General features: G+C 67.8%; 49 protein-coding genes and 1 tRNA gene (2 of these 50 running past the window's edge). 31 read left to right on the top strand and 19 right to left on the bottom strand.

Going from position 1 to position 57,671, the window contains the following annotated elements; all coding sequences use genetic code 11:
• From fliG to JNK84_RS01135, 3 genes are all read right to left on the bottom strand, one after another.
• A protein-coding gene (fliG, locus tag JNK84_RS01145; RefSeq protein ID WP_293419501.1) for a flagellar motor switch protein FliG crosses the window boundary here: on the bottom strand, window positions 1–963 show its 5' portion. 123 nt of this gene lie to the left of the window's left edge; only the first 963 of its 1,086 coding nucleotides appear in the window; its start codon is at window positions 961–963; its stop codon lies off the left edge, out of view.
• Window positions 960–2,615, bottom strand: a complete 1,656-nt coding sequence (gene fliF, locus JNK84_RS01140; protein ID WP_293419498.1) for a flagellar basal-body MS-ring/collar protein FliF — start codon at window positions 2,613–2,615, stop codon at window positions 960–962. The genes fliG and fliF overlap by 4 nt, the downstream gene beginning before the upstream one ends.
• A 132-nt stretch (window positions 2,616–2,747) precedes the next feature.
• Entirely contained in the window at window positions 2,748–3,125 is a 378-nt protein-coding gene (locus tag JNK84_RS01135) for a hypothetical protein (RefSeq protein WP_293419495.1), read from the bottom strand.
• 298 nt (window positions 3,126–3,423) lie between these two features.
• On the opposite strand from JNK84_RS01135, the gene flhA reads away from it, so the two are divergent.
• A complete protein-coding gene (flhA, locus tag JNK84_RS01130) occupies window positions 3,424–5,550 on the top strand; it encodes a flagellar biosynthesis protein FlhA (RefSeq protein ID WP_293419492.1) in 2,127 nt (708 codons plus the stop codon).
• Window positions 5,551–5,663: 113 nt separating this feature from the next.
• On the top strand, window positions 5,664–6,077 hold the full coding sequence (locus tag JNK84_RS01125) for a tautomerase family protein (RefSeq protein WP_293419489.1): 414 nt from the start codon (window positions 5,664–5,666) through the stop codon (window positions 6,075–6,077).
• 297 nt (window positions 6,078–6,374) lie between these two features.
• Here the strand turns inward: JNK84_RS01125 and JNK84_RS01120 are convergent, their stop codons facing one another.
• The 3 genes from JNK84_RS01120 to JNK84_RS01110 are packed head-to-tail and all read right to left on the bottom strand — an operon-like array spanning window position 6,375 to window position 9,419.
• Window positions 6,375–7,181 (bottom strand): hypothetical protein, encoded by an 807-nt coding sequence (locus JNK84_RS01120; RefSeq protein ID WP_293419486.1) that lies wholly within the window; start codon window positions 7,179–7,181, stop codon window positions 6,375–6,377.
• 11 nt (window positions 7,182–7,192) lie between these two features.
• Entirely contained in the window at window positions 7,193–9,274 is a 2,082-nt protein-coding gene (locus JNK84_RS01115; protein WP_293419483.1) for an OmpA family protein, read from the bottom strand.
• Window positions 9,275–9,284: 10 nt separating this feature from the next.
• On the bottom strand, window positions 9,285–9,419 hold the full coding sequence (locus JNK84_RS01110) for a hypothetical protein (RefSeq protein ID WP_293419480.1): 135 nt from the start codon (window positions 9,417–9,419) through the stop codon (window positions 9,285–9,287).
• A 50-nt stretch (window positions 9,420–9,469) separates the two neighbouring features.
• Here JNK84_RS01110 and fliK point away from each other — a divergent pair, with 50 nt between their 5' ends.
• The 7 genes from fliK to JNK84_RS01075 all read left to right on the top strand — a co-directional run bounded on the left by fliK (window position 9,470) and on the right by JNK84_RS01075 (window position 15,356).
• Window positions 9,470–10,966: a flagellar hook-length control protein FliK gene (gene fliK, locus JNK84_RS01105; protein WP_293419477.1), complete on the top strand. Its 1,497-nt coding sequence runs from the start codon at window positions 9,470–9,472 to the stop codon at window positions 10,964–10,966.
• Window positions 10,963–11,244, top strand: coding sequence for an EscU/YscU/HrcU family type III secretion system export apparatus switch protein (locus JNK84_RS01100; RefSeq protein ID WP_293419474.1), 282 nt, complete (start codon window positions 10,963–10,965; stop codon window positions 11,242–11,244). Before fliK ends, JNK84_RS01100 begins: the two co-directional genes overlap by 4 nt.
• A 99-nt stretch (window positions 11,245–11,343) precedes the next feature.
• Window positions 11,344–13,074, top strand: coding sequence for an AMP-binding protein (locus JNK84_RS01095; protein ID WP_293419471.1), 1,731 nt, complete (start codon window positions 11,344–11,346; stop codon window positions 13,072–13,074).
• A gap of 104 nt (window positions 13,075–13,178) precedes the next feature.
• Window positions 13,179–13,820 (top strand): nitrile hydratase subunit alpha, encoded by a 642-nt coding sequence (gene nthA, locus JNK84_RS01090; RefSeq protein WP_293419469.1) that lies wholly within the window; start codon window positions 13,179–13,181, stop codon window positions 13,818–13,820.
• Window positions 13,817–14,488 carry a nitrile hydratase subunit beta gene (nthB, locus tag JNK84_RS01085; RefSeq protein WP_293419466.1) on the top strand — a complete coding sequence of 224 codons (672 nt, stop codon included), beginning with the start codon at window positions 13,817–13,819 and terminating at the stop codon, window positions 14,486–14,488. Before nthA ends, nthB begins: the two co-directional genes overlap by 4 nt.
• Window positions 14,485–14,853, top strand: a complete 369-nt coding sequence (locus JNK84_RS01080) for a nitrile hydratase accessory protein (RefSeq protein WP_293419463.1) — start codon at window positions 14,485–14,487, stop codon at window positions 14,851–14,853. Before nthB ends, JNK84_RS01080 begins: the two co-directional genes overlap by 4 nt.
• Window positions 14,854–14,990: 137 nt before the next feature.
• Complete coding sequence (locus JNK84_RS01075; protein WP_293419460.1) at window positions 14,991–15,356, top strand: hypothetical protein; 366 nt, start codon at window positions 14,991–14,993, stop codon at window positions 15,354–15,356.
• 53 nt (window positions 15,357–15,409) lie between these two features.
• Here JNK84_RS01075 and JNK84_RS01070 read toward each other — a convergent pair whose 3' ends face one another.
• From JNK84_RS01070 to gyrB, 3 genes are all read right to left on the bottom strand, one after another.
• Window positions 15,410–15,736, bottom strand: coding sequence for an NIPSNAP family protein (locus JNK84_RS01070; protein WP_293419457.1), 327 nt, complete (start codon window positions 15,734–15,736; stop codon window positions 15,410–15,412).
• Between the two features lie 84 nt (window positions 15,737–15,820).
• Window positions 15,821–16,750 (bottom strand): MBL fold metallo-hydrolase, encoded by a 930-nt coding sequence (locus JNK84_RS01065; RefSeq protein ID WP_293419454.1) that lies wholly within the window; start codon window positions 16,748–16,750, stop codon window positions 15,821–15,823.
• 136 nt (window positions 16,751–16,886) lie between these two features.
• Window positions 16,887–19,313 carry a DNA topoisomerase (ATP-hydrolyzing) subunit B gene (gene gyrB, locus JNK84_RS01060; RefSeq protein ID WP_293419451.1) on the bottom strand — a complete coding sequence of 809 codons (2,427 nt, stop codon included), beginning with the start codon at window positions 19,311–19,313 and terminating at the stop codon, window positions 16,887–16,889.
• Between the two features lie 309 nt (window positions 19,314–19,622).
• Between gyrB and JNK84_RS01055 the strand changes: the two genes are divergently transcribed.
• Window positions 19,623–21,449, top strand: a complete 1,827-nt coding sequence (locus JNK84_RS01055) for a GGDEF domain-containing protein (RefSeq protein WP_293419448.1) — start codon at window positions 19,623–19,625, stop codon at window positions 21,447–21,449.
• Here JNK84_RS01055 and JNK84_RS01050 read toward each other — a convergent pair.
• Window positions 21,419–21,865, bottom strand: coding sequence for a host attachment family protein (locus tag JNK84_RS01050; protein ID WP_293419445.1), 447 nt, complete (start codon window positions 21,863–21,865; stop codon window positions 21,419–21,421). The genes JNK84_RS01055 and JNK84_RS01050 overlap by 31 nt on opposite strands.
• A 160-nt stretch (window positions 21,866–22,025) precedes the next feature.
• Here JNK84_RS01050 and JNK84_RS01045 point away from each other — a divergent pair, with 160 nt between their 5' ends.
• From JNK84_RS01045 to JNK84_RS01010, 8 genes are all read left to right on the top strand, one after another.
• Complete coding sequence (locus tag JNK84_RS01045; RefSeq protein ID WP_293419442.1) at window positions 22,026–23,213, top strand: lytic murein transglycosylase; 1,188 nt, start codon at window positions 22,026–22,028, stop codon at window positions 23,211–23,213.
• A 100-nt stretch (window positions 23,214–23,313) separates the two neighbouring features.
• On the top strand, window positions 23,314–24,315 hold the full coding sequence (locus JNK84_RS01040; protein WP_293419439.1) for a DUF808 domain-containing protein: 1,002 nt from the start codon (window positions 23,314–23,316) through the stop codon (window positions 24,313–24,315).
• A 105-nt stretch (window positions 24,316–24,420) separates the two neighbouring features.
• The gene (locus tag JNK84_RS01035; RefSeq protein ID WP_293419436.1) at window positions 24,421–25,626 is read left to right on the top strand and encodes a lytic murein transglycosylase; all 1,206 of its coding nucleotides are present in this window, start codon (window positions 24,421–24,423) and stop codon (window positions 25,624–25,626) included.
• 90 nt (window positions 25,627–25,716) lie between these two features.
• A complete protein-coding gene (locus JNK84_RS01030; protein ID WP_293419433.1) occupies window positions 25,717–26,985 on the top strand; it encodes an SGNH/GDSL hydrolase family protein in 1,269 nt (422 codons plus the stop codon).
• 393 nt (window positions 26,986–27,378) lie between these two features.
• Window positions 27,379–32,112 carry a glutamate synthase large subunit gene (gene gltB / locus JNK84_RS01025; protein ID WP_293419430.1) on the top strand — a complete coding sequence of 1,578 codons (4,734 nt, stop codon included), beginning with the start codon at window positions 27,379–27,381 and terminating at the stop codon, window positions 32,110–32,112.
• A 4-nt stretch (window positions 32,113–32,116) separates the two neighbouring features.
• The gene (locus tag JNK84_RS01020; RefSeq protein ID WP_293419427.1) at window positions 32,117–33,535 is read left to right on the top strand and encodes a glutamate synthase subunit beta; all 1,419 of its coding nucleotides are present in this window, start codon (window positions 32,117–32,119) and stop codon (window positions 33,533–33,535) included.
• Window positions 33,536–33,587: 52 nt separating this feature from the next.
• Window positions 33,588–34,667, top strand: a complete 1,080-nt coding sequence (locus JNK84_RS01015) for a threonine aldolase family protein (RefSeq protein ID WP_293419424.1) — start codon at window positions 33,588–33,590, stop codon at window positions 34,665–34,667.
• A gap of 111 nt (window positions 34,668–34,778) precedes the next feature.
• A complete protein-coding gene (locus tag JNK84_RS01010) occupies window positions 34,779–35,981 on the top strand; it encodes a hypothetical protein (RefSeq protein ID WP_293419421.1) in 1,203 nt (400 codons plus the stop codon).
• 120 nt (window positions 35,982–36,101) lie between these two features.
• Here JNK84_RS01010 and JNK84_RS01005 read toward each other — a convergent pair whose 3' ends face one another.
• Window positions 36,102–36,578 (bottom strand): Hsp20 family protein, encoded by a 477-nt coding sequence (locus JNK84_RS01005; RefSeq protein WP_293419418.1) that lies wholly within the window; start codon window positions 36,576–36,578, stop codon window positions 36,102–36,104.
• Between the two features lie 284 nt (window positions 36,579–36,862).
• On the opposite strand from JNK84_RS01005, the gene JNK84_RS01000 reads away from it, so the two are divergent.
• The 3 genes from JNK84_RS01000 to JNK84_RS00990 all read left to right on the top strand — a co-directional run bounded on the left by JNK84_RS01000 (window position 36,863) and on the right by JNK84_RS00990 (window position 39,309).
• Window positions 36,863–37,222 (top strand): PepSY domain-containing protein, encoded by a 360-nt coding sequence (locus JNK84_RS01000; RefSeq protein ID WP_293419415.1) that lies wholly within the window; start codon window positions 36,863–36,865, stop codon window positions 37,220–37,222.
• A gap of 86 nt (window positions 37,223–37,308) precedes the next feature.
• A complete protein-coding gene (locus tag JNK84_RS00995; RefSeq protein WP_293419412.1) occupies window positions 37,309–38,265 on the top strand; it encodes a DUF4344 domain-containing metallopeptidase in 957 nt (318 codons plus the stop codon).
• 93 nt (window positions 38,266–38,358) lie between these two features.
• Window positions 38,359–39,309 carry an alpha/beta fold hydrolase gene (locus tag JNK84_RS00990; protein WP_293419409.1) on the top strand — a complete coding sequence of 317 codons (951 nt, stop codon included), beginning with the start codon at window positions 38,359–38,361 and terminating at the stop codon, window positions 39,307–39,309.
• Between the two features lie 5 nt (window positions 39,310–39,314).
• Here the strand turns inward: JNK84_RS00990 and hisN are convergent, their stop codons facing one another.
• A complete protein-coding gene (gene hisN, locus JNK84_RS00985) occupies window positions 39,315–40,097 on the bottom strand; it encodes a histidinol-phosphatase (RefSeq protein ID WP_293419406.1) in 783 nt (260 codons plus the stop codon).
• Window positions 40,098–40,285: 188 nt separating this feature from the next.
• Between hisN and JNK84_RS00980 the strand changes: the two genes are divergently transcribed.
• Window positions 40,286–41,542, top strand: coding sequence for an MFS transporter (locus tag JNK84_RS00980; protein WP_293419403.1), 1,257 nt, complete (start codon window positions 40,286–40,288; stop codon window positions 41,540–41,542).
• A 397-nt stretch (window positions 41,543–41,939) separates the two neighbouring features.
• On the opposite strand, the gene JNK84_RS00975 is transcribed toward JNK84_RS00980, so the two are convergent.
• Entirely contained in the window at window positions 41,940–42,830 is an 891-nt protein-coding gene (locus tag JNK84_RS00975; protein ID WP_293419401.1) for an N-formylglutamate amidohydrolase, read from the bottom strand.
• Window positions 42,831–43,082: 252 nt separating this feature from the next.
• Between JNK84_RS00975 and cpdR the strand changes: the two genes are divergently transcribed.
• From cpdR to hpaH, 7 genes are all read left to right on the top strand, one after another.
• Window positions 43,083–43,448: a cell cycle two-component system response regulator CpdR gene (gene cpdR / locus JNK84_RS00970; RefSeq protein WP_293419398.1), complete on the top strand. Its 366-nt coding sequence runs from the start codon at window positions 43,083–43,085 to the stop codon at window positions 43,446–43,448.
• Window positions 43,449–43,525: 77 nt separating this feature from the next.
• Window positions 43,526–43,600: transfer RNA gene (locus JNK84_RS00965), tRNA-Val, on the top strand.
• A gap of 395 nt (window positions 43,601–43,995) precedes the next feature.
• Window positions 43,996–44,382: a 5-carboxymethyl-2-hydroxymuconate Delta-isomerase gene (locus tag JNK84_RS00960; RefSeq protein ID WP_293419395.1), complete on the top strand. Its 387-nt coding sequence runs from the start codon at window positions 43,996–43,998 to the stop codon at window positions 44,380–44,382.
• A 1-nt stretch (window position 44,383) separates the two neighbouring features.
• Window positions 44,384–45,928 carry a 5-carboxymethyl-2-hydroxymuconate semialdehyde dehydrogenase gene (gene hpaE, locus JNK84_RS00955; RefSeq protein WP_293419391.1) on the top strand — a complete coding sequence of 515 codons (1,545 nt, stop codon included), beginning with the start codon at window positions 44,384–44,386 and terminating at the stop codon, window positions 45,926–45,928.
• A gap of 48 nt (window positions 45,929–45,976) precedes the next feature.
• A complete protein-coding gene (gene hpaD / locus JNK84_RS00950) occupies window positions 45,977–46,960 on the top strand; it encodes a 3,4-dihydroxyphenylacetate 2,3-dioxygenase (protein WP_293419388.1) in 984 nt (327 codons plus the stop codon).
• Window positions 46,961–46,971: 11 nt separating this feature from the next.
• The gene (locus JNK84_RS00945; protein ID WP_293419385.1) at window positions 46,972–47,835 is read left to right on the top strand and encodes a fumarylacetoacetate hydrolase family protein; all 864 of its coding nucleotides are present in this window, start codon (window positions 46,972–46,974) and stop codon (window positions 47,833–47,835) included.
• Between the two features lie 3 nt (window positions 47,836–47,838).
• Window positions 47,839–48,642, top strand: coding sequence for a 2-oxo-hept-4-ene-1,7-dioate hydratase (gene hpaH / locus JNK84_RS00940; RefSeq protein ID WP_293419382.1), 804 nt, complete (start codon window positions 47,839–47,841; stop codon window positions 48,640–48,642).
• A 15-nt stretch (window positions 48,643–48,657) separates the two neighbouring features.
• On the opposite strand, the gene JNK84_RS00935 is transcribed toward hpaH, so the two are convergent.
• The 5 genes from JNK84_RS00935 to JNK84_RS00915 all read right to left on the bottom strand — a co-directional run bounded on the left by JNK84_RS00935 (window position 48,658) and on the right by JNK84_RS00915 (window position 55,140).
• Window positions 48,658–50,397, bottom strand: a complete 1,740-nt coding sequence (locus JNK84_RS00935) for an FAD-dependent oxidoreductase (RefSeq protein ID WP_293419379.1) — start codon at window positions 50,395–50,397, stop codon at window positions 48,658–48,660.
• Between the two features lie 44 nt (window positions 50,398–50,441).
• Entirely contained in the window at window positions 50,442–51,170 is a 729-nt protein-coding gene (locus tag JNK84_RS00930; protein ID WP_293419376.1) for an ABC transporter ATP-binding protein, read from the bottom strand.
• On the bottom strand, window positions 51,157–52,956 hold the full coding sequence (locus tag JNK84_RS00925; protein WP_293419373.1) for a branched-chain amino acid ABC transporter ATP-binding protein/permease: 1,800 nt from the start codon (window positions 52,954–52,956) through the stop codon (window positions 51,157–51,159). Before JNK84_RS00925 ends, JNK84_RS00930 begins: the two co-directional genes overlap by 14 nt.
• A 4-nt stretch (window positions 52,957–52,960) precedes the next feature.
• Complete coding sequence (locus tag JNK84_RS00920) at window positions 52,961–53,881, bottom strand: branched-chain amino acid ABC transporter permease (RefSeq protein WP_293419370.1); 921 nt, start codon at window positions 53,879–53,881, stop codon at window positions 52,961–52,963.
• Window positions 53,882–53,943: 62 nt separating this feature from the next.
• A complete protein-coding gene (locus JNK84_RS00915) occupies window positions 53,944–55,140 on the bottom strand; it encodes an ABC transporter substrate-binding protein (protein WP_293419368.1) in 1,197 nt (398 codons plus the stop codon).
• Between the two features lie 361 nt (window positions 55,141–55,501).
• Between JNK84_RS00915 and JNK84_RS00910 the strand changes: the two genes are divergently transcribed.
• Window positions 55,502–56,191 (top strand): EthD family reductase, encoded by a 690-nt coding sequence (locus JNK84_RS00910; protein WP_293419365.1) that lies wholly within the window; start codon window positions 55,502–55,504, stop codon window positions 56,189–56,191.
• Window positions 56,192–56,234: 43 nt separating this feature from the next.
• Here JNK84_RS00910 and JNK84_RS00905 read toward each other — a convergent pair whose 3' ends face one another.
• Entirely contained in the window at window positions 56,235–56,576 is a 342-nt protein-coding gene (locus JNK84_RS00905) for an EthD domain-containing protein (protein WP_293419362.1), read from the bottom strand.
• Between the two features lie 169 nt (window positions 56,577–56,745).
• On the opposite strand from JNK84_RS00905, the gene JNK84_RS00900 reads away from it, so the two are divergent.
• On the top strand, window positions 56,746–57,671 hold the 5' portion of the coding sequence (locus tag JNK84_RS00900; protein WP_293419359.1) for an NADH:flavin oxidoreductase/NADH oxidase. 226 nt of this gene lie beyond the right edge of the window; only the first 926 of its 1,152 coding nucleotides appear in the window; the start codon lies at window positions 56,746–56,748; its stop codon lies off the right edge, out of view.

Raw genomic sequence — 57,671 nt, 5'->3', positions numbered from 1 at the left:
GCCGAGCGCCTGCATGTCGTCGGCGAGCATCTTCGCCGCGCGGGTCGACATCTGGCTGAGGAAGAAGTCGCGCATCGTCTGGTTGGCGCCCTTGAGCGCGATGGCGAGCTTGTCCTTGTCGACCTGGCGGACGAGGGTCTGCGCCGAGCCGGCATCGAGCTTGGCGAGGTCGTCGAAGGTGAACATCAGATTCTTGATGCGCTCGGCCGAGTCCCGGTTCGCCTCCTCCAGCGCGGTGATGAAGCGCGTCTCGGTCTGGCGGTCGAAAGAGTTGAAAATCTCGGCCATGGCCTCATGGCTGTCGCGCCGCGAGGTCTGCGAGAGGTTGGACATGAACTCCGTGCGAAGCGTCTGCTCGATTCGCTCCAGCACGTCCTTCTGGATCGCCTCCATCTTGAGCATGCGGCCAACGACGTCGAGCGCGAACTCCTCGGGCAGGATGGCAAGCACGCGGCCGGCATGTTCCGGCCGGATCTTGGACAGCACGACCGCGACCGTCTGCGGATATTCGTTCTTCAGGTAGTTGGCGAGCACCTGCTCCTGCACGTTGGAGAGCTTCTCCCACATGTTGCGGCCGGCAGGTCCGCGAATCTCCTCCATCAGCAGCGCGACGCGGTCGGAGGGCATGAACTGCGACAGCAGACGCTCGGTCGCGTCGAAATTGCCCATCAGGCCGCCGGAGGCCGAGAGGCGGCCGACGAATTCGAGCATCAGGCTCTCGACCGTCTCCGGCTCCACCGTACCGAGCTGCGACATGGCGATGGAGAGGACGCGGATTTCGTCGTCGTCGAGCAGCTTCCATATGCGCGACGACACCTTGTCGCCGAGCGTCAGCATCAGGACCGCCGCGCGCTGATGGCCGGTGAGACCGCGCGCCGCCTCGGTGTTGATGCGACCGTCTGCCGACAGCGCCGCGAGCGCCGAGCCGAATTCCGCATCGCGCTGGATCTGGGCGATGGTCATTTGGCCTCCGCGTCATGCAGCCACTGACGGATGATCGAGACCGTCTCGTGGGGATTCTTCTCGACCAGCTCGCCGACCTTGGCGAGCGAGGCCTGATGCACTTCACCCTTGATCTGCGCCATCTCGATCATCTTCATCGTGGCGCTTTCCATGCCGGGTGCGATCGGCGGAGCCTTCACCGCAGGCCGCTCGTCGGCAGCCTCGGCTTCGCTGGAAGCCGCCCGGCTGACGGGCGCCGGCAGGGCCGGCGGCGGATCGGGCGTCACGATGCGGCGGAGCAGCGGGCGCACCACGAACAGCATGACCAGCAGCGAGACGATGAGCAGGACGACGAGCTCGATGGCATAGCGCACGTCTTCCTTGGTCAGGTCATAGATCATCCACCAGGGCTTCGGTGCTTCCGGCGCGGCCAGCTGCGGCGCTTCGGCGAAGCGCAGGTTGACGATCTCGACCTGGTCGCCGCGACGCTGGTCGAAACCGATCGCCGAACGCACCAGCGCGCCGATGCGCTCCAGTTCCTCGGCGGGCCGGGGCTGGTAGTTGACGTTGCCCTGCGCGTCGCGGGCATAGATGCCATCGACCAGCACGGCCACCGAGACGCGCTTGATGCGGCCGCCCTCGGTGACTTCCGTACGCTGCGTCCGGGCGATCTCGTAGTTGACGGTCTCCTCGGACTTGCGGCTGGCCTCGCGCGAGGCGTTCTGCTGCTGGGGCGTGGTCTGGTTCGCGCCCGGCAGTTCGTTGCCGACGGAGACCTGACCGTCGCGGCCCTCGCCGGAGCTCGACTGCTCCTCGCGCGTCTGGGTCGAGCGCACGACGCGGCGCTCGGGATCGAAGTCGTCGGAGGTCTGGGTGATGCGGTTGAAGTCCATGTCGGCGGCGACGCGCACCCGCGCCCGACCCGGCCCGACCACCGAGGCGATGATGCTCTCGACCTGCTCGCGCAGATGCCGCTCCTGCGACGCGCGGCGCTCGTCGATGCTGGTGCCCATCATCCCGGCGGCATCGCCGGCGCCGTCGGCGAGCAGGCGGCCGCTCTCATCGACGATGGAGATGCGCTGGGGCGAGAGGCCGCGGACCGCCGAGGCGACAAGGTGGCGCACGGCGCGGATCTGCTGCGGCTCCAGCCCGCCGCGAACACGCAGGACGATGGAGGCCGAGGGCTCGGTCCGCTCGCGGGAGAACAGCGCGCGCTCGGGCATGACCAGATGGACGCGCGCCGTCTGCACGCGCTCGATGCCGCGGATGGTGCGGGCGAGCTCGCCCTCCAGCGCGCGCAGCTGATTCATGTTCTGGACGAAGGAGGTGGAGGACAGGGCGTCGCCCTTGTCGAAAATCTCGTAGCCGACCCCGCCGCCGCGCGGCATGCCGGTTTCGGCGAGTTGCAGGCGGACGCGCGCGACCTGTTCCTGCGCCACGAAAACCTGGGCGCCATCCTGGCGGAGTTGGAAGCGCACCTGCCGGCGCTCAAGCTCCTTCACGATCTGCGCGGAATCCTCCAGCGTCAGATCAGAGAACAGCAGCGCCATCTGCGGCTGGCTCATGCGCAGGATGATGTAGACGAAGAAACCGACGAGCCCGAGCGCGACCGCGCCCATGGCCGCGATGCGCGCCGCGCCGAGATTTTTCAGGAACTCCAGGATGCCGTTCAAGACGCCACCAGCCCTCTGCCCATCGCGAAGCGGCTTGCCGCCGATCCGCTGGGCAAGATTTGCCGGGTGGGTGGTTACCGGATGGTTAACGCGCGTGAACGTTTCGGGTCAGACAGACGATTTCTCCGCCCTTCATCGCAGGGAGCGCAACACCAGGCCGATACCGCCGGCGAGCAGGGCCAGCATCATCAGCGTGTTGAACAGGCTGGTCGGCACGAAATAGATCGTCAGATTGGTCAGGATTCCGGCAAGAACGATAACGATCCCGGCGAAGAGGAGCAGGAATCCCGCCCGCGACGAGCCGTCGAAGAACAGCATGCCGATCCCGGCGAGGATCGGCACCAGCGACAGCCCGAAAGCCGAATAGCCGCCCAGGGTCCACGAGCCGCCCGACACCGTCACCTGGTTGGTCAGGAGCCAGGCTCCTGCGACCGTCATGCCGAAGCCGACGAAGAAGGGGATCAGCCCTCCGGGCGTGCCGCCAGGGCCGGTCAGGCGAAAGCTGCTCATGCGTCCATCCAAGATGCTGTCCTCGCTATAGCACGCCCGCGTGCACTCGCGAGGCGCTCACAGCCGCACGTCGCTGTCGTCGAAAAAGCCGGTCACGGGAAGCGGCCCGGCGCGGGGGAGGAAACCGACGCCCCCTAACCTGCCGTCTCGGCCGCCGGAGCGCGGCGAATTGAGGCGCGCGTCACCGACCTCCGTCATTGCATGCCGGCCGTGCCCGTCGGTAACGACCCGTTAACCATCCGCGCGGCAATTCTTGCCGGGTGCCGTTCATATCCGCGAGCGGCCGAACAGGATGAGCATGACCGACGTCACGGCGGGCGCCACGGCAGGACGGGCTTCTGGCGGATTCTCCGCCGGAACGGTCGGCGGATGGCTGCGCCGTCCGGACCTGTGGATGGCCACGGGCGTCATCGGCATCCTGGTCATCCTGATCTTCCCGATGCCGCCGCTGCTGCTGGACATGATGCTGGCGGTATCGATCATCTCCTCCGTCATGATCCTGATGACGGCGCTGTTCATCCACAAGCCGTTGGAGTTCTCGTCCTTCCCGACGATCCTGCTCATCTCGACGATGCTGCGCCTGTCGCTGAATCTGGCATCAACGCGCCTCATCCTCTCGCACGGCCACGAGGGCACCTCCGCCGCGGGCCATGTCATCGAGGCCTTCGGCAATTTCGTGATGGGCGGCTCGTTCGTCATCGGGATCATCGTCTTCGCGATCCTGGTGATCGTGAATTTCATCGTCATCACCAAGGGCTCCGGCCGCATCGCGGAGGTCGCGGCGCGTTTCTCCCTCGACGCCATGCCCGGCAAACAGATGGCGATCGATGCCGACCTCTCGGCCGGCCTGATCGATGAGAAGACCGCCAGGACGCGGCGCAAGGACCTCGAAGACGAGAGCGCCTTCTACGGTGCCATGGACGGCGCCTCGAAATTCGTGAAGGGCGACGCAATCGCCGGCCTGCTCATCACCTTCATCAACGTCATCGCGGGTCTCATCATCGGCGTCGCCCAGCAGGGCATGCCGTTCCTCGAGGCCGCGCGCACCTACACGATCCTCACCGTCGGCGACGGTCTCGTCAGCCAGATTCCCGCGCTGATCATCTCGACCGCCGCCGGCCTGCTCGTCTCCAAGGCCGGCGTCACCGGCTCGGCCGATCAGGCGATGATCAAGCAGCTCACCGGCTATCCGAAGGCGCTCGGCCTCTCCGCCGGCGTCATGGCCGCCATGGCGCTGCTGCCGGGCATTCCGTTCATCCCCTTCGCAGGCCTTGCGGGCCTCGCCGGCTATGCCGCCTATTCCCTCGGACAGGAGGCTAGGCGCGTCGCGGAGACGGCCGCCATGACCGAGGCGGCCGAGGCCGCGGCTGCCGCAGCCCCGCCGGCCGAGGAGCCGATCTCGTCGATCCTCAAGATCGACGATCTCAAGATCGAGCTCGGCTACGGCCTCCTTCCCCTCGTGCAATCGGAGGGCGGCTCGGACCGGCTGACGGATCAGATCAAGGCGCTGCGCCGCCAGCTCGCCTCCGACATGGGCTTCGTCATGCCCTCGGTGCGCATCCTCGACAACGTCCAGCTGCCGCCGAACCAGTACATCATCCGCGTCAAGGAGGTTGAATCGGGACAGGGCCAGATCTGGCCGCTGCAGTTCATGGTCATGGACCCTTCGGGCGCGCAGGTCGATCTACCCGGCGTCCACACGACCGAGCCGACCTTCGGGCTGCCGGCCACCTGGGTCGATGCCGCGTTGAAGGAAGAGGCGAGCGTGCGCGGCTATACGGTCGTCGACGCGGCGACAGTGCTCTCGACGCACCTCACCGAGATCCTCAAGGCCAATGTCGCCGACCTGCTCAGCTACGGCGAGGTCCAGAAGCTGGTGAAGGAGCTGCCGAAGGATCAGGCAGAGCTGCTCAAGGACCTCGTCCCGAACCAGATCACCATGTCTGGCCTGCAGCGCGTCCTCCAGGTGCTGCTCACCGAGCGCGTCTCGATCCGCGACCTGCCCTCGATCCTCGAAGGCGTCGCCGAGGCCGTGTCGTTCACCCGTTCGCCGGTCCAGATCGCCGAGCACGTGCGCTCGCGCCTCGCCCGCCAGCTCTGCGCGCAATATACCGGCATGGACGGCTCGCTCGCGCTCATTGCGCTGTCACCGGCCTGGGAACAGGCCTTCGCCGATTCCATCGTCGGCCAGGGCGACGATCGCCAGCTGGCCATGCAGCCGTCCAAGCTGTCGGAATTCATCATGCTGGTGCGCGATGCCTTCGAGGACGCGGCCCGCATGGGCGAGGCACCCGTCCTGCTGACCAGCCCCGGCATCCGGCCCTTCGTTCGCTCCATCGTCGAGCGTTTCCGCTCGCAGACCCCCGTGCTCAGCCAGGCCGAAATCCACCCGCGCATGCGGCTGAAGACCGTCGGTAGCATCTGACAATATCTTTTCAATATTTGCACAACTGAAGCATATCAATCCGCCATTGTTTCCCATGTGGCGATGACGAAATCTCTCGGACAACCCACCCCCGGGCTGTTCAGGAGCACGTCATGCCCATCATCCAGATCAAGTTCTCGTCCGCTTCCGCCGACCGGCATCTGCCCGCACGCATCGCCGAGGCAGCCGTCCGCATCACCACGGACGTGCTCCGCAAGAACCCGCAGCTGACTGCTGTCACCGTGGAGCAGGTGCCGGCCGACCGCTGGTTCGTCGGCGGCGCCTCTCTCGCCGAGCAGCGCAAGTCCTCGTTCTTCCTCGACATCAAGGTCGTCGATGGCACCAACACCAAGGACGAGAAGGCTGCCTATGTGGCCGCGGTCTTCGCCGCCATGGGCGATCTCATCGGTGAGCTCCACCCGGAAAGCTACGTCTATGTCCATGACGTCCGCGCCGAGGCCTATGGTTTCGGCGGGCTGACACAGGAGCATCGCTACATTGCCGGGCGGCTGTCCCGGGCAGCCTGATCCGGCCCCGCCGCGGGACGCCGGATTAACCCTCCCTTCATCCTTTCATCGACTGGCCACACGGTTCGGCTATGCATGGCGTCGGGAAGGGGTCGACCGACAAGGAAGACCGCATCGATGAGGTTCCGAATGTCTCCGACGCAGGCCGTCGCGTTCACGCTGACCGCCAACTTCGTGGTCTGGGTGCTGATCATCGCCGTAGGCGTCCATTACTTCACCTGACGCCTGAACCGGACGATACGAGAAAGGCCCCGGCGGACGACGCCGGGGCCTTCTTCAATTGCGGATGCCGGTTCGTCAGCTCCGGGGCGGCTCGTCCCGCGTGCTCGCGATCTCGCCGCGCCTGACCTTGTCGGCATGGTCCGTCGAGCCGCCGGTCGCCAGAACCTTGGCCTGCCCGATCCAGTCCTCGCGTTCGATCCGTCCGGGAAAGGCGAGATAACCGCCCACCCATTGCGCCTCCTTCGGCGTCCAGGCGGCGATCTGGTCGAAGTGCCAGATGCCCAGGGCATGGAGCCGCGCCTCGTTCTGCGGGCCGACCCCGCGGATCAGTTCAAGTTCGTCTGGCTTGTTACCGCGCGCTGTCTCCAGTCCTGCGGGCTTCGTGCCTTCCGCCATGGCCTCGGCCGAAGCCGCGGCACCGGTCGGCGCGCGCGGCGCTTCGGCGGCCCGCTGGGGCGCCGCGGAAGGCGCATTCTCCGCCCGTGCCGTAACAGCACGTGCAACGTCCGAGACGGCCGTCGCCGCCGCCTTGACCGGCTCCATGGTCGAAGCGAAAGCCTGAGCGCCCTCGGCGACCGCCGTCAGCGGCTCGCTCACGGCGTCTTCCACCCTGTCGGTGAAGACGCGCGCGAAGGCCCCGGCGATGCAGCCGAGCAGATAGGCGGCCGAGAACAGGATGGCCGTGTCGAGCCAGAGCCCAGGGCGTCCCGGCAGCCATTTCAGCGCCGAGGCCACCACCATCAGCGCAAACAGCGTGATGGCCAGCGCGGCCCAGCCGCTCGGCCCCTCGTCGTCCTTGTCCGACGTGATCCAGCCGACGATCAGGCCGCCGATCAGCGCCGCGGCGAGCGGCAGGGCGAAGGTCTGTGCGAGATAGATCATGACCCTCTCCCTCAGCCGCGCGGCCGCACGTGGAACTCGACGCGCCGGTTCAGCGCGCGGCTCTCGTCGGAATGGCTCGGCGCAATCGGCCGCGTCTCGGCATAGCCGACCGCGTCGAGCATGGCGGCGGAGACGCCGCGCCGCACGAGTTCGCTCCGCATCAGCGCGGCGCGCTCCTCGGACAGCTTCTGGTTCTGGTTCGTCCGGTTGTGGAGATCGGCATGGCCGGCGACCTCGATCCGCTCGTCCGGAGCGCAGCGCTTCAGCGCGGTGGCCAGCCGGTCGAGGACGGCGGCGTGCTCGGAGCGTTGCTCGGCCTTCCAGTAGTCGAACAGGATGCGGTCGCCTTCCAGCGCGGTCTGCATGATCGCGGAACAGTTCGGGCGCGGCGCCGAGACCGGAGCGGGAGGTGGAGCCGCAGCGACGGGCGGAGGCGTTGGCGCGGGCGCGCTCGCAGCCGGCGGCGCGGGGGCTGCTGCCGGTGGCGGCGGAGCAGGCGCAAGCGGCGGCACCGCCGGCAGCGGCAGGTCCGCGACGGGTGGCGCCATGGCTTCGACGCGGGGCGGCGGAGGCATCAGGTCGGCGGAAAGTGGCGGCGTCGCAACCGGCGCTGGAATCTCCGCGGCTGGCAGTGACAGATCCGCAACGGCCGCAATCGGTGCGCGCAGTTCGGCAAGAGCCTGCCGAACCGCCATCGAGGTTGCGGCATCAGGCGCCCGGCCAGCGAGAGTCAACCGGTTGCCGATGAGCTGGGCGGAGCCTTCTGTGAGGCGTCCGAGCTGCGCCAGCGCCGCTCTGCTCAGCGGACCGAACTCGACGCCGCTCGGAAAGCCCGAGGCGACGCGCATCTGGTCGACGACCCGCAGACCCCCGGCGATCCGGTTCGTCTCCGCCAGCACAGCGGCCTTCTCGGCCTCCGACGGCGCAAAACCCATGAGCGTGATCGCGCCCTCGCCCTTGCGCGCGCTCCAGGTGAAGGGATCGATGCGCGGCGGCGCGACGATCAGTTCGCCCAACGAGAAGCCGTCGCTCGTGCTGCTGCGGATCGCGGCCGCGAGACTGTCGAAGGCGGCGGGCGTCGCAGCCACGCCGGAGAAGGAGAAGGTCGTGCCGGCGATCCTGGCGGTGCCGGTCGCCAGGCCCTCGAGCTGCTTCAGCGCCGCGAGGGCCTTGGCCTCGACATTGGCCGGCAGGCCCGCGGCGACGTCCATGGCGTCGATCACCGGGCCTGTCGTCGAAGCCATGGCCGCATCGATGATGCGGCGGCGCGCCTCTTCGGACGCGACCATGCCGGACAGCAGCAGCGAACCGTCCTGTCCGCGCACGGCGCTCCAGTCGGCGACAGCGGGCGGCGGCGTCGGAGGAGCTGGCGGCGTCGGCGCGACCGGCAGGATCGCGGCGGGCGCAGGCGCCTGCTCGGTTGTCGCCGCGCCGGGAATGACGAGATTGACCCCGCCACGGGCAATGCCCTGCGGCAGGTTGGCGAGCGCCGCCGTCACAGCCGCCTGCGCCGCGGCATCGGCCGCATTGCCCGTGAAGCGGAAGGCGTTCCCCGCAAGTGTCGCCGAACCGCTGGCGACGCGGCCGAGCTGTTCGATGCCGAGTATGCCAGCGGCGGCCGCACCGGCCGGCACGCCCCGCGCGGTGGTCATCAGGTCGCTGACCTCGCCGCCGGGAACCGCGCGCCGGGCCGCCTCGACGAGCCGTTCACGCGCCCCTTCCGGAGCCACCTGCCCCGACAGCGTGATGGTCTGGCCCTCCCGCCGCGCCGACCATCCGAACGGATCGGCGGCCGGAATAAGATCGGTATCGGCAATCGCCTGCCGGACGCCGCGCTGCTGGAGCGCGGTCGCGGCAGCCCCGATGCCGGCGCCGTCGGCCGGGGCATCGCCGGCGACCACGACGTCGCGGCCGAGCGCGGTCACGGTCGCCCATGGCTTGCCGTCGATGGTCGAACCGGAGGCGGTAATCGCATCGCGGGACCGCTGCGACAGGTCGCGTTCGATGTCGGCCTGTTTCCACCACAGCGAACCGCCGGCAAGCAGCGCAAGGGGTACGAGCCCGGGAAGCCATCGACGCGGCTGATGCAACATGAACCCGCCCTCACTCCTGATGCCTGCCGTTCCCGGCGGCGATGGCCGCCTTCCCCGCGCCGCAAGCTGACTGGAAAGTGGCCTTGATGCGGATTTCGGGAAGCAATCGCCGACGAGTCAAGATCGCCGTTGCCGAATCGGTCATGATTTCTCCGCCAAGCTCCCGCAGTGCCTCCCTTTCACGAGGTGATCGAGGTGAGTATCGAGCGTATCCAGCCTGTCGTGGCGACCGCGCCCGTCGAGACGCAGCAGATGCGCGCGCTCGTCGAGGCGCTCGGGCTGAAGCCCGGCGAGACCATTCAGGCGCGTGTCGCAGCCATGCTCGGCGACGGGCTCGCGCGGCTGACCGTCGCCGGCCAGGCGCTGGAGGTGAAAACGCCCCAGCCGCTGCCGGTCGGCGCGGTCCTGACCATGACCGTCGAGCGGCAGGGCCAGGCCATGCGTCTGCTTCTCGCCGACAATCCCGCCGCGCCGCGCGCAGCACCTGCCGCACCGCCTGCACCGTTGGGCGGCGCCCTGCCGATTGCCGCTCCCGGCCTCGCAACGCCGATCCCGGCGACCAATGCCGTCGCCGCGGCACTGGTCGATCTGGTGGCGCGCGGCCTTGTCACACCGGGCGCCACGACCGGTCCCGGCGATGGCGCGCAGGTCGCCCTCGCCGTACGCGGCTCGCAGGAAGCTTCGCGCCTCGCCGAGGCCAATGCCGCCGGCCGCGCAGCGCCGGCAACCCCGCGCGAGGCGCTTGCCGAAGCCGTGCGCAGCGCCGCGGGGCGGCAGGAGAGCCTGAGCCCGCTCTTCGCCGATCTCTCGGCCGTCGCCAATGGCGGCACCCCGGCAGCGGCGCGCGTCATGCCGGAAGCGGTTGCGCGCGCCATGGCGCAGGTGCTCGGCTTCCGCCTACCGGCGGAGGCGGCCGCCGCGCCGCAGACGCTGGCACAGGCCATCGCCAGGTCCGGAACCTGCCTGGAGGCGCAGCTCGCCGCCTTGCCGCCGGGCGCATCAGTCCCTGCCGACCTCAAGGCCGCCCTCGGCCAGCTGCGCGCGGCGCTTCAGGACTGGTCGGCAACGCTCGGCGGTGAGCCGGCGGATATCGGCGCGAAGGCGGCAACCCACGAGCGCCCGCCCCTACGCGGCGCGCTGCCCCATGGCCAGCTTCCCGCGCAACCGAGCCTCGGCCCGGACGCCTCCGCCGCCGAGACGGTCCGTGTGCTCACCGAGCGGACCGAGGCGGCACTGGCCCGCCTGACATTGCTGCAAGCCGCTTCACTGCCCGATTCCCGCGAGATCGGCAGGCCGGACGTGCCCGTTCAAACGCTGGTCGAGGTGCCGCTGCGCATCGGCGCCGAAACGGCCATGCTGCAATTCCAGATCGTTCGCGAGCGCGATGCCGAGACGCAGGGTGCCTCGGCCGGCGCCGGCCGGCAGGACTGGACCATGCGGTTCTCGATGGAGGCCGAACCGCTCGGCCCCATCCACGCTGCGGTGCGCTGGCGCGACGGCCATGTGGGCATCCAGCTCTGGGCTGAGCGCGACGGCATCGCTGCGCAGCTCGACGCGGCCCGCAACAACCTGTCGGAGGCGCTGGAGGCCTCGGCCTTCACCATCGACCAGCTCACCATTGCCGCCGGCAGGCCCGCCGTTCCGCGCGAGGCGACAGCCCCACGCCCGCCACGGCTGGACCGCCTGTCATGACCGACGACGCCCCTGCTCCGAAGCCTGTCGTCGCCGTCGCGCTGGAATACGAGATCGGCAAGGACGCGGCGCCCCGTGTCACGGCCACCGGTCGCGGCGCGATCGCCGAGAAGATCATCACGACGGCGAAGGAGCACGGCGTCGCCATCGAGGGCAATCCCCTGCTGGCGGAAGCCCTGTCCGGCGTCGAGGTCGATCAGGAAATCCCGGAGGAACTCTACCGCGCGGTGGCCGAGGTGATCGGCTTCGTGCTGCGCGCGGCCGGAAAACTGCGCTGAATCTCCCAACGCACTGCACAAAGCGCCGCATTTGGCCGCAGCCCGCTTGCCGAGACCCGACTAATCGGGCTCAGTAGGCAAAACATTCGGGAGGAGCGCATGACCAGCATGACTGAAACGCCGAGCCGGCCCTGGACAAAATTCTATCCGGTCGGCGTGCGCCATACGATCGATGAGGCGCCGCATCCCAACCTTGCCGCCATGGTGCGCTCGGTGGCTCGGACCTATGCCGACAAGCCGGCCTTCACGCTCTGTCTGCCGAACGGCATGGGCGGGACGCTGACCTATGCCGAGATCGACCGCTGGTCCGATGCCTTCGCCGTCTATCTGCGCGAGGTTCTGAAGCTGAAGCCGGGCGCGCGCGTCGCCCTGCAGACGCCGAACGCGCTCGCCTTCCCGATCGTCGCCTACGGCGTGTTCAAGGCCGGCTGCGTGCTGATCAACATCAACCCGCTCTACACCGCAGAGGAGATGGGCAAGGTCTTCGCCGACGGCGAGCCGGACCTTGTTGTCGTCATCGACATGTTCGCCGCCAACCTGCCGGCCGCCTTCGCCATCCACAGGGTGCCGAACGTGGTTGTCACCCGGATCACCGAGTTCATGCCCTGGCTGCAAGGCACGCTGGTCGGGCTCGTGCAGAAATACAAGGACAAGTCGGTGAAGCCGGTCACCGTGCCGCACACGACGTTCCAGGCAGCGCTCGCGGCGGGCTCCGCCGCCAAGGGCAGCGCCAATATCGCCGCCTACACTGAGGGTGCCGGCCTCGATACGCTGGCGGTGCTACAGTACACCGGCGGCACGACCGGCGTTTCCAAGGGCGCCATGCTGACCCATGGCAATCTGCTCATGAACATGGCGCAGTCGCTGGAAATGGTCGCTTCCAACCTCGAGAAGGGCAAGGAAACGATCCTCACCGCGCTGCCGCTCTATCATATCTTCGCCTTCACGGTGAACATGCTGGGCTTCTGGTATCTCGGCGCGCACAACATCCTGATCCCCAATCCGCGGCCGCTGACCAATCTCCAGAAGGCCTTCGAGAAATTCCCGATCACCACGCTGACCGGCGTCAACACGCTGTTCAACGGCCTCAACAACGAGCCGTGGTTCCGCGACAACCCGCCAAAGACGCTGAAGACCTCCTCGGCCGGCGGCATGGCGCTGCAGGAGGCGGTCGCCAAGCGCTGGCAGGAAGTGACTAGGACGCCGGTGATCGAGGGCTACGGCCTGACCGAATCCTCGCCGGTCCTGTCGTTCAATCCTTTCGGCAATGTCCGCGAGGGCACCATCGGCATTCCCGTGCCTTCGACCGACATCAGATGCGTCGACGACGAGGGCAAGGAAGTGGCGCTCGGCCAGCCAGGCGAACTGGTGGCGCGCGGGCCGCAGATCATGGCCGGCTACTGGAAGAAGCCCGAGGAAACCGCCAAGACCATCCGCGACGGCTGGCTCTATACCGGCGACGTCGCCACGCAGGATGAGGATGGCTTCTTCCGCATTGTCGACCGTAAGAAGGACATGGTGCTGGTCTCCGGCTTCAACGTCTTCCCCAACGAGGTCGAAGACGCGCTGGCCAAGCATCCCGCGGTGCTGGAAGTCGCCGTCATCGGCGTGCCGGACGGCGCGTCGGGCGAGGCGGTCAAGGCCTTTGTCGTGTGCAAGCCGGGAAGCGAGGTCTCGAGCGACGACATTCGTACCTTCGCCCGCGAGCAGCTCACCGCCTACAAGGTGCCGAAGACCGTCGAGTTCCGGGCCGAGCTGCCGAAGTCGAATGTCGGCAAGATCCTGCGCAAGGATCTGCGTGCCGAGGAACTGGCCAAGACCGCGCGCTGAGACCGCGCTGAGGCTGCTCACCGAAGCGGCCCCAGCCATTCGTCGGCCGGCTTCCTCATGTCGGCGCTTCGCGCTAGCCTCAAGGGCCCTCGCGGAGCGCCGCCATGCATGACGACCATCATCACGACCACGATCATCATCACGATCACGACCACAGCGAACTCTCGCCCATGGACGCACGCGTCCGCGCGCTCGAGACCATTCTGGTCGAGAAGGGCTATGTCGATCCCGCGGCCCTCGACGTTCTGATCGAGACCTACGAGACCAAGGTCGGCCCGCATAACGGCGCGCGCGTTGTAGCGAAGGCCTGGGCCGATCCCGCCTATCACGCCCGGTTGCTGAAGGATGCGACCAGCGCCATCGGCGAGCTCGGCTATGTCGGGCGACAGGGCGAGCACATGGTGGCGGTGGAGAACACGCCTGGCACCCACAACATGGTCGTCTGCACCCTCTGCTCCTGCTACCCGTGGCCGGTGCTGGGTCTGCCGCCGGTCTGGTACAAGTCCGCGCCCTACCGCGCCAAGGCCGTGCGCGACCCGCGCGGCGTGCTGGCGGATTTCGGCGTGACCTTGCCAGCGGGCAAGGAGATCAAGGTCTGGGATTCCACCGCGGAGGTCCGCTACCTCGTCCTGCCCGAGAGACCGGCTGGAACGGAGGGCTGGGACGAGGCGCGCCTCGCGACCCTCGTCACCCGCGACTCCATGATCGGAACCGGCCTCGCCAGCACCCCGGAAGCCACGGCATGAGCGGCGCGCCCTACGTCAATCATGCCGACCTCGGCGGCCGGCTCGGCCTTGGCAATGTCGAGCCGGAGCCGAATGAGCCGTGGTTCCATGCCGACTGGGAGAAGCGCGCCCTCGCCCTGACGCTCGCCATGGGGGCCACCGGCGCCTGGACCATCGACCAGTCGCGCGCCGCGCGAGAGCAGCAGCCGGGTTATCTCGGCATGAGCTATTACGAGGTGTGGACCGGCGGCATGGAACGCCTGCTTGCCGATCGTGGCCTGGTGACCGAGGCGGACACGGCCGCAGGCCACGCGGTCGATCCGCCGAAGCCCCTGCCCCGGAAACTGCTGGCCGAGAATGTCCCCGCCACGCTCGCACGCGGCGGCCCGACCGGACGTGAAACCGGCGAAGTCCAGCGCTTCCATGTCGGCGACCGCGTTCGCACCATCGACATGCCCGAGCAGGCCGGCCACACCCGCCTGCCGCGCTATGTGCGCGGCAAGACCGGCACGGTCGTCCTCACCCATGGCGCCCACGTCTTCGCCGATTCCAGCGCGGCTGGCACCGGCGAGGCGCCGCAATGGCTCTATACCGTGCGCTTTTCCGCCCATGATCTGTTCGGACCGGAGGCGGATCCGTCCGTTTCCGTGTCGGTCGATGCTTGGGACAGCTATCTGATGCCAGCATGACGCCCGACATCGCCGCCCTGCCCCACATTCCCTGCGATGCCGAGGGCCCGGTCTTCCGCGAGCCATGGGAGGCCCATGCTTTCGCCCTCGCAGTCACCCTGAACGGCAGGGGCCTGTTCACATGGGGGGAATGGGCCGAGACGCTCTCCGCCACGATCCGGGCAGCGCAGGCGGCCGGCGACCCCGACACCGGCGAAACCTACTACACGCACTGGCTGAACGCGCTGGAGCAGCTTGTCATCGCGAAGGGCGTCACCACCGCGCCAGTGATCGACGCGACAGCCGATGCATGGCACGCCGCCGCCGAGGCGACGCCCCACGGGCAGCCGATTCAGCTGGCGCCCCGACCCGGCCAGACGGCCTAGGCCATCGGCGGAGCGGGACGATCGATTGACGCAGCGGCGGACCTGTGTGGAAGGTCCGCTCACGGCACGGCGATCACCTTCTTCCGATCCGCTTACCAGACAGCCGCCGCCTGCGGATCGACCCTGAGACCACCTCCATGCGCGCTTTTCTTTTTGCTGCTTTCGCGGCAGTGACCCTTCTGGCGTCCGGCAATGCCAATGCCCAGTCCCAGCAGGACTTCCAGCTGGTCAACCGCACCGGCTACACCATCGACGAGGTCTATGTGAGCGCCGCCTCGCAGAACACCTGGGGCAACGACCTGATGGGTGACGACAGCCTCGAGGACGGTCAGGTTCTCAACGTGACCTTCCCGCGCGGCGCCGACGCCTGCTCCTTCGACATCAAGGTGGTCTACGACGATGCCGAGACCGCCGAGTTTCGTGGCGTCAATCTCTGCCAGGTGTCGCGCGTGACGATCTTCTACAACCGCTCGGCCGGCTCGACCCGCTTCACCACCGAGTGAAGCCTGATCGGTGATGCCGACGAACGGGCGGGCCTGAAGCCCGCCCGATTCACCTATTTCACCGCCGAGAAAGCCGTCGGCGCCAGAAACGAACTCGCGATATTGGCGATGATCGGCCCGTCGGCCTCACTCTCGCCGCGCGCCTTGAGCCAGTCGGGATCGGCCTGGAATGCCGTCCATTTCGCCTCGCGCTCGGCCATGGAATTCCAGGCGACGAGATAGGTCAGGTCATTGCTGGACGGGCCGATCGCCGTCGTCCAGAAACCGGCCTGGCGGATGCCATGCTTGTCCCAGATCTTCAACGTGTGGTTCTGGAACCGCTCCAGCAGCTTCGGCAGCCGCCCGGGCAGACAATTATAGATGCGCAGTTCATAGATCATCGAACGAGTTTCCCCCGCTGCCTACGATGCGGCAGCGCGGTGGATCATGGCGCGTCGCCGCCCGAAAGGCGACAGGCGCGGCACTCAACCCAGCCGGTAGAGACCTGTCTCGTCCACTTGCACGCGGCCGGCGGCGGCCAGTTCGGCGAGGTGCTGGCTGATCGTCCGCTCCTCGACATCCTCGACCCACAACTCCTGATAGTCGGCAGGATAGAGCAGCCGGCACGCCACCAGATCGGAAAGCGTCTTGGGCCCGGCGGCGAGGAGTTCGACAAGCCGCTTCTCCCGCTCCTCGAGCTTGGCCGCATAGGCCGCGAGATCGGTCAGCAGGCGCTCGCGATCGGTATAGACGGCGCGGTGATGGAACGTCACCCAGACGCGCGCGACAATCTCCGGCACGCGAGCGAGCGTGCGCCGGAAATCGGCAAGGCTGGAGGTCGCATCGCCGTAATAGGGGCCGAAGCCGCCGAGATCGATATCGCCGAGAAAGGCGACGCCTTCAGATTCGACCAGCAGCACGGAATGGCCGGCCGTGTGCCCCGGCATGTGGATCGCCTCGACGCGCACCTGCCCGAGGTCCCATTTGGCACCGTCCGCATAGCCGATCGCATCGGGCCGGGGCACGTAGAAGAAGTCGCGCTGGAATTTCTCCAGCATCTGCGGCAGGCGCTCCTCGCGCGTGCCATAGGCCGCTCCGAGCGCCTCCCAGCTCTGCGCCGCCGCCAGATCGGCTATGGGCGCATGGACCTTCGCCTGCGGCAGGCGATGCAGCCCCGCCAGATGGTCCTCGTGAACATGGCCGAGAATAACCATGTCGGCCCTGTCGAACTCGGGACCGATGCGGTTGGCGACGAGCGGCGTATCGAATACGGCACGCGTGTCGGAGCCGCTGACGATCACCTGATTGCCGTCGGGATACTTGCCGTTCTTCTCGCCGAGAAAGACCGAGACGCACCCGAAATCGAGCCGGGGGATCGCCGCCCGGCTGCCGGCATTGGTCACGGGGCTCGCCATTGCACGTCTTCCACTCTCGTCATCGCTTCACGACGGCGATAGCGGCAGGCCGGCCGGCCGGCAACCCGGACAAACGGGGGCGGCCCGTGGCCGCCCGCGCATTGGCGAGCGCTATCCGGCCCGCGAACAACGCCCGTCAGGCATCGACCGTCGCGCTCAGCGCGTTTTCCTGGATGAACTCGCGCCGCGGCTCCACGACATCGCCCATCAGCTTGACGAAGATATCGTCGGCCTCGTCCACTTCCTTGATATGGACCTTCAGCAGCGAGCGGGCATTACGGTCCAGCGTCGTCTCCCAGAGCTGCTCGGCATTCATCTCGCCAAGGCCCTTGTAGCGTTGCAGCTTGATGCCGCTGGCGCCCTTCTCCTTCACCGCCTCGAACAGCGCGGCGGGTCCGGGAACCTGAACCTCGTCGCTCTTGCGGCGGAACACGGCGGGCCTGTCATAGACGACACCGAGGCGCGCGGAATATTCGTCCAGCTTGCGCGCCTCCGACGACGACAGCAGCGCGCCGTCGAGGATCGCGACTTCCTTCACGCCGCGCACCGTTCGGGAGAACAGGTATTTCTCGCCGTCGAACACACCGTCCCAGCCCCGCTCGATCTCGTCGGAAATGGCGTCGAGCCTGAGCGCGATCTTCGACGCGAGTTCGCTGGCGCGCGCCGGCTCCTTCGCGGCTTCCGCATTGAGTGCGCCGGCGATGGCCGCCTGCTCGACCACGGCCGGATTGTAGCGGGAATGAACCGCGCCGATCAGGTTCTTCACCTGCCGGGCTTCCTCGACGATGGCGGCAAGGTCCTGGCCGCCGCAAATCTCACCGTTGCCGAGCGTCAGGAGGCTCTCCTCGAGACCCGCCGCGATGAGGTAGTCGTCCAGCGCCCGTTCGTTCTTGATGTAGGTCTCGCTCTTGCCGCGCGACACCTTGAACAGCGGCGGCTGGGCGATGAAGATGTGGCCGCGCTCGATGATCTCCGGCATCTGCCGGAAGAAGAAGGTCAGTAGCAGCGTCCGGATGTGGGAGCCGTCGACGTCGGCGTCCGTCATCAGGATGATCTTGTGATAGCGTAGCTTGTCGATGTTGAACTCCTCGCGCCCGATGCCGGTGCCGAGCGCGGTGATCAGCGTGCCGATCATCTCCGACGAGAGCATCTTGTCGAAGCGGGCGCGCTCGACGTTCAGAATCTTGCCGCGCAGCGGCAGCACAGCCTGGAACACGCGGTCCCGGCCCTGCTTGGCCGAGCCGCCGGCCGAGTCACCCTCGACGATGAACAGTTCCGATTTGGCGGGATCGCGCTCCTGGCAGTCCGCGAGCTTGCCGGGCAGCGAGGCGACGTCGAGCGCCGTCTTGCGGCGCGTAAGCTCGCGTGCCTTGCGAGCGGCTTCGCGGGCAGCGGCAGCTTCGGCCACCTTCTGGACGATGGACCTGGCCTCGGCCGGGTGCTCCTCGAACCAGGTCGACAGCGCCTCGTTGACGATGCTCTCGACGACGGGGCGGACCTCGGAGGAGACCAGTTTGTCCTTGGTCTGCGACGAGAATTTCGGGTCCGGCACTTTGACCGAGACGATGGCGGTCAGACCCTCGCGGCAATCGTCGCCGGTCAGGTCCACCTTCTCCTTCTTGGAGATGCCGGAAGCGTCGGCATAGCCCGTGACCTGACGGGTGAGCGCGCCACGGAAGCCGGCAAGGTGCGTGCCGCCGTCACGCTGCGGGATGTTGTTGGTGAAGCAGAGGACGTTCTCGTGATACGAGTCGTTCCACCACAGCGCCACTTCGACCGAGATGCCGTCGCGCTCCGATTTCAACACGATAGGATCGGCGACGAGCGGCGACTTGTTACGGTCGAGATAGCGCACGAAGGCCTCGACGCCGCCCTCGTAGAACAGCTCGATGCGCTTCTCCTCGGCATGGCGCAGATCCGTCAAAAGGATGCGCACGCCCGAATTGAGGAAGGCGAGCTCGCGCAGCCGGTGTTCCAGCGTGGCGAAGTCGTATTCCACCATGGTGAAGGTGTCGGTCGAGGCGAGGAAGGTCACGGCCGTACCGCGCTTGCCATTGGCCGGACCGATCTCCGCCAGCGGCGCGATCGGGTCGCCGTGGTGGAACTCGACGAAATGCTCCTTGTCGCCGCGCCAGATGTTCAGCTTCAGCCACTTGGACAGCGCGTTGACGACGGAAACGCCGACGCCATGGAGACCGCCGGACACTTTGTAGGAATTCTGGTCGAACTTACCGCCGGCATGCAGCTGGGTCATGATGACCTCGGCCGCCGAAATGCCCTCGGTCGGGTGGATATCGGTCGGGATGCCGCGGCCATTGTCGGTGACGGTCACCGAACCGTCGGCGTTCAGCGTCACCGTCACCTCGGTCGCGTGCCCCGCCAGCGCCTCGTCGATGGCGTTGTCGACCACCTCGTAGACCATGTGGTGCAGGCCGGACCCGTCATCGGTGTCGCCGATATACATGCCGGGGCGCTTGCGGACGGCATCGAGGCCCTTGAGGACCTTGATGCTGTCGGCACCATAGTCGGCCTCGGGAGCATCCTTGCGGGCGGGGTCGGCCATGAGCCTTGGTCTCTCCAGTGGGCACGAGCGATCCTGTCAGGGGAGCGCCCATGCCTCGCGATTCGGGTCCGGCAGTGTAGCTGGAACGGGAAATATAGTCCTTCGCGCGCACATGCGCGAGGGCGCGTGGGTTCCTGATAGGCCCGAACCACCCGGAAAGAAAGGCCGGCGGCCACGGCGGCGGTCGCGACCGGCAGGAATGCCGCTTTCGGTCGGGCGAAGTTCGACAGACCGGTCCCCCATTCAGCATTGTTTAGTGACCCCATGGCAGGTTGCCCCTGCGTTATTTGAATTGGCGGTATCACGGTAGTGAAGTTTCGGGTTCAGCATCTCCAGTGGCTCGGCGGCATCGTGGCGGCGGTCGCCTGTCTGGCGCTCGGCGGCGTGTCGCTGCACGCTGATCTTGCTGACTACGCGCGCTACCAGCAGGGCAGTTTGCAGCTCGCGCGCTTCCATGCGGTCATGGCGGCGGCCAATGCTGTCTCGGCCGAGCGAGGTCCCGCCAACAGCGCAATGGGCGGCCTCGACGTGAACGCAGCGGCGCTGAGCGCTTCGCTACTGGCGAAGCGCCAGGATACCGATCGCCGCATCGCTGAAATGGAGCTGGCCGTCGGGCGGGATCCTGCGACCGCCAGCAGCTTGCAGCGGCACCTGCGCGAAATGCATGAACGGCTGGCGGATGGCAGGCGGATGGTCGATGAGATCGCCGAGCGTCCCGCGGCCGCGCGCGCGAGCCGCGACGTCACCCGCGCGATCGAGCAGATGTTCACCGCGGCCGACAGCGTGCTCTCCCTGCGCGACCGGTTGGGTCAGGAGATCATCCGCCTCAACCCGCAGGTGTCGACCGAGATCATCCTCAACATGACCGCCGGGACATTGCGCGAAGAGGCCGGCAGACTCGGATCCTACGTCGTCATGATGCTGGCGGCGGGTGACGGCGGCAGCGCGCAGTTCCTGCCCCGCTTCGACCAGACCCTGGTTCGCGTGGCCGAACTGCGCCGCATTCTGGCCGACTATGCCGACGCCTTCTTCCCCAATGGCCCGATCGAGGCGAAGGTCGCCGAGATGGACCGGCGCTATTTCGACATCTCGGTGCCTCACGCCCGCGTCGTCGCGGGAAGCATGGTCCTGCCGGGCAGCCCGACCGCCGACACCTTCACCCGCAACTACGTGCCCGGCATGCGGCCGGTCGAGGAACTGCGCGAACTGATCGCCGCCGCTTCGCAGGCGCGGATGGATGGCATGCGCGACCACGCTTTCCGGCTGGTCGTCCTGTCCGGCCTGCTGACCGGCATCGTGATCCTCGTCCTCGCCATGGTCGGCATGATCTTCCGCAACGGCCTGTTCAGGCCGCTGATCACCGTTCGCGAGCAGATCACGGCCATCGCCCGCGGCAATCTGGCGGAGCCCGGTCCGGTTGGCAGGGTAAGCGGCGAGATCGCCGACATGTTCCGCGAGCTTGATATCCTGCGGGACCAGCAACGCCAGCGTCATCGCCTCGAACAGGACCAGCGGCACATGGCCGAGCAGCTGCGCCGCCTGTCCGAAACCGATATGCTGACCGGGCTCCTCAATCGCAGGGCCCTGAACGATGCGGCGATGCAGGCCCTGTCTCCTGCGGACGGGCGAGCGCGCGCGATCGGCCTGATCCTGTTCGACATCGACCACTTCAAGACGGTCAACGACACATTCGGCCACGCGACCGGCGACGACGTGCTGCGCCTCATCGCCACCTGCCTCGCCCCCCTCGTCCCCGCCAGCGGCGCTTTCGCCCGCTACGGCGGCGAGGAATTCATCGTGCTGCTGCAGGACGCCAGCATCGCCGAGGCTTTCGCCCTCTCCGAAGCCCTGCGCCGCCGGCTCGAGGAAACGAGAATCGACCAGGCGCCCAATCTGACCGTCACCGGCAGCTTCGGCGTCGCGGTGCGTCCGGCGGGCTCCGCCACGCGCTGGGAGGAGCTGGTGGCTTCCGCCGACCGGCGCCTCTACCTGGCCAAGCAATCCGGTCGCAACCGCGTCTGCGCGACCGAGGCCGCGTCTCCCCCGCTCGCGCCCGGCGCCGATATGTCGGCCACCGGGCGGATCGCGGACAAGACGGTGCGGACCTACGCGGCCAGAAGCTTCTCGATCTCGTAGACCGGGTGCGAAGTCAGTTCCTTGGGGATTTCCGCCGAGACGCGGTCGGCGACCTCCTTGTGGAAGGCTTTCCGCAGGTTTCCCAGCACCTTGGGCGGCGCGATGACGACGAGTTTCTCGAACCGGCCGGCATGGGCGTGCTTGTAGAGGCGCTCCGCGACGGCGCTGGCGAAGCGCTCTTCGGCGATCTGATGCCAGTCCGTCTGCTCCATCGCCGAGCGATGCGTGCCGGCGCTGGCGAAGGAACGGCCGGGCCGGTCAGTGCCCTGTTCGCGGGTCGGCGGGTTGTCCTGCTCGAAAATGCGCTCGACCACCAGATTGAGCAGCTGTGCGTCGCCCTTGTTGCGCAGGAACAGGGCTTTCGCGCCGTCGCCGACGAAGACCAGCGTGTCGTGGGGAATGCGGATGTTGTCCATGGCGTCCTTCCTTGCATGTACCGGAAGCCAACCCGCCATCGCGCGCATCTGTTCCCGCGACAGGATGACCGGCGTGCCCGGCTGCCATAACGGCGCTATCTTTGTGCGCGACTCAGGCTTCCGCCCTGCGCTGGATCAAATCTGCGACCGGAGATCGACGATGACCGCCCTCACCCGCCGCACCATCCTCGCCGGCGCTGCCGCAGCCCTCGCGCCGGCCTTCGTCCGGCCCGCTGAAGCGCAGGCCTTCGCCGGCTTCGTCGCGAGCCTCTGGCCGGCGGCCTCGGCGGCCGGCGTCTCGCGGGCGACCTTCGACCGCGCCTTCGCCGGCATCCAGCCGAACCCGCGGGTGATCGAACTGTCGGTGCGTCAGCCGGAATTCCGCCGCACGCTCGGCGACTATGTCGACGTGCGCGCCTCCAACAAGCGCGTCACCAACGGCCGCGCCAATTTCGGCCAGCACGGTGCAACCTTCTCGGCGGTCCAGAGCCGCTTCGGCGTGCCGGGCGAGATCATCTGCTCGATCTGGGGCAACGAGACCTCCTACGGCACCTCGCGCGGCGAGCACTATGTGATCCAGTCCATGGCGACGCTGGCGGCGGCCGGCAGGCGCGCCGACTTCTTCCGCCGCGAGCTGATCGCCGCCCTGCGCATCCTGCAGGCCGGCGACACCACGCCGCAGAACATGCTGGGCTCCTGGGCCGGCGCCATGGGCCACGTCCAGTTCATGCCGACGAGCTTCCACGCCTTCGCGATCGATTTCACCGGCGATGGCCGCCGCGACATCTGGAACTCGATCCCGGACGCCATGGGCTCGGCCGCCAACTACCTGCGCCGCAACGGCTGGCAGCCCGGCATTCCCTGGGGCTTCGAGGTCCATGCGCCTGGCGTTCCCGGCAACCGCGCCCAGCGCCGCTCCATCGACGGCTGGGCGGCGGCGGGCGTGCGCAGGGCCGATCGCGGGGCGATGTCGGGCGGCGCCAATGCCGTGATCTGGAAGCCGGCCGGCGAAGGCGGGCCGCATCTGCTGCTGACGCAGAACTTCAACGTTATCAAGCGGTACAACAATGCCGATTCCTATGCGCTCGCGGTCGCTCATCTCGGCGACCGGATCAAGGGCGGCGGCCGCTTCACCAAGCCCTGGCCTCCCGGCGAAGGCGGCCTGACCCACGCCGACCGCGAGGAGATCCAGACGCGTCTCAATCGGCTGGGCTTCGACCTTGGCGATGTCGACGGCATCCTCGGCGACAAGTCGAAACAGGCCGTACGCACCATGCAGGGACGGTTCGGCATGTCGCCGACCGGCGAGGCGGATCGCGCCTTCCTCGAACGCCTGCGGCGCGGCTGAGGCGCGGGACCGCTGACCCAACAGAAGCCATGACGGCACAGTCCCGCAGCGGCCGCCAGACCGCAGGACCGCAGCCCCTGACCACAGGATCCCGTGTCGCATGAGCACCGGACTGATCGCCCTTCTTGACGACGTCGTCGCCATCGCCAAGGTCGCCGCCGCCTCCATCGACGATGTCGCGGGACAGGCGGCAAAAGCCGGCGCCAAGGCAGCCGGCGTGGTGATCGACGACGCCGCGGTCACGCCGCGCTATGTCACGGGCTTCTCCGCGGACCGGGAACTGCCCATCGTCGCCCGCATCGCGCGCGGGTCGCTGCGCAACAAGCTGTTGATCCTCCTGCCAGCGGCGCTGGCGCTCTCGGCGCTCGCCCCCGCCCTGATCCTGCCGCTGCTGATGATCGGCGGAGCATTCCTCTGCTACGAGGGCGCCGAGAAGGTCTACGAGGCCGCTGTTCCGCACCATGCCGAGGCGCACGAGGCATCGATCGGTTCCATCGCGCTCGATCCCGCTTCGCTGGAGGACCAGAAGGTGGCCGGCGCGATCAAGACCGACTTCATCCTGTCCGCCGAGATCATGGCCATCACGCTGGCGGCCGTGCCCACCGGCGGCTTCTGGACTCAGGCCGCAGTCCTGGCCGTGGTCGGCACCGCCATTACCCTTGCCGTCTATGGCGGCGTCGCGCTGATCGTGAAGGCCGACGACCTCGGCGTGGCGCTCGCGCGCAACGGGGCAGACACCGCGATCGGCGCGGCGTCGAGGGGTTTCGGGCGCGGCCTGGTCCGCGCCATGCCCGGCTTTCTCGGCCTGCTCGGCATCGTCGGCACCGCCGCCATGATCTGGGTCGGCGGCGGCATCATCGTTCACGGCCTTGCCGGCTACGGGCTCGCCGGGTTCGAGCACGCGATCCATGCCGCCGCGGAGAATGCGGGGCGCGCCCTGCCGCCGGTCGCGGGCATTGCGAGCTGGGTGGTGACGGCGGCGGCCTCGGGGCTGGTCGGCCTTGCCCTCGGCCTGCTGCTCATTCCTGTGGTCAGCTACGTGATCGCGCCGGTCTGGGCCTGGGCGAAATCCGCCCTGCCCGGCCGCGCCGCAAAGGCCTGACGGCAGACGTCACGCGCATCTCTTGAGCCGCCGTAACGCTTCATTCATCATGCTGCTGTTCCTTCATTCCCCGGGCGGGCCCCATCCTTTGGCGAGGCGCTTGGCATGGATCGGTGCGGACATTTCGGAACAATCGGCCTCGTGCTGGCCGGTCTCGTCGGCTTTAGCGCGCCTGCCGCCGCCCAGGACGGCTTTTCCGGCTGCATGCAGAGCCTGCGGGCGCAGGCGGGCCAGCGCGGCATCCTGCCCCAGGTGTTCGAGCAGGCGACGGCCGGGCTGACGCCCGACAACTCGATCCTGAACCTGCTGGATCGCCAGCCGGAATTCTCACGCCAGCCGTGGGACTATATCAACGGCGTCGTCGCGGCTAATCGCGTCGCCGAGGGCCGGCGCATGGTGCAGGCGCACCGCGCGGCCTTCGAGGCGGCCGAGCGCGCGACCGGCGTCGACCGTTTCGTGATCGCCGCCATCTGGGGCATCGAGACGAGCTTCGGTCGCGCCAAGGGCAATACGTCGGTGGTGCGCGCCACAGCGACGCTCGCCTGCTACGGCCGCCGGCAGGACTTCTTTCGCGGTGAGTTCCTGGCAGCGCTGCAGATCATCGCGCGCGGCCATGTCGCCCCGGCCCATTTCCGCGGCTCATGGGCCGGCGCCTTCGGCCACACTCAGTTCATGCCTTCGACCTTCCTGCGCGCGGCGCGCTCGGGCAATGGCGGCCCGCGCATCGACCTGATGGGTTCGATCCCCGACGCCATGATGTCGACCGGCAACCTCCTGCGCGAGGAAGGCTGGCAGCGCGGCCAAGGCTGGGGCTACGAGGTGACCGTGCCGGCGGGGCTCGACCTGACGCTGGCCCATCGCGACCGGCCGCAGACCATCGCCCAGTGGGAGGCGCGCGGCGTGCGCCGCATCGGCGACAGGGCTTTCCCGCGAAAGAGCGACCAGGCGTTCCTCTTCCTGCCTGCGGGCGCGCACGGACCGGCCTTCCTTATGCTGCCGAACTTCCGCGTCATCATGAAATACAACAACTCCGAGAACTACGCGATGGCGGTGGGCCACCTCGCCGACCGGCTGCGCGGCGGCGGCACCTTCGCCCGTGGCTGGCCGACGTCGGAGCGGGCGCTCTCCCGCGACGAGCGCATCGAGATCCAGCAGCGCCTGTCGCAGGTCGGGCTCTATACCGGCACGGTCGATGGCAAGCTCGGCGCCGGCACCCGCGAGGCTCTCCAGCGCTTTCAGGCACGCGCCGGGCTTGCGGCCGACGGTTTCCCGACCGCCGCGCTGCTCCAGCGATTGCGCCGGGGCGGCTGAGGCCGGTAGCGGGGCTTGCGCCGCTCCGCGGGGGCCGTGATAGCATGCGATGAGCGTTCCGGGGGGCTTTCGGAACCGGAGTTGCCGCCCGTGCCGATCGTCTGGCGCCTGTTCGCGATCATTCTTCTCGCCTGCGCTCCCGGCTGGCCGGCCGGCGAGGCGCGCGCGCAGAACCTCGACACGGATCGCTTTCCGCATCTCTTCGCCCCCCGCGACCAGCGGCCGCGCATCATCTCGATCCCACAGAGCACGCGACCGACCGCTCCGCGCGCGGCAGCAAGGCCGACCGAATCGACCCGCCCGCCGCGCGGCAACGACGCGACCCCGTCGGCGCCCGCCTCCTCCGAGCAGCCGACGACGCCGACGACCTTCGTGCTGGTGCTCGGCGACAATCTCGCGGAATGGCTCGCCTATGGGCTTGGCGAGGCTTTCGAGGACATTCCCGAGCTCGGCCTCACCGACAAGTCACGGCTGTCATCCGGCCTCGCCCGGCCCGAGTTCCACGACTGGATCAAGGCCATTCCCGAGGTGCTCGCGCAGCAGGCCAAGGTCGATTTCGTCGTGATGATGATCGGTTCCAACGACCGGCAGGCCATGCGGATCGACAACGCCAATGTCGAACCCGGCACCGACCGCTGGCGCGAGGTCTATGTCCAGCGCGTCGATGCCGCGATGCAGGCGATGAAGGCGCGCGGCGTGCCGGTCTACTGGGTCGGCGTGCCGCCGCTGCGCGGCCAGCGCGTCTCAGCCCACATGGCCCAGCTCAACGAGATCTACAAGGAACGCGCCCAGAAGAACGGCGTAACCTATATCGACGTCTGGAACGGCTTCGTTGACGAGCACGGCAACTATACGCAGTTCGGCCCGGACTTCGCGGGTCAGGTGCGGCGGCTGCGCACCAATGACGGCGTCCACTTCACGGCAGCGGGCGCGCGCAAGCTGGCGCTGTTCATGGAACAGGACCTGCGCCGCGATCTCCTCGGCCGCATCACGCCGGCAGAGCCCCAGCCGCCGGTCGCGGATCCCGGCGCCGCACCGCGCGCACCGGAGGCGACGCTCCCCGGCGGCGTGCCGCTACCCGTGCCGCCGCGCCCGCTCGCGGGGCCCGTCCTGCCGCTCGCCGGACAGCCGAATATTCCGCGCGTAGCGGGAACCGAACCGCCGCCCGCCGCGCCGCAACCCGCGCGGCTCGCAGGCGACAGCCCCGCGCGCTCGCTTCAGGGCACCGCCGCGTCAGTCCTCGTCCGGGGCGAGATGCCGCCCCCGGTGGTCGGCCGCGCCGACGATTTCCGCTGGCCGCGAGACGGCCGCGAGACCGGCACCCCGCCGGCGACTGCCTCTTCGGGCGGCAGCCGATAGGGCCGGGACGCCGCAGCCGAGCCGGCCGGCCACGCTCGCACCGCGTCATAAAATTGCGCGGATCGCCGTGCTTTCTTTCCGATTTGACCAAGGCATTCGAGCGCCCGGCAACTTTCATGACAAACTGGCATTGGAAGGCGCTCATTGCCGCTTGTATCGCTGTTTGAAATCTGTCAAATAACGGCAAGAGAAAGGTCAGCATCGCTGCCCTATCGCATGAGGCTCCGGCAACGGGGCCATGGGGAACGCCAAGGCCCCGAGTTCGCATGGCCGGCAGGTATCGGATGACCCCGATGCCCAAGCTGGCTCGAAGTGTCAGTGTCGAGGGCACGAACCGCGGCCATTGGGGGCCGCAGAACGAGGTGAACGATGAGCACGCAGCGGATTGGTGCGATGACGGGTGCGGGGGTCGAGGCGCGGACGAATCGCGCCACGAAAGCCAATCTGCCCGCTCGCGTCAAAAACCGCACGCGCGCTGTCGTCGACCCTGGCCTGCCCGATGCGCAGGGCCTCTACGACCCGCGCAACGAGAAGGATTCCTGCGGCGTCGGCTTCATTGCCGACATGAAGGGCCGCAAGTCTCACAAGATCGTTCAGGACGCGATCCAGATCCTGCTCAACCTTGAGCATCGCGGCGCGGTGGGCGCCGACCCGCGCGCCGGCGACGGCGCGGGTATGCTCGTGCAGATGCCGGACGCCTTCTTCCGCAAGGAAGCCGGCAAGCTCGGCTTCGACCTGCCGGAACCGGGCCACTACGCGGTCGGATTCATCTTCTTCCCGCGCGAGACGGAAGGGCAGACCATCGTCCGCGACATCATCGAGAAGGTGATATCAGACGAGGGGCAGACGCTTCTCGGCTGGCGCGAGGTGCCGACAGACAATTCCTCGCTCGGCTACAGCGTCAAGCCGACCGAGCCGCTGCACCGGCAGATCTTCATCGGTCGTGGCGCTGACGTGGCGTCAGAGGATGAATTCGAGCGCCGGCTGTTCGTCCTGCGCAAGGTCATCTCCAACCTCGTCTACGATCTGAACGACCCGCGCACCAAGGGCTACTACCCGGTGTCCCTGTCGTGCCGGACCATCGTCTACAAGGGCATGTTCCTCGCCGACCAGTTAGGCGCCTATTTCCCCGATCTGCACGATCCGGCCTTCGAGAGCGCCCTCGCCCTCGTCCACCAGCGCTTCTCGACCAACACGTTCCCGGCCTGGTCGCTCGCCCACCCCTACCGGATGGTGGCGCATAACGGCGAGATCAACACGCTGCGCGGCAACGTCAACTGGATGGCGGCGCGGCAGGCGAGCGTCGATTCCGAGCTCTACGCCAACGATATCTCCAAGCTCTGGCCGATCTCCTATGAAGGCCAGTCGGACACGGCCTGTTTCGACAACGCGCTCGAATTCCTCGTTCAGGGCGGTTATTCGCTCGCCCACGCGGTGATGATGCTGGTCCCGGAGGCCTGGGCCGGCAACAAGCTGATGGATGAGCAGCGCCGCGCCTTCTACGAGTATCACGCGGCGATCATGGAGCCGTGGGACGGTCCGGCGGCCATCGCCTTCACCGACGGCCGGCAGATCGGTGCGACACTCGACCGCAACGGCCTGAGGCCCGCGCGCTGGTTCGTCACCAAGGACGAGCGGATCATCATGGCGTCCGAAATGGGCGTGCTGCCCGTGCCGGAGGACCAGATCGTCCGCAAGTGGCGCCTCCAGCCCGGCAAGATGCTGCTGGTCGATCTCGAGGAGGGCCGGATCATCTCCGACGAGGAGATCAAGGCGCAGCTCTCGGCCTCCAACCCCTATCAGGAGTGGCTGGGTCGCTCGCAGCTGATCCTCGAGGACCTGCCGCCGGTCGAGCCGCGCGCCTCGCGGACGGACGTGCCGCTGCTCGACAAGCAGCAGACCTTCGGCTACACGCAGGAAGACACCAAGATCCTGCTCGCCCCCATGGCAATGACCGGCCAGGAGGCGGTCGGCTCCATGGGCACGGACACGCCGATCTCGGCGCTCTCGTCCAGGTCCAAGCTGCTCTACACCTATTTCAAGCAGAACTTCGCCCAGGTGACGAACCCGCCGATCGATCCGATCCGCGAGGAGCTCGTCATGAGCCTCGTCTCGTTCATCGGACCCAGGCCGAACCTGTTCGACCTCGACGGCGCGTCCCGCAGGAAGCGCCTGGAAGTCCGCCAGCCGATCCTCACCAACGAGGATCTGGAGAAGATCCGCTGCATCGGCCACAGCGAGGATTCCTTCGACACGAAGACCCTCGACATCACCTATCCCGCGACCAAGGGCGCGGCCGGCATGGCCGAGGCACTCCAGCTCCTCTGCGACCGCGCCGAGGCCGCCGTCCATGGCCGCTACAACATCATCATCCTGTCCGATCGCATGGTCGGCCCGGACCGCATCCCGATCCCCTCGCTGCTCGCGACCGCCGCGGTGCACCACCACCTGATCCGCAAGGGCCTCAGGACCGCCGCCGGCCTCGTCGTCGAGACGGGCGAGGCGCGTGAGGTGCACCACTTCTGCTGCCTCGCCGGCTACGGCGCGGAGGCGATCAACCCCTATCTCGCCTTCGAGACCATGGAGGAGATCCACGAAAAGGGCGAATTGCCGCCCGAAGTGGATGCCGATGAGGTGGTGAAGCGCTTCATCAAGTCGATCGGCAAGGGCATCATGAAGGTGATGTCCAAGATGGGCATCTCCACCTACCAGTCCTATTGCGGCGCGCAGATTTTCGACGCGGTCGGGCTTGCCGACGATTTCGTGGCGAAGTTCTTCACCGGCACCGCCACCCGCATCGGCGGCGTCGGCCTCGCCGAAATCGCCGAGGAGACAGTGCAGCGCCACACGGCGGCCTTCTCCGACGACCCGACGCTGAAGACGACGCTGGAGGTCGGCGGCGAATATGCCTACCGCATCCGCGGCGAGGACCATGTCTGGTCGCCCGACACGGTGGCGGCGCTCCAGCACGCCGCGCGCGGCAACAGCCAGGATCGCTACCGCGAGTTCTCGCGCCTGATCAACGAGCAGGCGACGAAGCTGCAGACCATCCGTGGCCTGTTCCGCATCAAGACCGCCGAGGAGGTCGGGCGCTCGCCCGTGCCGATCGCGGAGGTCGAGAGCGCCGCGGATATCGTCAGGCGCTTCGCCACCGGCGCCATGTCGTTCGGCTCGATCTCCCGCGAGGCCCACACGACGCTGGCGCTGGCGATGAACTCCATCGGCGGCAAGTCCAATACCGGCGAGGGCGGCGAGGAGCCGGAGCGGTTCAAGCCGCTGCCCGACGGCCGCTCCATGCGCTCGGCGATCAAGCAGGTGGCCTCCGGCCGCTTCGGCGTCACGACGGAGTATCTGATCAACTCCGACATGATCCAGATCAAGATGGCGCAGGGCGCCAAGCCGGGCGAGGGCGGCCAGCTGCCCGGCCACAAGGTCGATGCGGTCATCGCCAAGGTGCGCCATTCGACGCCCGGCGTCGGCCTCATCTCGCCGCCGCCGCACCACGACATCTATTCGATCGAGGATCTGGCGCAGCTCATCTACGACCTGAAGAACGTCAACCCGCGCGCCGACATCTCGGTGAAGCTGGTGTCGGAAGTCGGTGTCGGCACGGTCGCGGCGGGCGTCGCCAAGGCGCGCGCAGACCATGTGACGATCTCGGGCTTCGAGGGCGGCACGGGCGCCTCCCCGCTCACCTCGATCAAGCATACGGGTTCGCCGTGGGAGATCGGTCTTGCCGAGACCCATCAGACCCTCGTGCTGAACCGCCTGCGCTCGCGCATCGCGGTGCAGGTCGACGGCGGCCTGCGCACCGGCCGCGACGTCGTCATCGGCGCGCTGCTCGGCGCCGACGAGTTCGGCTTCGCGACCGCGCCGCTGATCGCGGCCGGCTGCATCATGATGCGCAAGTGCCACCTCAACACCTGCCCTGTCGGCGTCGCGACGCAGGACCCCGTGCTCAGGAAGCGCTTCAAGGGCCAGCCCGAGCACGTCGTGAACTACTTCTTCTTCGTCGCCGAGGAAGTGCGCGAACTCATGGCCTCCATGGGCTATCGGTCGATGCCCGAAATGGTCGGCCAGATGCAGATGCTCGACCGCCGCGAGGCGATCGATCACTGGAAGGCCAAGGGCCTCGACTTCTCCAAGCTCTTCCACAAGCCGGAAGTGCCCTCGGATGTCGGCATCTTCCATTCGGAGACGCAGAACCACCACCTCGAGGAGGTGCTGGACCGCAAGCTGATCGCCGAGGCGAAGCCCGCCATCGACGAGGGCAAGCCAGTCGTCATCGAGACGCGCATCCAGAGCCTCAACCGCTCGGCCGGCGCCATGCTGTCCGGTGCGATTGCCGAGAAGCACGGCAACAAGGGCCTGACCGACGATGCCGTTCACGTGAAGCTGAAGGGCACGGCCGGACAGAGCTTCGGCGCCTGGCTGGCGCGCGGCGTGACGATGGAACTGGAGGGCGAGGCCAACGACTATGTCGGCAAGGGTCTCTCCGGCGGCAGGATCATCGTCTATCCGGCAGCGGAGGCCACGGAACTCGACGTCGATAACTCGATCATCGTCGGCAACACAGTGCTCTACGGCGCCATCGAGGGCGAATGCTACTTCCGCGGCGTCGCGGGCGAGCGTTTCGCGGTCCGCAATTCGGGCGCCGTCGCGGTGGTCGAGGGCACGGGCGACCATGGCTGTGAATATATGACCGGTGGTGTCGTCGTCGTCCTCGGCCAGACCGGGCGCAACTTCGCGGCCGGCATGTCGGGCGGCATCGCCTACGTGCTCGACGAGGCCGGCGACTTTGCCCGTCGCTGCAACATGTCGATGGTCGAACTGGAGCCGGTGCCGGAGGAAGACGACCTCCTGTCGCGCGTCTATCACCAGACCGGCGGCCTCGACAGCCACGGCCGCGTCGACGTGATGAGCGACATGAGCCGTTTCGACGGCGAGCGTCTGCACCAGCTGATCGCCAACCATGCCCGCTACACGGGCTCCAAGCGCGCCCAGGACATTCTCGACCGCTGGTCGGAAATGCTGCCCAAATTCCGAAAGGTGATGCCGGTCGAATACCGTCGCGCGCTTCAGGAAATGGAACAGGCGCAGCGCCCGCTCGCCCTGGCAGGAGAATAAGAAAATGGGGAAGGTCACGGGCTTTCTTGAGGTCGACCGGCAGGACCGTCGCTATGCGCCGGCCGGCGACCGCATCCGCCACTATCGCGAGTTCGTCATTCCGCTGAGCGAGGAAGGCACGCGCGATCAGGCCTCGCGCTGCATGAATTGCGGCATTCCGTTCTGCCACAACGGCTGCCCGGTCAATAACCAGATCCCGGACTGGAACGACCTCGTCTATAACGGCGCCTGGCAGGAAGCGTCGATCAACCTGCACTCGACCAATAATTTCCCGGAGTTCACCGGCCGCGTTTGCCCCGCTCCCTGCGAGGCCTCCTGCACGCTGAACATTGAGGACATCCCGGTCACCATCAAGACGATCGAATGCGCCATCGTCGACCGCGCCTGGAACGAAGGCTGGGTCAAGCCGGAGCCGTCCAAGACGCGCTCGGGCAAGAAGGTAGCCGTCGTCGGCGCGGGCCCGGCCGGCATGGCCGCCGCCCAGCAGCTCGCCCGCGCGGGCCATGACGTCCACGTCTACGAGAAGTTCGCCAAGGCCGGCGGCCTGCTTCGCTACGGCATCCCCGACTTCAAGATGGAGAAGCGCCTGATCGACCGGCGCATCGCCCAGATGGAGGCCGAGGGCGTCACCTTCCACTACAACGAGCATATCGGCGTCACCCGCCCCGCGCGGGAGCTGGTGGACAGCCACGACGCCGTGCTGCTCACCGGCGGCTCGGAACAGGGCCGCGATCTGCCGATCCCCGGCCGCGAACTCGACGGCATCCATTTCGCGATGGACTTCCTGCCGCAGCAGAACCGCCGCGTCTCCGGCGAGCCGATTGGCACCAACGAGCCGATCCTCGCCTCCGGCAAGCACGTCATCGTCATCGGCGGCGGCGACACCGGCTCGGACTGCATCGGCACGTCGGTTCGCCAGGGCGCGATCTCGGTGACGCAGCTCGAGATCATGCCGAGGCCGCCGGAAAAGGAGAACAAGGCGCTCTCCTGGCCGCTCTGGCCGCTCAAGCTGCGGACCTCGTCCTCCCACGAGGAAGGCGCCGAGCGCGACTTCGCCGTCATGAGCGCCGAGTTCGCCGGCGAGAACGGCAAGGTCAAGGCCCTGCGCTGCGTGCGGGTGGACGGCAAGATGCAGCCGATTCCTGGCACCGAGTTCGAGCTGAAGGCCGATCTCGTCCTGCTGGCTATGGGCTTCGTCAACCCCGTCTACGAAGGCATGATCGAGAGCCTCAAGCTCAACCTCGACCCGCGCAAGAACGTGCTCGCCAATACCGGCGACTACCGGACCTCGATCGACAAGGTCTATGCCGCCGGCGACATGCGCCGCGGCCAGAGCCTCGTCGTCTGGGCGATCCGCGAGGGCCGGCAGGCCGCGCATTCCATCGACAAGGACCTCGTTGGCACGACCACCCTGCCGCGGTGAGGGATGACATCGGCCCTGCCTCCGCGATAGCTAGGAGGTAGGGAGATTTCCGATGTTCTTCGCCAGCGACAACGGCCTCGGCGCCTCCGACAAGGTGATGCAGGCGATATCAGCCGCCAATGGCGGCGCGCGGCTCGGCTATGGCCGCGATGACGCCACCCGAATTGTCGAGAAGCAGCTGTCCGACCTCTTTGAGCGCGAGGTCGGCGTCTACATGGTCATCACCGGCACGGCCGCGAACGGCCTTGCCCTGTCGACGCTCACTCCGCCCTGGGGCATCGTGCTCTGCCATGACGAGAGCCACGTCATGGAAGACGAGTGCTGCGGCCCGGAATTCTTCACCGGCGGCGCCAAGCTGGTCGGCATCCGCGGCCCCGGCGCCAAGATCACGGCGAAGGCACTTGAAGCCTCGATAGCCTCGCTCGGCCGGCGCGTGCCGCACAATGCGCCCGTCCATGCTCTGTCTCTGACCCAGTCCACCGAACTCGGCCTGGTCTATTCGGTCGAGGAGGTGAAGGCGCTATCCGCCATCGCCAAGGCCCATGGCGCCGGCGTCCACATGGACGGCGCGCGCTTCGCCAATGCCGTTGCCTCGCTCGGCTGCTCGCCGGCCGAGATCACCTGGAAGGCGGGCGTCGACGTGCTCTCCTTCGGCACGACCAAGGGCGGCGGGCTCGCCTGCGAGGCGATCATCTACTTCGACCCCGCGAGGGGCGAGGACATGGTGCGCCGTCGCATGCGCGGCGGGCATCTCCTCTCCAAGCACCGCTTCCTCAGCGCCCAGATGGAAGCGTTCCTCGGCGACAGCCACTGGCTCGACCTCGCCCGCCATGCGAATGCCGCCGCCAGTCGCCTTGCCGCCGGCCTTGCCGCCATTCCCGGCATCCGTCTGCCGTTCCAGCCGCAGGCCAACGGCCTGTTCCCGATCATGCGGCAAGAAATCGTCGCGGCCCTGCAGGCGGCTGGCGCGGTGTTCTATCCCTGGTCCGACCGGGGCCTTGCCGAAGCCGACCGCGCCAGGCCCGGCGAGACCATGATGCGCCTCGTGACGAGCTTTGCGACATCGACCGAGGATATCGATCGTTTCCTCGATGTCGCGGCGAAGGCGGCCCGTCCGCTCGCCGCGGAGTGAACCACAAGCCGGCCGCCTGTTACCGGATTGCCCACACCGCCTCGAAATCGCCGTTCTCCTTTCCGAAAACCTGACGCGGGGCGGTGATTGGGGAAGAAGGACACGGATTTCGTGCGCCAGAGACTGCTTTGGGCGACCTGTATCGCCGCCATTGCCGCCGGAACCGGGTCGGCCCTCGCCATGCCGCTGGGGGCCGCCAGGCCCGTTGCCGGCGCGACGCCTGTCCAGTTCTGGGGTGATTGGGGTCCGCGCTATGAGCGGCCCTATTCGGAGCCCTATTACGGCCGCCGCTACATCACACCCGACGACGATGACGAGGATGTGGGCCCGATAGCGCCGGCGCGCGCTGTCGCCATCACCCGCTCCATGGGCTATCGCGCCATTTCGCGGCCGCGCCTCGCGGGGCGCGCCTGGGTGGTCGACGCCCTCGGGCCGCAGGGCCAGCGGACCCAGGTCAGGATCAACGCCTATACCGGCGCGCCGCTCGCCATCCGCGAGCTGGAGCCCGGCGGCCAGCGATTCCCGACGCCGCCGGTCTGGCGTGACGAGCGCCCGAGCTTTGGCCGCGACGGCGGGCAGGATTTCCGTGAAGGCCGGCTCGACAACGATCCGATGCGGCCGGACACGCGCCCCGACCAGCGGCCGGAGCGCCCGGCCCGCGCCGCCCCCAACATCACGGCGCGCATCGTGCCCGTGCCGACGCCGCGTCCGGACATCGACGGCGGCCTTCAGCCCCAGCCGCAGGTCGTGCCGCCCGTGGCGAGCCCACCACCAGCGGAAGCACCGCCGCCGCAGCCGCCGGCTGCGAACCTTCCGCCGCGCAACGTGACGCCCGTCGCGCCGACGTCGCCACTTAGCGTCGAGCCGAGCGTGCCGTTCACGCCTCCGACCGTTCCCGCGCCGCAGGCAGCGCCCGCGCCGGCCGAACCTCCGACCGCAGCTCTGCCTCAGACGCCCCCCGACGCCGGTCCACGCGAGGAACAGCCCTCCGTGGTCGCGCCGCCGGCAGAGGCCACAACCCCGGTCCAGCCGGCCGAGCCGCCGGCAGCTGCCCTCCCGACGCAGCCGGCCCCGGTCGCGCCACCCGCAACGACGCCCGCGCCCGTGATCGATGCCCCGCCCGTCCAGGCAGCGCCCGCGGCACCGCCCGCGCCGGCCGCCGATGCGGCGGCCCGTCCGGCGTCGAGCCGGGAATCGGAGGGCGTGATGATCGACGGCCGCTTCCTCGGTCCCAATGGCGAGGCCCTGCCGAGCGGACCTGGGCAGACCCCGCCCGGCGTCCGGCAGGTCATCCCGCCGCCGTCCGGGAACTGACGCCGAAAGCACCGCCCCGCCACGAGACATAACGAAACGCCCCGGTGATGCCTCACCGGGGCGTTCGTGCATCTCAGGAGGGCCGTTGGAGGGCGGCCCGATCCGTCAGGGCGATGCGGCTCAGGCGGCCTTGCGGCTGACCTCGGCTTCGATCACACGCTGGCCGCTGCCCGACTGAATCGCGATCTGCCGGGGCTTCATCGCCTCCGGAATCTCGCGGACGAGATCAACGTGCAGCAGGCCGTGCTCCAGCGCCGCGCCCTTCACGAAGACGTAGTCGGCGAGCTGAAAGCGGCGCTCGAAGGCACGCGCGGCGATGCCCTGATGAAGGTAATCGGATTTGGTCTCGCTCTCGGCAGCGGCTTTGCCGCCGCGAATGGTGAGCGCCTGCTCCTTCACCTCGATCGACAGGTCATTTTCGGTGAAGCCGGCTACCGCGACGGAGATGCGGTAGGCGTTCTCGCCGGTCTTCTCGATGTTGTAGGGCGGATAGCCCGCCGCCGGGCCGTCATGGCCGGAGGCCTGGTCGAGCAGCGAGAACAGGCGGTCGAAACCGACGGTCGAACGGTAGAGGGGCGCAAGATCGAACGTACGCATGGATGTCCTCCTTCAAGCGACATCAAAGAGCGGGGGCCCGCCTGATGGCCGGGCCGGTTTGGCTCGTGCAGCCCTTGGCGGGCCTGCACGGAGAAACAGTTGGGAAGCCGGTCTTGGCTTCGCAAGAGGCCGATGCCGCGGGTTTTCGCAGATGAAGACTCGGTGAACGGGGATTTCCGGCAGGGTTCAGCCGCACCACGTCAATGTGTGTTCAACGATCGGGAAAGTGCTGCGGCCAGGCTGCAGCCCCTTCACGCCTCCCCTCGCTTCAGGGACCACACGCCATGCGCCCCCTCGCGCGCCGCATCTCCTCGGTTTCCTCCCTCGCCCTGATGCTTGTCGCGGCGACGACGACTTTCGCGCTCGCACTCGTCATGCTCGCCTGCGCAGGCAATTTCGCCCGCGCCGACGAGGCCGCCCGTCTGATCCCGCAGCAGGAGATACCCGGGCGCCTCGCAGTTCGCGGTTATGTCGTGAGCGAGCCGGTCGTGCGTCGCGGCACCGCCTATCTCACCCACGGCACCGACAAATGGGGTCAGCGGCACCGTCTCGTGATGGACGGGCGCAATGGCGACATTATCGGCCTGAGGGTGGTCGGCGACCCGCGCGGCGCGCACTCGGACCGCCCGACCGGCCGTCGGTAGGAGCAGGCCGGGAATCATGGCGGCGCGTGACGGTTGAGGCTCCGGCGATGCCGTGGCAGGCTGATCGCCCGCACAGGGAGGTTTCGATGCGCCCTCTGGTTCCCATGCGCCCTCTCGTGAATCTCGCGGTCATCGCTCTTCTGGCGGTCCCGCTCCGTCTGGCCGCGGCCGAGCAATCGTTCCCGGCACGCGTCGAAGAAGCCGCCTCCGCTTTTGCGGGACAGCCCGGCGTGCTCGCGGGGACGACAGATGACCAGCGCAAGCGCCTCGTCGTCTTCCTCACCGGCAACATCGTCTTCACGCTCGCGCACGAATTCGGTCATGTGGTGATCAGCGAGTTCGGATTGCCGGTGCTCGGCCGGGAGGAAGACGCCGCCGACAATTTCGCAACCCTCACGCTCGTCCAGATTGGCGGCTCCTTCGCCCATCAGGTGATGGTCGATGCCGCGCGCGGGCTGCTGATGCTCGGCAGAGACGACGCGCGCGCGGGCGCGAACGACCCGGTCAAGTTCTACGACGAACACGGCCTTGGCCCCCAGCGTGCCGGCCAGATCATCTGCCTGCTCTACGGCTCCGACCCTCCGGCCTTCGAGGTGCTGGCCCGCCGCGCCTACCTGCCCGACGAGCGGCGCGACTCCTGTGCCGCCGATTTCCAGCAGATGAGCGAAACCTGGCGGCAGCTGCTCGCGCCCAATCTCGGTCGCGCCGGCCAGTCGCTCTGGCAGCGCCTGTTCCGCCGGGGTCGGGAGGCGAGCCCCGCCGGCATCATGCCCGTGACCTATGGCGAGGCCCCGGAGAATCTCAAACCCATCCGCAGCTTCCTCGTCCGTCTCGGCCTGCTCGAGACGGTACGTGACTATGCCGTGCAGAATTTCGCCTTCCGCCCCGGAATCCGCCTCGAAGCGGCGAGCTGCGGCGAGCCCAACGCCTGGTGGGATCCCGAGGAGCGCAAGCTGACGCTTTGCTACGAACTCGTGGTCGCCATGCTTCCCGCGGCGATCGAAACGATCAACAACCCGCAGGACGCCGCGCCGCCGCGATAGCCAGACGCCCGCGATGACCACGCCCCCGCGCCGTGGTAGCCGGATGGCAGCGCCTTTTCCGGCGCGGCAACGATTCGCGAGCGCGCCCGGCCGATGGACCTCGTCGCCCTGCCCAACCGCCCGATTCCGGAAGGCGTCCGCGCCGGCACGCTGACCACGCCGGACAAGGTCGCCATCCGCTATGCCCGCTGGGAAGCGACCGGCGCGCCGCGCCGCGGCACGGTGGTCATCTGCCAGGGCCGCAGTGAGTTCATCGAGAAATATTTCGAGGTGATCGATGAATTGCGCGCCCGCGGCTTCGGTGTACTGGCCTTCGACTGGCGCGGTCAGGGCGGCTCGGGCCGGCTGCTGTCCGAGATTCGCAAGGGCCACGTCCGGCGTTTCTCCGACTACCAGACCGACCTCGAAACGGTCATGACGACCGTCGGGCTGCCGGATTGCCGTCCGCCCTTCTACGCGCTCGGCCACAGCATGGGCGGCTCCATCCTGATCGAGACCGCCAAGGCCGGCCGCATCTGGTTCGACCGCATGGTTCTTTCCGCGCCCATGGTGGCGCTGGCGCAGGTTGGCCGCCCCGGCCCCCTGCGGGCCTTCCTGACCTTGCTTTCCGCTCTCGGCCTGTCGTCCATGACCATTCCGGGCGGTTCGCTGCAACCGACCTCGCAGAAGCCTTTCGACGGCAATCCCGTCAGTTCTGACCCTGTCCGCTATGCACTGGCGGGGTCCTATGCCGACATCGACCCCCGGCTCGGGCTCGGCGCACCCACCGTCGGCTGGGTGCGCAACGCTCTCGGCGTGGCGAGTCGCTTCGCCCATCCGCTCTATGCGCGGGGCATCCGGCAGCCCATTCTGCTCATTGCGGCGGCGCGCGATCCCCTGGTCCACACGCCGGCCATCGAGGCCTTCGGCCGCCGCCTCAAGGCCGGCCATACCGTGGTGATCCCCGGCTCGCGCCACGAGGCGATGATGGAGCGCGACGAGTTGCGCACGCAGTTCTGGGCGGCCTTCGACGCCTTCGTGCCCGGCGAGCAGGCTTTTCTCTAGAGCCTTCAGCCGTTCAGGAGCCTGAGCGCCTCGGCATGAATGCGCCTGTCGCCCGCCGCGACGATGCGGCCGCCGCCGGCCGCCGGCCCGCCATCCCAGGTCGTCACGATGCCACCCGCGCCCTCGATGATCGGCACGAGGGCGAGGATATCGTAGGGCTTCAGGCCAGCCTCGACCACGAGATCGACATGGCCAGCCGCCAGCATGCAGTAGGCGTAGCAGTCCGCGCCGTAGCGATAGGTGCGGCAGGCGGCTTCCACGGCCTGGTAGCGGCCGATGGTCTCCGCATCGAACAGTTTCGGCGAGGTGGTCATGATCGTGGCGGCCGACAGGCTCTCGCAGGCGCGCGTGCGCAGAGCGCGCTCGCCGGCGGGCCCCTCGTAGCGCGCCGCCGCCCCGTCGCCCCAGAACTTCTCGCGGATGAACGGCTGGTGCATCATGCCGAAGACCGGACGGCCGTGACGCGCCAGCCCGATCAGCGTGCCCCAGAGCGGAATGCCGGCGATGAAGGCGCGGGTGCCGTCGATGGGATCGAGCACCCAGACGTGCTCCGCATCGGCATTCTCGGTGCCATGTTCCTCGCCAATGATGCCGTGAGCCGGAAAGGTCTGCCGGATCATCCGGCGCATGGCGGCCTCGCCGGCCCGGTCGCCCTCGGTGACGGGATCGAAGGCGCCCTTGCCAGCCTTGTTCTCGACGCCGATCGACGAACGGAAGAACGGCAGGATGGCTTCGCCCGAAATGCGGGCGAGATCGCGGACGAAGCTCTCGAAATCGACGGCGCTCACAGCGGATACTCCCAGCGGCTGGCCAAGCTATAGGCCAGCGGGCGTCGCCCGGGCAACGCTGAGCCACCATAAGCCACTCGCCGGCCCGAAACGCGGTCCGGCCATGCGGCGAATGACCGCCTCGCCTGCCCTCGGCCGGCTTGCCGCATGGGCGCGGCGCGGGCAGGGTCGCGGCCGGAGGAAATCCCGTGACTGCAAGCATCCGCGGCCGAACGGCCCGGGCGGGGGTAGTGGTGCTCGTCGCCGTGCTCGCGACCGCCACCGCCATCAGCCAGTTCTACCGCAACTCGGTCGGCGTCATCGCGACGACGCTTGCCGGCGAACTGCAACTCACCGCCGGCCAGCTCGGCGTCGTCTCCTCGTCCTTCTTCCTGATCTTCGCGCTCTGCCAGATCCCCGTCGGCATCGTCATCGACCGCTGGGGCCCGCGCGCCGCGCTTCTCGGCTCGTCCGCCTTCGTGGTCGCCGGCTCCTGGGTCTTCGCCATGGCCAGCGGCGAGGCCGGGTTGATCGCGGGACGCATGCTGCTCGGCATCGGCTGCTCGACCTTCTTCATGGCCCCGCTGGTCATCTATGCCCGGGCCTTCCCGCCCAAGACCTTCGCGACCCTCGCTGGCATTCAGCTGTCGATCTCCAGCTTCGGCACGCTCGGCGCCACCGCCCCGCTCGCCTGGGCGACGGCGACCGCGGGCTGGCGTACCGCCTTCCTCTCGGCCGGCCTATTCGCGGCTATCTTCGCCGCCGCGGTCATGGTCGTCGTGCGTGGGCCGGCGGCGGGCCCCGCGCCGGGTCAACCGCGCGAGAGCTTCGCCGAAGCTCTGCGCGGCGTCGGCGCGGCCGTCAGGACGGCCGGATTCTGGCCGCTGTTCATGATGTCCTTCTCCACCTATTCCACCTTCGGCCTCATCATCGGCCTCTGGGGCGGTCCCTATCTCGCCCATGTCCACGGCGCCGATCTCGGCGCGCAGGGTCGCGCCCTCTTCGTCATGGCGGCCGCCCAGATCGCGGGGACGCTGGTCTGGGGCATGGCGGATCGGCTGGTCGGCGCCTACAAGCCCGTGGCTGTCGCGGGCGCCGGCGCGACCGTCGCCCTCATGGCGGTGCTCATCCTGTTCGGCCATGCCGGACCGCCCGGCCGTGTCGAGATCATCTACGGGTTGCTCGGCTTCTTCTGCGCCTTCGCGCCGATCCTCGTGGCGCACGGCAAGTCGCTGTTCCCTCCGGAGATCACCGGACGCGGCCTGTCGCTGATCAATATGGGGACCATGACCGGCAGCTTCGCGACGCAATGGCTGACCGGGCTCGTCGTGAAGGCCATTGCCGGCCCGGCGACGGTCTATCCGCTGACCGCCTTCCAGGCGGCCTTCGGCATGCAGGCCGCGCTGCTGGGCATCGCCACACTCTGGTACTGCACCGCGCCCGATCCGCGGCGGTCGCTTCGCTGAGACGGCTGAATCCCAGGCGGCGCGGGGAGCGAAAAAAATGGGTCAGCCTTCTTGCCTTTTCGGGGGAGCGTAGGCATATTGTTGCAGCGCGGTATCGCCTTGCGATGCCTCGCAGCCCTCCTTGGGCGTTTCCTCCCTAGACTTGGGCCGCTCATGAAAATGAGCGGCCTCTTTCTTTTCCGAGGAACAATTCCGCACAACAATTCAATGGCTTATGCCATAGCCCCGCGAGGCTCCCGGACGCCTGCGCAAATCGTATAAAATCGATCGGCACCTCGAATCGTATTGTGCAACGCACCCTGATCAACTGGCCAGTCCACGTCGGAGCCAGACCGTCGAACAGCTCAGGCCGAGCGCGGATTTCGCCAGCCATGCGGAATCGCAGGAGCTGTTCCCGCTATTCTGCGGCCACCCGCCAGTCGCCGGAACGATCGAGTGGCAGGCGTGCCAGCGCCTCCGCCAGAACCATCAGGTCGGCTTGCAGCCGCGGGAAATGAGCCGTGCGCCGATAGCTGCGCTCGTCCATGTAGATGGCGCGGTTGATCTCGATCTGAACGGCCTGCATGCCGGTCTGGGGCTGGCCGTAGTGCTCGGTGATGAAGCCGCCGGCATAGGGCTTGTTGCGGACGACGTGATAGCCCCTCGCCTTCAGCACGCCCTCGATCAGATCGGTCACGGCCGGCGCGCAACTCGTCCCGTAGCGATCGCCGATGACCATGTCGGCGCGCGGCCGGTCCTCACGGATGGGCGCCATCGACGGCATGGAGTGACAGTCCACGAGCAGCGCCTCGCCGAAGGCCCGGTGGGTGGCGGCGATCAGCCGCCTGAGCGCCCGGTGATAGGGCTTGTAGAGCACCTCGATGCGCGTCAGCGCCTCGTCGATGGCGATGCGCCGCGCGTAGATCTCCTGCGCCTCGCCGACCACGCGCGGGATGGTGCCGAGGCCGCCGGCCACCCGCATCGAGCGGGTATTGGCGAAGGTTGGCAGCCGCCCGTCGAACATTCGCGGGTCGAGCTCGTAGGGCTCGCGGTTCACGTCCACGAGGGATCGCGGGAAATGGGCGCGCATCAGCGGCATGCCGCGCTCCACCACGCCCTCGAACAGCGCATCGACGTCCGTGTCCTCGGAGCGGCGCAGCGTCGGCAGGTCGAGCCGCACCTGATGGAGGAACTGCGGCGGATAGACCCGACCCGAATGCGGCGAATTGAACACCACGGGCGCCAGAGGCTCGGCCGGCTCCAGCGCCTCGAAGGCGGGGTCGAAATCGCGGATCTGGGCTTCGCTCATCAGCTGTCCGGCAAGGTGTGCGACCGGGACAGTCTAACCGCCCGCCAGCCGCTGTGAAGCCATCCCTTCCGCAGTGCTGGGGTCGCGGCCGCAGGCGGACGCGCGCAATGTCCGCCGAACCAGGTACCCGCGTCTTTCCACCGCCATCTTCACCGGCCATTTACCATCTTCGGGCTTCATGGGCACAAGCGGGAACGGGTTCTGTAAACCGCCCCCTCCCCGACGATGGACAGGCGAAGGACGGCATTCAGCATGGGCAAGATTCTGCTGGCCGAGGATGACAACGACATGCGCCGCTTCCTCGTGAAGGCGCTGCAGAATGCCGGCTACGACGTCGCCCATTTCGACAACGGCCTGTCGGCCTATCACCGGCTGCGCGAGGAGCCGTTCGAACTGCTGCTCACCGACATCGTCATGCCGGAGATGGACGGGATCGAACTGGCCCGCCGCGCGACCGAACTCGACCCCGACATCAAGGTCATGTTCATCACCGGTTTCGCCGCGGTCGCGCTCCAGCCCGACTCGCAGGCACCCAAGGACGCCAAGATCCTGTCCAAACCCTTCCATCTGCGCGACCTCGTCAACGAGGTCGACAAGATGTTGCAGGAAGCTGCCTGACGGCCATTTCATCCCCTTGCACGGCAGGGCGTTCCCCACTATACGGAGCGCCTCGCATTCGCGGCCCCGGCCGCAAAGGGCGCGTAGCTCAGCGGGAGAGCACCTCGTTGACATCGAGGGGGTCACTGGTTCAATCCCAGTCGTGCCCACCATTCAAACCCCGGCGAAACCCATGGTTTCGCCGGGGTTTTGTTTTCCGCGTCGCCAATTGCTCCGTTCCGGCTGCCAGGCCGCCTCGCCCGGAACCAGCCCGGCGCTCCGAGGTCCCGCATGGTTGGCGCGAGCGAGTCCGGGCAGCGGCTTGCAAGCCGATTTCCCCGAACTGACTTCGGCAAGCTCGGGCCATTGCGGGCGGAGAGCCCGGGCGCTCGCCGCGCGGGAAATCTCGTCGCGCCGGAATGCCATCGGCGTTGCAGCCCGCACTTTTCCACAGCGCCGCGGCACGGGGCTTCGTCCAGACCGCTCGGGAGGCACTCCAGGACACCTTGCGCTCTTTAATTTAACACGTTAATGATATCCACAACGGGGGACTTCTGGAGAGGCCGCGATGCCGCATGTCGTGGTTGAATATTCGGCCAATCTCGACAGCGTGGTCGACTGGCCGGCGCTGTGCGAGGCGGTTCGCGTCGCGGCCGCCGAAACCGGCGTGTTTCCGCTCGGCGGCATTCGCGTGCGCGCCCATCGCTGCGACCATGTCGCCATCGGCGACGGAAACCCCGCCCACGGCTTCGTCGATGCGACCCTGAAAATGGGGCGCGGCCGCGACGTCGAAACCCGGCGGCGCGCGGGTGGTCATGTCTTCGAGGCGCTGTCCCGGGCGCTCGACCCGGCTTTCGCGGCGGCGCCGGTCGCGCTCTCGCTGCAGATCGTCGAGATCGACGAGCCGAACTGGAAGCGCAACACCGTTCACGACGCATTAAAGAGGAGTGCCTGACATGGCCGATGCACAGGGTTCCGCTCCCGCCAGCCGGTTCGTGCACAACAAGCTGCGCGCCGAGGCGCTGCTGGCGAAGCTGAAGGCGGATGGGATCGGCCACCACGTCGCCGGCAAGCGCGTGGCGTCCGTCTCGGGCCGCACCTTCGAGACGACCTCGCCCATCGACAGGTCGGTGCTGGCCGAAGTCGCGCGCGGCGATGCCGCCGACATCGATGCGGCGGCCACGGCGGCCCACAAGGCGTTCAAGTCCTGGAAGGCGATGGACCCTGACAAGCGCCGCGCGATCCTCCACAAGGTCGCCGACGTGATCGAGGCACACCAGGAGGACATCGCCCTGCTGGAATGCGTCGACACCGGCCAGGCGCATCGCTTCATGGCCAAGGCCGCCGTCCGGGGCGCGGAGAATTTCCGCTTTTTCGCCGACCGCGCCACCGAGGCGCGCGACGGACTGAACCTGCCGACCAGGGACCACTGGAACGTGACGACCCGGGTGCCGATCGGCCCGGTCGGCGTCATCACGCCCTGGAACACGCCCTTCATGCTGTCGACCTGGAAGATCGCGCCCGCGCTCGCCGCCGGCTGCACCGTCGTTCACAAGCCGGCCGAATGGTCGCCGGTCACTGCCGACCTGCTGCCGCGCCTGCTGCTGGAGGCCGGCGTGCCGGAAGGCGTCCTCAACACGGTCCATGGCTTCGGCGAGGATTCCGGCAAGGCGCTGACCGAACACCGCGCCATCAAGGCCATCGGCTTCGTCGGCGAGAGCGCGACGGGTTCGGCGATCATGGCGCAGGGCGCGCCGACCCTGAAGCGCGTCCACTTCGAGCTCGGCGGCAAGAATCCGGTCATCGTCTTCGACGACGCCGACCTCGACCGCGCGCTCGATGCCGTGATCTTCATGATCTACTCGCTGAACGGCGAGCGCTGCACCTCGTCGAGCCGCCTCCTCGTGCAGGAGAGCATCGCGGCGGAGTTTTCGGCGCGCGTCGCGGAGCGGGTGAAGAAGCTCAAGGTGGGCCATCCGCTTGACCCCGCGACCGAGATCGGACCGCTGATCCACCAGCGGCACTACGACAAGGTCTGCTCCTATTTCGACATCGCCCGTCAGGACGGCGCGACGGTCGCCGCAGGCGGCCGTCCCTTCGACGGACCCGGCGGCGGCTTCTATGTCGAGCCGACGCTGGTGACCGGCGCAACCAACGCCATGCGCGTCGCGCAGGAGGAAGTCTTCGGCCCCTATCTGACGGTCATCCCGTTCAGGGACGAAGCGGAAGCCGTCGCCATCGCCAACGACGTCAACTACGGTCTCACCGGCTATGTCTGGACCGCCGACATGGGGCGCGCGCTGCGCGTCGCCGACGAACTCGACGCCGGCATGATCTGGCTGAATTCGGAGAATGTCCGCCACCTGCCGACGCCCTTCGGCGGCATGAAGGCCTCGGGCATCGGCCGCGACGGCGGCGACTATTCCTTCGATTTCTACATGGAAACCAAGAACATCTGCCTCGCCAAGGGCAGCCATGCGGTGCCGAAGCTCGGCGCCTGACAGCCAATCCCCCGACGAACAGCGAAGAACAGTTCCGAGGAAACAGCCATGCCCGTTCCGACCCACATTTTCGATCCGCCGTTCAACATCGTGCGGGCGAGCCACGTCGTGCTCGATGCCACCGATCTTGCCGCCAGCCGCACCTTCTACGAGGAGATCGTCGGCCTGCGCGTCACCGACGCCGATGAGACCGCGGTCTACCTGCGCGGCGTCGAGGAGCGCCAGCACCATTCGCTGGTGCTGCGCAAGGCGCCGGCCGCCTCCTGCCGGCGCATCGGCCTGCGCGTCGGCCACGAAGCCGACCTCGACAAGGCTGCCGCATTCTTCGAGGCACAAGGCCTGCCTCACGCCTTCGTCGAGGCGCCGTTCCAGGGCCGCACGCTGCAGGCAGCCGACCCGTTCGGCATGCCGCTCGAATTCGTCGCCGGCATGGAGAAGCGCCCGTCCAGCCTCCAGACCTATGCCCACTACCAGGGCGTCCGCGCCCAGAGGCTGGATCATTTCAACGTCTTCGCGCCGGAAGTGCAGAAGAGCCTCGATTTCTATGCCGCGCTCGGCTTCCGCCTCACCGAATATGCCGAGGAAGACGGACCGGACGGGCGCATCGCCGCCGGCTGGATGCACCGCAAGGGCAATGTCCACGACCTCGCCTTCACCAATGGCGCCGGCCCGCGCCTGCATCACTTCTGCTACTGGACGCCCACGGCCCTCGACATCATCCACCTCTGCGACGTGATGGCGACCTCCGGCTACCTGCCCAACATGGAACGCGGCCCCGGCCGGCACGGCATCTCGAACGCCTTCTTCCTCTACATCCGCGATCCCGACGGCCACCGTCTCGAACTCTACACCTCGGACTACCAGACCATGGATCCCGATCACGAGCCGCTGCGCTGGTCGCTGCGCGATCCGCGCCGGCAGACCCTGTGGGGCGCGCCCGCGCCGAGATCCTGGTTCGAGGAAGGTTCGGCCTTCGCGGGCCTGCCGACGCGCGACCCGGCCTTCGTCGCCAATGTGATCGTCGCGAGTTGAGAGCACCGCGCATGACCCACCGCCTCGCGACTTTTTCGATCAACGGCGAGGAGCGTTTCGGCCTCGTCACCGATGCCGGTATCGTGGACCTCTCCGCGCGCGCGGGCGATGTCTGGTCCCTGAAGGCGGCGGTGGCCGATGGCGCGCTCCAGCGCCTCGTCGAGAAGGGTCAGCGTCACGCGCCCGACCATGCGCTGGACGCCGTGACTTTCCTGCCGCCGGTTTCGGAACCGGAGAAGATCATCTGCGTCGGCGTGAACTACCCGGACCGCAACGCCGAGTACAAGGACGGGCAGGATGCCCCGCCCTACCCCAGCCTCTTCCCGCGCTTTGCCCGTTCGTTCACCGGCCACCGCCAACCTCTGGTGCGCCCGAAGGCCTCCAACAAGCTCGACTACGAAGGCGAGGTGACGCTCGTCATCGGCAAGGCCGGCCGGCACATTGCCGAGAAGGACGCGCTGGACCATGTCGCGGCCGTCACGTTGTGCAACGAGGGTACGATCCGCGACTGGGTGCGCCACGCCAAATTCAACGTCACCCAGGGTAAGAATTTCGACCGCTCCGGCGCGATGGGGCCATGGCTGGTGCCCTTTACGGACGAGGTCCAGATCGCCGATATCCGCCTGACGACGACGGTCAACGGCGAGACGCGGCAGGACGACCGCACGAGCCGGATGATCTTCTCGTTCCGCTATCTCATCGCCTACATCTCGACCTTCACCACGCTCGTGCCGGGCGACATCATCGTCACCGGCACGCCGACCGGCGCCGGCGCGCGCTTCGAGCCGCCGAAATTCCTGAAGCCCGGCGACGTGATCGAGGTTTCGGTGGAAGGCATCGGCACACTCACCAACACCGTCATCGACGAGGCCTGACCCATGCTCTCCGCGAAGGACATCAAGGCGGCGGCCGCAGCTCTCGACACCGCCGAGAAGACGCGCGTCCAGATCCGCCAGCTGACCCAGCAGCATCCCGGCATCACGGTCGAGGACGCCTACAAGATCCAGCGCGCCTGGATCGACAGCAAGCTGAAGGCCGGCCGACAGATCATCGGCCACAAGATCGGCCTGACCTCCAAGGCCATGCAGCAGGCGCTGAACATCGACACGCCGGATTCCGGCTACCTGCTCGACGACATGCTGTTCGCCGATGGCGGCGAGATCCCGACCGACCGCTTCATCGGCACGCGCATCGAGGTCGAGCTCGCCTTCGTCATGAAGACGCGGCTGGAAGGGCCGAACTGCACGCTGTTCGACGTGATGAACGCGACCGACTACGTCGTGCCGGCGCTGGAAATCCTCGACACGCGGATCGAGCGCGTCGATCCGAAGACAAAGGCGACGCGCAAGATCGCGGACACCATCGCCGACAATGCGGCCAATGCCGGCATCGTCGTTGGCGGCCGCCCGTTCAAGCCGGATGCCGCCGATCTGCGCTGGGTCTCGGCGATCCTCACCAAGAACGCCGCCGTCGAGGAGACCGGCGTCGCAGCCGGCGTGCTCAACCATCCGGCCAACGGCATGGCCTGGCTGGTGCGCAGCCTCCACCGCAACGGCCTCGCGCTGGAGCCCGGACAGGTGGTGCTATCGGGGTCGTTCGTGCGGCCGGTCGAGGCGCGCAAGGGCGACACGTTCCAGGCCGATTTCGGGCCGTTCGGAACGGTCGGCTGCCACTTCGCCTGAGCCGGACGCGGCGGATCACTCCGCCGCGACATCTCCTGTTCCGGCCTTGCGCCCGGCCATATGGCGGGCGGCGATGTAGCCGAAGGTCAGCGCCGGACCGAGTGTGATGCCGCCGCCCGGATAGTTGCCGCCCATGATGCTCGCCATGTCATTGCCGGCGGCATAGAGGCCGGGAATCGGCTTGCCCGCGGCATCGAGCACGCGCGCCTCGCCGTCCGACTTCAGCCCGGCAAAGGTGCCGAGATCGCCGACCACCACCTCGACGGCATAGAAGGGGCCGGTCGCAATCGGCGCGAGGCAGGGATTGGGCTGGAATTCGGGGTCGCCGTTGAAGCGGTTATAGGCCGTGGAGCCCTTGCCGAAGGTCTTGTCCTCGCCGGTCGCGACATCGCGGTTCCAGACCGCGACAGTCTCCGCCAGCGCCTTCGCGTCAATGCCGGCATTCCGCGCGAGCTCGTCGAGCGTCTTGCCGGTCTTGAGATAGCCCGAGCGGATCTGCGGGCCGACCGGCACCGGATAGGGCTTCACGAAGCCCAGCCCAAAGCGCCTGAGGAACGGCCGGTCGACGATCAGGAAGGCGCGCGCCGGCTTCTCCGGCTCTCCGGCCGCGAACAGGGCCTGACAGAAGTCATGATAGGAATTGGCCTCGTTGACGAAGCGGCGGCCGCTCGGCAGCACGGCGATGAGCCCCGGTTTCGCCCGGTCGATGAAGTGCGGAAAGACGCCGAAAGTGCCGTCGCGGCGCGGCACGCGCGACACCGGCACCCAGGCGGCGGCATTCGGATAGCCGGTCTCGACCGCTGCGCCCGCCTCCTCGCCGAGTCGGAGCCCATCGCCGGTATTGGCCGCGGGCGCGGGCGAGTGATGGCCGCTATTGTCCCGGTCATGCGGGAACATGGCGCGGCGACGCGCCATGTCCTGCGGAAAGCCACCGGCCGCCAGAACCACGCCGCATGCCGTGTTCACGGCCACGTCGCCGCCCTTTGCGCCAACCACCGCCCCGGTCACCACGCCGTCCCGCGTCGTCAGCCGCACAGCGGGGGCATCCGTCCAGACCTCGACGCCGAGGTCGAGCGCCGCGCGGAACAGGCGGGCCGCGAGGGCATTGCCATTGGTCAGCAGCATACCGCGGCCGTTGAAGGCGAGATCCTTGGCGTGGGAGGCAAGGCGCTTCGCCACATAGGTGGCCGATTCCAGCGAGCGGGTGGCGTTGAAGAAGTGCTTCAGTTCCGGCCCGGAGCCGATCATCAGGCCGACGAAGGTCAGTTCGGGCAAAGGCGGCCGCAGGCGCTTCAGCTCCGGACCGAGTTCCTCGCCGCGGAAATTCATCGCCTTGATCGAGCGTCCACCGTCGCGGCCGCCCGGCGCGGTCGGGTGATAGTCGGAGAAAGCGGAGGCCGGCTCGAACTTCACCGCCGTCCTCGTGTCGAAGAAGTCGATCGCTTCGGGACCGGCCTGCAGGAATGCCTCGACCGTCTCGGCGTTGAAATGGTTGCCGGCCTCGCCGCGCAGATAGGTGCGCACCGCATCGACGGTGTCTTCGATGCCGTCGCGCCGGGATACCGGGTTGTTCGGCACCCAGAGGAAGCCGCCGGACAAGGCGGTCGTGCCGCCGACATAAGGGGCCTTCTCCGCGACGATCACCTTCAGGCCGCGCGCGGCGGAAGCAACAGCCGCGGCAAGACCGCCCGCGCCCGAACCCACCACCAGCACGTCGCAGTCGACGGTTTTTGCGAGGGCAGTGGAAGCGGTCATGGCAGTCTCGATCGGTGATGAAAAACGGATGGTTGTATCGGCCGTCAGGCGGCGTCGTGCGCCACGCCGAGATAGGCGGCGCGGACCTTCGGATCGTTCAGGAGCTCGGCGCCCGTCCCGGTCAGCGTGATGCGGCCCGTCTCCAGCACATAGGCACGGTGGGCCGCCTTCAGCGCCATGGTCGCCATCTGCTCGACGAGCAGGATGGTGATCTGCCGCTCGCGCAGGCTGCGGATGATCTGGAAGATGTCGCGCACGATCAGCGGGGCGAGACCCAGCGAAGGCTCGTCGAGAAGCAGGAGTCGCGGCGAGGCCATCAGCGCCCGCGCCATGGCGAGCATCTGCTGCTCTCCGCCGGAAAGCGTCACGGCCGGCTGGTCGCGCCGCTCCCTGAGGCGCGGAAACAGACCGAACTGCTCGTCGATCGCGGCGGCGAGCGCCTTGTCGGAAAGCCCGCGTGCATAGGCGCCGAGCACGAGATTGTCGTGCACCGTCTGGTCGGGAAAGACCTGTCGGCCCTCCGGGCTCATGGCGATGCCACGCGCCACGCGCTGATGCGGCGGAAGCCTGGAAATGTCCTGTCCATCGAACAGGATCGAGCCTTCGCTCGGCGTCAGCAGTCCGGAGACACCCTTCAGGAGGGTGCTTTTGCCTGCTCCGTTGCCGCCGATGATGGCGACCACCTCGCCCGGCTCGACGCTGATCGAGGCGCGGTCGACGGCACGGATCGGGCCGTAGTCGAGGCTGACATCCCTCAGTTCAAGCAACGGCATGGTCCATCGCCTCTTCGTCGGTGCCGAGATAGGCGGCCATCACGCGCGGATCGGCCTGCACCTGCGCGGGCGACCCTTCCGCGATCTTCTCGCCGTAGTCGAGCACGATCACGTGGTCGGAAATGGCCATGACGAGATCCATGTGGTGCTCCACCAGCAGGATCGTCACGCCCCGGTCGCGGATGCGCTTCAGGAGCTCGCCGAGTTCGGCGGTTTCACGCGGGTTGAGGCCGGCAGCGGGCTCGTCGAGCAACAGCAGCCAGGGTTCGGTGGCAAGCGCGCGCGCAAGCTCCACGCGCCGCTGGAGGCCGTAGGCAAGACTGCCGGCGGGCGCGTCGGCATGAGCGTCGAGCCCGAGGAAAGCCAGCACCGCGCGGCCATGGGCGAGCGCCTTCGCCTCCTCCCGTCTCGCCTTGGGCAGGGCCAGCAGCGAGGAGAAGAAGCCGTTGCCCATGCGCCGATGCTGGCCCAGCAGCACATTGTCGAGCACGGACAGATCCTTGAACAGGCGCAGGTTCTGGAAGGTCCGCCCAAGGCCGCGCTCGCAAATGTCGTCGACGCCGCGGCCGATCATGGTCTCGCCGCGAAACGAGATCGCGCCGGCGTCCGGCGGAACGATACCCGACAGCATGTTGATCATCGTGGTCTTGCCGGCGCCGTTCGGCCCGATCAGCGCATGGATATGCCCGGTCTTCAGCGTGAACGACACGTCGCGGGCCGGCTTGACGCCGCCATAGGCCTTGCTGACGCCGGTGACGGTGAGAAGCGCGCTGTCCGGGGCGAGCGCGTCCCCACCCCGCCTCACGGTGAAGGGCGTCAGCCCCGACGGCGCCTGCGCCACGGGCGCGGCCGCCCCCTTCACCGTGAACCTGTTCCTCAGGTCGGACAGGACGCCCGCGAGGCCGCGCGGCATGACGTAGAGGGCGAAGAGCAGCAGCGCGCCATTGACGAAATGCTCGATCCAGCTCCAGCGCGCCAGCAGCGCCCCGAGGCAGACCAGCACGACGGAGCCGAGCAACGGGCCATAGAGCGAGCCCGCCCCGCCGAACAGCACCACCAGCATGATGAAGATCGACAGGTGAAAGGTGATGAAGTCGGAGTTGAAATACTGGTTCTGCTGGGCGATCAGCGCGCCGGCGAGACCGCAGGTTACCGCCGCCACGACGAACGCGAGCACCTTGTACCCATAGACCTGCACGCCCACGCTGCCGGCGGCGATCTCGTCGGCCTGCAGCGACAGGAAGGCGCGGCCGAAGCGGCCGGTCAGAAGGTTGCGCATGAGCAAATGCGTGACGACGCCGAGCGCGATCACGAACCACACCCAGTGCGTCATGGTGAAGGGCTGCGAGAAGCCGTAGAGCGGCTGGATTGCATAGATGCCCATGGCGCCGCCGAAGATGTCGGTGAACTCGCTGACCACCTTCTCGACCACCACGCCGAAGGCGAGCGTCACCATGGCGAGGCTCGGCCCCTTCACCTTCAGCGACGGCAGCGCGATGAGGATGCCGCAGAAGCCCGCGATCGCCATCGCCGCGACCAGCGACAGCCACGGATCGACACCGTAGCGGGTCGTGAGGATCGCGGCGGCGTAGGCGCCGGCCGCGACAAGGCCTGCCTGGCCCAGCGACTTCTGGCCGGCATAGCCGAGCAGCACGTTCATGCCCGCGGCGCACAGATAGTACACGCCCATGTTGAACAGGACGCGCAGGTAGAATTCGTTGGAGATGCCGGCCACGACGGCAGCGACGACCAATCCCGCCGCGAGGGTGAGGAGCACGTGTTTCATCGCCTCACACCTTGTCCACGGTGCGCGCGCCGAACAGGCCGTCCGGCCGCACGGCGAGCACGAGGATGATCAGCACGAAGACCGAGATCTCCCGCCATTCCGAATGCCAGAGGCCGACGAAGGACTCGATCACGCCGAGCATGAAGCCGCCGAAAATGCAGCCGCGCGGATTGTTCAGGCCACCGATGATCGCGCCCGCGAAAGCCTTCAGCGAGAAGCCGAGGCCCATGAACAGCGAGGCGGTGGAGATCGGCGCGACCATGACGCCGGCAAAGCCCGCGAGTACGCCGGACATGACGAAGGCGCCGACCATGACCAGCGTGACGTTGATGCCCATCAGGCTCGCGACCTGCGGGGAAAAGGCAACTGCCCGCATGGCCTTGCCGAGGAGCGAGCGGCGCATGATCTGGTCAAAGACCAGCATGATGACGATGGCCGAGACAAGGACGACCAGTTCCTGAGAGCGCACGCCCGCTCCGAAGATTCGGATGACGCCCTCGCCGAGCGGCGCCGGGACGTTGACCACGGCAGGTCCCCACACGACGAGACCGAGGCTCTGCAGGATGATGCCGAACCCGATCGTGCTCATCACCCAGGACATGCCGGGTTTGCCGGCGAACGGTCGCACGGCCAGCAGGAAGATGAAGATGCCGACGACGCCGACCACGACGCCTGCCGTCGCCACGGCGATCGGGAATTTCAGCCCAGCCGAAGCATCGGCCGGCACGGCGTTGAAGTCGAACGTGCCCGAGAGCAGCAGCAGCACCGACAGGCCGACGAAAGCTCCGAAGGAGACGAACTCGCCCTGCGAGAAATTCAGCGTCTTGGTGGTCGTGAAGGTGATGCTGAACGACAGCGCGATCAGGGCATAGATGCCGCCGACGGACAGCCCGCTGAGCAGCGCCTGCAGATAGGTCGCCGACACGTTGGTAACTCCGGGATCGTCACGGGAGAATCGCGCCCGGGCGTGGCCGGGCGCGATGGGGCTCACATGCGGAAGTCTTCCTGGCGGAGCGAGCGCACGACGTCGTCCCCGTAATTGACCAGGCGGCCGTCCTTCCAGTGCGTCCAGCGGAAGTCGGAGGCGAGCAGGCCCTCGCGCTCGGTGCGCGAGAACGGGCGCTCATAGGTCTTCATGATGCCGTCATGGCGGGCCTGCAGGCTCTCCAGCGCCTCGCGCACCTTCGGGCCGTCGACCGTGCCGGCCTGCCGCACGGCCGCGGCGTAGAGCATCATGCCGTCATAGGCATGGGCGGCGAACGGGAAGGACGAGGTGGAGGCGAGGCGCGACGATACCCGGTCGAAAAGCTGCTGCTGGCGCGCCGAACGCTCGTCCGTCACCGTGCGCAGGAAGATGGCGCGCTCGGCGAGCTGCGGGCCCGCCGCATCATAGAAGCTCTTGTTGTCCGCGGCCCACGAGGTCAGCAGCCGCGGGAAGTAGTTGATCTTCTCCATGCTGCGCAGCAGGTGGCCGAGCGGGGCGCCCTGCGCCCAGACGACGAGGGTGTCGACGCCGGCCGCCTTCAGCTTGTTGAGCTGCGAGGTCATGTCGGTATCGTTGACGGCGAAACGCTCGGTCGCCGCCGGCTGGATGCCGTGCATCGCGGCGATCTCCTGCATGTCGCGCAGGCCGCCCTGGCCGTAGCCGGTGGTCTCGAACATGAAGCCGACCACCTTGCTGGCGGGGTTGCGCTTCACATAGGCCATCAGCGCCGCCACCTGCGGGCGGTCGACCATCGAGACGCGGAACATGTAATTGTCGGCGCCGGCCGCCATCGGCTTGGTGATGTCGGTCGCCGAGCCGGAGAAGCCGATCACCGGGATGCGCTTCTGGTTCGGGATATGACGCCAGGCGAGCGCGTTGCCGGAATTGGTCGGCCCGATGATCATCGAGACGCGCTCGTTGTCGATCAGGTCGCTCATGTTCTGGATCGAGCGCGGCGGCTGCGACAGATCATCACGCACGACCAGCGACAGGCGCCGGCCGAGCAGGCCGCCGGCCGCGTTGAGATCGTCGATCGCGGCCTGCAGGCCGAGCACGCCGGCCTGACCGCTCTGCGCTGAGGGCGAGGCCGAGATGTCGCCGTTGAACCCGATCTTGATCTCCTGCGCGAAGGCCGTGCCGGCCGTCAGCGTCAGGACGGCGGCCGCAGCGGCCATCTTGAACATGTTTCGCTTGTGCATCGTCTTCTCCTCCCGGCCGGCATTCCGCCGGTCCATGACGCATCGCGCGTCGTTCTGAAGTGGTCGGCTTATGTGCCGATCCCTGGTGCGACATTCGGCGCGCGCATGCGCCCAATGCAATCCGGAGAGTCGAAACCGCCCCGGAAATCGCCAATCCTGCCGAAAGCTGGGGATTGCCGCCTGCGTTTTGTGGAACGCTACGGTCGGCGGCAGGTCAGCGCAAGGGGGTTGGAAAAAAAATTTAACAGGTTATTGAATTTGGCGTCACGCCTCGTCGAGACGGCCTTTTCCCAGGCGGACGCTGCGGCATCCAGCCCGGAAGAAGCCATTACCGGGGCCTGCACAGGCAAGGGAAATGACCATGATCAGCCGGATCGGCATCCTGAAGCGCAAGAGCTCCATGACCACCGCGGAGTTTCGCCACCACTGGCGAGAAATCCACGGCCCGCTGGCTGCCCGACTGCCGCGCCTCAGGGAATATTACCACCACTATGTGACCGACGCCTCGCAACTCGGCATCGATCATGCCCGCGGCGCCTGGGAGGTCGACGGCTTCTCCGAAATCGTCTTCGACAGCATCGAGGACATGAACGCCGCGCTGGCCTCGCAGCAGTTCCAGCCGACCATCGGCGATGTGAAAACCTATACCGACGACATCCGTCTGGTGGTTTGCGAAAAGCACGTCGTGGCGCCCTTCGACGCGGCGGCCGGGCCGGCCGTCAAGCGCATGTCGATCCTGACCCGTCGGCCCGATATCGACGAAGCCCGGTTCCGCGATGAATGGCGTGGCAAGCACGCCGCCGACGTGCCGCACCTGCCCGGACTGCGCGGCTACAGCCAGAATGTCGTACTGGATCGCTATGCCGCGATGGCGCGGAAGGCGAGCTACGAGGACGTGCCGGTCGATGGCGTCGTCGAACTGTGGTTTCCGGATGCCGAGGCGATCAAAACCGCGTTCGCCTCGCCTCAGGCCAATATCACGCAAACGCACGCGCTGTCGTTCATCGACAAGATCACGACCTTCCTGGTCGAGACGCACCGTATCGCTTGAGCGACCGGCGGGCGCTGCCCGCCGGATCGCGTCGCCCTGCCCATCAGCCGCGCGGCGATACCGGAACGACGACGCGCTCGTCGATCGAATAGCCGGCCATGGCGCCGAGGAATTCATGAGCGTCGGCAACGATCGCGGTCCATTGCTGCGATGCCAGCGCGGATGCCATCGCATCGGCGTTCTCGAACCAGATTTCCGCGAAACCATCGACCCGGCGCGCCGGGTCGGCGGGAGCTCCGGCAGCAGGCAGCACCTTGTTCTGCGTGTAACCGCAGACGCCGGGCAGGTTGCGGACCATCTCGGCATGCTGGCCGTGCCAGCGGCGGCCGAACTCCTCGTCGGACATGCCGTCCTTGCGGGTCAGGATGGTAATGCGCTTGATCATGGCGACGTTTCCTCATTGCATGGCGCGCAGGCACCGGCCGCGCTGTCGGCGGCCTTCTGCGATTGACACGCGCGCCGCAGTAATTAACATGATAATCAATGCCCCGGAAGAGGGCCCCGCGACCGCTGGCAGCCGATGCAATGCTGCCCTTCGCCGCCGAGGAACCGCCATGACCGCCGAGACGCCGCTCCTGTTCCAGCCCATCACGTTGCGCGACCTGACGCTGAAGAACCGCGTCGTGATCTCGCCGATGTGCCAGCACAACGCCGATTTCGGCATCCCCGGAGACTGGCACGTGGTTCATCTCGGCCGTTTCGCCATCGGCGGTGCGGGGCTGATCTTCGTCGAAAGCACGGCCGTCGATCCGCGCGCGCGCATCGGCGTGAAGGATGTCGGCCTGTGGGACGACGCGCGGATCGCCCCGTTCCGGCGCATCACCGATTTCGTCCACTCGGTCGGCGGCCGTATCGGCGTGCAGCTGGCCCATGCCGGTCGCAAGGCGGGTTCGGAAGCGCTCTGGGAGGGCGGCCGGGCGCTATCGATGGAGGCGCTCGCAGCCACCGGCGAGCCGTGGCGGCGCGTCGGGCCAAGCCCGCTGGCGCCAAGCGCGGAATGGTCCGTGCCTGAGGAAATGACCATCGAGGATATCGCGGCGACGGAGCGGATGTTCGTCGACGCCACGCTGCGCGCCGACGCTGCCGGGTTCGATGCGCTGGAACTGCATTTCGGCCACGGCTACCTCGTCGCCAGCTTCCTCTCCCCCGTCTCCAACAAGCGCACGGATGCCTATGGCGGGTCGCGCGACAACCGCATGCGCATGTGCATCCACTATGCCGCCGCCGTTCGCCGCGCCTGGCCGGCGGAAAAGCCGTTATTCGTGCGCATCTCGGCCGTGGACGGCTCTGCCGACGGTTGGAATCTCGACGATTCCGTGGTGCTCGCCGAGCGCCTGAAGGCGGTTGGCGTCGACGTCATCGACTGCTCCTCCGGCGGCCTTGCGGAGGAGACGCGCAACACCAACGTGCCGCGCGGCCTCGGCTTCCAGGTGCCTTTCTCTGAGCGCATCCGGCGAGAGGCCGGCATCCGCACGCAGGC

The sequence above is a fragment of the Phreatobacter sp. genome (genome assembly GCF_016793595.1).
GTDB lineage: Bacteria > Pseudomonadota > Alphaproteobacteria > Rhizobiales > Phreatobacteraceae > Phreatobacter.
The sequence above is the reverse complement of the archived record's forward strand: the minus strand, read 5'-3'. Positions and strand labels throughout refer to the sequence as shown.

Bases quoted from the DNA above. Each gene is read 5' to 3' on its own strand.
- nthA (WP_293419469.1), top strand. From the start codon at position 13,179: ATGCATGACGACCATCATCACGACCACGATCATCATCACGATCACGAC.
- JNK84_RS00990 (WP_293419409.1), top strand. From the start codon at position 38,359: ATGGACCTCGTCGCCCTGCCCAACCGCCCGATTCCGGAAGGCGTCCGC.
- JNK84_RS01045 (WP_293419442.1), top strand. From the start codon at position 22,026: ATGACCGCCCTCACCCGCCGCACCATCCTCGCCGGCGCTGCCGCAGCC.
- nthB (WP_293419466.1), top strand. From the start codon at position 13,817: ATGAGCGGCGCGCCCTACGTCAATCATGCCGACCTCGGCGGCCGGCTC.
- hpaH (WP_293419382.1), top strand. From the start codon at position 47,839: ATGCTCTCCGCGAAGGACATCAAGGCGGCGGCCGCAGCTCTCGACACC.
- JNK84_RS00935 (WP_293419379.1), bottom strand. From the start codon at position 50,397: ATGACCGCTTCCACTGCCCTCGCAAAAACCGTCGACTGCGACGTGCTG.
- JNK84_RS00910 (WP_293419365.1), top strand. From the start codon at position 55,502: ATGATCAGCCGGATCGGCATCCTGAAGCGCAAGAGCTCCATGACCACC.
- JNK84_RS00905 (WP_293419362.1), bottom strand. From the start codon at position 56,576: ATGATCAAGCGCATTACCATCCTGACCCGCAAGGACGGCATGTCCGAC.
- JNK84_RS01115 (WP_293419483.1), bottom strand. From the start codon at position 9,274: ATGTTGCATCAGCCGCGTCGATGGCTTCCCGGGCTCGTACCCCTTGCG.
- JNK84_RS01075 (WP_293419460.1), top strand. From the start codon at position 14,991: ATGCGCGCTTTTCTTTTTGCTGCTTTCGCGGCAGTGACCCTTCTGGCG.
- JNK84_RS00995 (WP_293419412.1), top strand. From the start codon at position 37,309: ATGCGCCCTCTGGTTCCCATGCGCCCTCTCGTGAATCTCGCGGTCATC.
- JNK84_RS01015 (WP_293419424.1), top strand. From the start codon at position 33,588: ATGTTCTTCGCCAGCGACAACGGCCTCGGCGCCTCCGACAAGGTGATG.
- JNK84_RS00915 (WP_293419368.1), bottom strand. From the start codon at position 55,140: ATGCACAAGCGAAACATGTTCAAGATGGCCGCTGCGGCCGCCGTCCTG.
- JNK84_RS01110 (WP_293419480.1), bottom strand. From the start codon at position 9,419: ATGACCGATTCGGCAACGGCGATCTTGACTCGTCGGCGATTGCTTCCC.
- JNK84_RS00930 (WP_293419376.1), bottom strand. From the start codon at position 51,170: ATGCCGTTGCTTGAACTGAGGGATGTCAGCCTCGACTACGGCCCGATC.
- JNK84_RS01020 (WP_293419427.1), top strand. From the start codon at position 32,117: ATGGGGAAGGTCACGGGCTTTCTTGAGGTCGACCGGCAGGACCGTCGC.
- JNK84_RS01000 (WP_293419415.1), top strand. From the start codon at position 36,863: ATGCGCCCCCTCGCGCGCCGCATCTCCTCGGTTTCCTCCCTCGCCCTG.
- JNK84_RS01050 (WP_293419445.1), bottom strand. From the start codon at position 21,865: ATGGACAACATCCGCATTCCCCACGACACGCTGGTCTTCGTCGGCGAC.
- JNK84_RS01135 (WP_293419495.1), bottom strand. From the start codon at position 3,125: ATGAGCAGCTTTCGCCTGACCGGCCCTGGCGGCACGCCCGGAGGGCTG.
- JNK84_RS00945 (WP_293419385.1), top strand. From the start codon at position 46,972: ATGACCCACCGCCTCGCGACTTTTTCGATCAACGGCGAGGAGCGTTTC.
- JNK84_RS01035 (WP_293419436.1), top strand. From the start codon at position 24,421: ATGGATCGGTGCGGACATTTCGGAACAATCGGCCTCGTGCTGGCCGGT.
- hpaD (WP_293419388.1), top strand. From the start codon at position 45,977: ATGCCCGTTCCGACCCACATTTTCGATCCGCCGTTCAACATCGTGCGG.
- JNK84_RS01040 (WP_293419439.1), top strand. From the start codon at position 23,314: ATGAGCACCGGACTGATCGCCCTTCTTGACGACGTCGTCGCCATCGCC.
- JNK84_RS01065 (WP_293419454.1), bottom strand. From the start codon at position 16,750: ATGGCGAGCCCCGTGACCAATGCCGGCAGCCGGGCGGCGATCCCCCGG.
- cpdR (WP_293419398.1), top strand. From the start codon at position 43,083: ATGGGCAAGATTCTGCTGGCCGAGGATGACAACGACATGCGCCGCTTC.
- JNK84_RS01125 (WP_293419489.1), top strand. From the start codon at position 5,664: ATGCCCATCATCCAGATCAAGTTCTCGTCCGCTTCCGCCGACCGGCAT.
- gyrB (WP_293419451.1), bottom strand. From the start codon at position 19,313: ATGGCCGACCCCGCCCGCAAGGATGCTCCCGAGGCCGACTATGGTGCC.
- JNK84_RS00975 (WP_293419401.1), bottom strand. From the start codon at position 42,830: ATGAGCGAAGCCCAGATCCGCGATTTCGACCCCGCCTTCGAGGCGCTG.
- JNK84_RS00925 (WP_293419373.1), bottom strand. From the start codon at position 52,956: ATGAAACACGTGCTCCTCACCCTCGCGGCGGGATTGGTCGTCGCTGCC.
- JNK84_RS01100 (WP_293419474.1), top strand. From the start codon at position 10,963: ATGACCGACGACGCCCCTGCTCCGAAGCCTGTCGTCGCCGTCGCGCTG.
- gltB (WP_293419430.1), top strand. From the start codon at position 27,379: ATGACGGGTGCGGGGGTCGAGGCGCGGACGAATCGCGCCACGAAAGCC.
- JNK84_RS01005 (WP_293419418.1), bottom strand. From the start codon at position 36,578: ATGCGTACGTTCGATCTTGCGCCCCTCTACCGTTCGACCGTCGGTTTC.
- flhA (WP_293419492.1), top strand. From the start codon at position 3,424: ATGACCGACGTCACGGCGGGCGCCACGGCAGGACGGGCTTCTGGCGGA.
- JNK84_RS01120 (WP_293419486.1), bottom strand. From the start codon at position 7,181: ATGATCTATCTCGCACAGACCTTCGCCCTGCCGCTCGCCGCGGCGCTG.
- JNK84_RS01070 (WP_293419457.1), bottom strand. From the start codon at position 15,736: ATGATCTATGAACTGCGCATCTATAATTGTCTGCCCGGGCGGCTGCCG.
- JNK84_RS00960 (WP_293419395.1), top strand. From the start codon at position 43,996: ATGCCGCATGTCGTGGTTGAATATTCGGCCAATCTCGACAGCGTGGTC.
- hpaE (WP_293419391.1), top strand. From the start codon at position 44,384: ATGGCCGATGCACAGGGTTCCGCTCCCGCCAGCCGGTTCGTGCACAAC.
- JNK84_RS01095 (WP_293419471.1), top strand. From the start codon at position 11,344: ATGACCAGCATGACTGAAACGCCGAGCCGGCCCTGGACAAAATTCTAT.
- JNK84_RS01080 (WP_293419463.1), top strand. From the start codon at position 14,485: ATGACGCCCGACATCGCCGCCCTGCCCCACATTCCCTGCGATGCCGAG.